Here is a 56172-nt window from a genome sequence, read left to right as displayed (position 1 = left end):
TCGTTGATGCCCAGTTTGGCGGCCGCTTGCTCGATGGCGCCGGTCTGTTTCACCAGGGAGGCGATGGCGTCGCGAACGATCTGGTTGCCGGCAGCGTTGTCGGCAGCGATCAACTGGTCGAAGTGCACGCCTTTGTTGGCGCTGTCGACCATTGCTTGCAGCTTGCCTTCGGTGGCGGCCAGGTCGTCTTTGACCACGGTGTCGGTAGCGGCGTCAGCCTTGGCAACCAATGAGGACAGGCTTGGGCCGGTCAGGGTGGTGCCGTCGACTTTCTTGTACTCGCCCAGGTAGACGTTACGAATACCTTTGCCGTTGTAGAAGTGCGAGTTGTGGGTGTTGTCGCTGAAGCAGTCGTGTTCGTCTTCGGTGGAGTTGGCTTCCAGCGCTACTTTCATACGCTCGCCAGCCAGCTCGCCGAGGGACAGCGAACCCATGCCGAAGAGCATTTTGCGCAGGCCGTTTTCCGGGGCGTCAGCCACCAGGGTGGCGCGGTAGTTGTCGGCAACGCCGGCTTTCCACTGCTCAACCATGCTGTCGAGGTCTTTGACCAACAGATCGGTGGCCGCTTTCAGGTACTCGGCACGACGGTCGCAGTTGCCGTGGGTGCAATCTTTGCCAGTGGCGTAGTCAGTAGCCGGACGCTCGCCAGCACCTGGGCCGGTGCCGTGCAGGTCTTGGCCCCACAGCAGGAATTCAATGGCGTGGTAGCCGGTGGCAACGTTGGCTTCGGAACCGCCCAGCTCGTTCAGGCTGGCCAGTTTTTCACCGGTAATTTCGGCCACGTCGATCTTGTCGTCGCCGACCTGGATGGTCTTGTTGGCGATGATGTTGGCGGTGGCAGCCGGGTTGCCTTGGGCAGCCGGGGTGTCAGCGGCCACGTAGTCGATCAGGCCTTCGTCCAGCGGCCAGGAGTTCAGTTGACCTTCCCAGTCATCAACGATGGTGTTGCCGAAGCGGAACACTTCACTCTGCATGTACGGAACGCGTGCGGCCAGCCAGGCAGCCTGGGCGGCTTTCTGGGTTTCGGCGGACGGCTTGGCAATGAACGCGTCTACGGCTTTCTGCAGCGCGTGGCCAGTGGTGGCGGCGTCGCTGAATACCGCGAAGGCGATATCGGCGTAATGGTTGACGACGGCCTTGGCGGCAGCCTCATCGACTTTGCCAGTAGCGGCAGCAGCAGGAGCGGTAGCAGCGGTGCTGGCAGCAGGAGCGGCTGCTTGAGTGGCTTGCTCTTTCTTGTCGTCGCCGCAACCGGCGAGAGAAATAGCGATGGCCAGCAGACTGGCGGTAGCCAGAGGCATACGAATCATGGCGAGGTCCTTTGCATCGTGAAGTGGGTGACTGCGCAGCCTTCTCGGCCGCAAAACTCGAACATAATGCGAAAGATTTGCATTTTGTGCAAAGCCCTTATGCCGTTATTTATTGTTTTAGCCGTGCACCAGTTCTGCTTTGCACAGTGGTTCGTGGCTAGAATGCCAGCATCTCGAATGCAGCTTGGATAGGAGTTCCTGCGATGAGCGTTACAGCGGTGGTGCTATTGGTGGTGCTGTTCTTTGGCGCGGTGTATGGCGTGTCGATTTACAACGGTCTGGTGCGGGTCAAGCATGGCGTGACCAAGGCCTGGTCGAACATCGATGTATTGCTCAAGCAGCGACACGACGAGTTGCCCAAGTTGGTGGAAACCTGCAAGCAGTACATGCAGCATGAGCGCACCACGCTGGAACAGGTGATCAGCGCCCGCAACGCGGTGGCCAGTGCCCGCGAGAAGGGCGACGTGAGCGCCGTTGGCCACGCCGAAAGCGGCCTGCGTGCCGGGCTCGGCCAGCTGTTCGCGTTGGCGGAAAACTACCCGCAACTGAAAGCCAACGAGAGCTTCCAGTTCCTTCAGCAGCGCATCAGCGGCCTGGAGAACGGTATCGCCGATCGCCGCGAGCTGTACAACGAAGCAGCCAACATCAACAACGTGCGCGTCGAGCAGTTTCCCGATGTGATCGTTGCCCGCCTGTTCGCCTTCAAGCCTGCCGACCTGCTGGAATTCAGCGACGCGGAAAAGGCCGATGTCGACGTCAAAGCGCTGTTCAGCTAAGCAGGCGCCGTGGATATCCAGCAGTTCATTTTCCTCATGTGTTTTGCCGTCGTCGGTTGTGGCGGCGGCGCCTGGTGGTGCATCAACCGCATCAGCGCGGCGCGCCATATGCTCGACACGCCGACCTCGAAGATCCGTTCGGCCGCGCAAGGCTATGTCGAGTTCTACGGCGTGCTGCACGAGGTGCCCACCGTGCCGCAACAGCTTGCACCGCTCACCGGCACGCCGTGCCTGTGGTGGCGGATCAAGGTTGAGGAGTCCCGCGACAATGGCAAAAGCCGCTCCTGGAGCGTGGTCGACAGCCGCACCAGCGAAGGCTGGCTGCAGATGGCCGACGCTACCGGCGAATGCCTGATCGACCCCAGCGGCGCCCAGGTTCGCCCGACAACGCGCAAGGTCTGGTACGGCAACAGCCGCTACCCGATGGGGCCGGCCAAGTCGGGGTTGTTTGCCTTCTTTAGCCACAACGATTCCTACCGCTACACCGAAGAGCGTCTGCACGTGGGCCAGCCGTTGTACGCCATCGGCGACTTCAAAACCTCCGGCGGTGGCCGTCAGGGCCTGGACCTGAACGCCGCGCAGAGTGAAGTGATCCGCGAGTGGAAGGGCGACTTCAATGGCCTGCTGCAGCGCTTTGACAGCAACAGCGATGGCCAGCTGGATGACACCGAGTGGAACCGCGTGCGTTTGGCCGCGCAGTTGGAAGCCGAAGACCGACACCGGCAAACCAGCGCACGCCCGGCGGTGAACTTCATGGGCCGGCCAGAGACGTCGCAACCGTTCATTCTGTCCAACGCCGGGGAAGATGAGTTGGCCCGCGCCTTTTACTGGCAGGCCGCTTTTGGTGCGCTGGCGTGTTTGCTCGGGGCGTTGGCCATTAACTGGTTGCTACAGAACTACCACGGTTAACGCTATCGGCGCCCGGTAGGAGCGGCTGGGCGCGCGATGCTTTTCAAGGTCAAGAGCATCGCGGCTGAAGCCGCTCCTACGAGGGGGCAAAATAAAAAACGCCCGCGATTGCGGGCGTTTTTTATGGGGCTGGGTTTACAGGGTGATGCTGGCGTTGCTGATTCGGCGCGACTGCTTGAGGAACAAGGTCAGCTCCCGCGCCGGCAGTGGTTTGCTGTACAGGTAGCCCTGACCCTCATGGCAGCCCTGGGCAATGATGTACGCCTCTTGCTCCAGCGTTTCCACGCCTTCGGCAATCACCTGCATGCCCAGGCTCTTACCGAGCTGAATGATGGCGCGCACGATGGTGGCGTCGTCCTCGTCGTCGAGCAGGTCTTGCACGAAGCTCTTGTCGATCTTGATCTTGTCCAGCGGCAAGCTCTTCAGGTAGCTCAGTGAGGAGTAGCCGGTACCGAAGTCGTCAATCGCGATCAGCGCGCCGGAGCGGCGCAGGCTGAGCAGGTGCTGGGCGGCGGTGGTGATGTCTTCCATCAGGCCGGTTTCGGTCACTTCCAGTTCCAGGCTGCGCGGCGGCAGGCGGTACACCTGCATCAGGTTGTTCACTACCCGCGGCAACTCGGCGTGGTGCAACTGCACCGTGGACAGGTTGATGGCCATGCGCAGGTCGGTGAAGCCCTGGTCATGCCATTCGCGCAACTGGCGGCAGGTCTGGTCGAGAATCCATTCGCCAATCGGAATGATGCTGCCGTTCTGTTCGGCCAGTGGAATGAAGGTATCCGGCGGCACCAGGCCGTGTTGTGGATGCTGCCAGCGCAACAGCGCTTCGACGCCGACGATGCGGTGGTCGCGGTAGTCCACTTGCGGTTGGTAGACGAGGTGCAGTTGGCCTTGGGTGAGGGCTTCGCGCAGGTCTTTTTCCAGCTCGCGGCGGCGGCGCATTTCGCTGTCGACGCTGGCGATATAGAACTGGTAGCGGTTGCGCGAGCGGCTTTTGGCCAGGGTCATGGTCTGTTCGGCTTTTTGCAGCAGCTTCTCGGTGCTGTCGCCGTCTTCGGGGAACAGGGTGATGCCGATGGTGGCGCGCAGCATCACTTCCTGTTGGTCGAGCAGGAACGGCGCTTCCAGATCATCGAGCACGGCTTGCGCCAGCTCTGCGGCCTCATAGGGTTGTTCGATATCGGCTTGCACCAAGGCGAACTGGTCGCCGCCTAAACGGGCCAGGGCCCCAAGGCGACCGCTGTGGCTGCGCAGGCGATCGGACAAGGCCAGCAGCAACTGGTCACCGGTCTGGTAGCTGAACTGCTCGTTGATGCCTTTGAAGTCATCCAGTCCCACACACAGCACCGCCACCCGACGTTGCAGGCGGCCGGCGTCGCCAAGAATCTGGTCCAGCTGGGTTTGCAGTTGCTGGCGGTTGGGCAGGCCGGTGAGGAAGTCGTATTGGGCCATGCGTAACAGGCTGTCTTCGGCTTCGCGCCTGAGATGGGTGTTGCGTTCAATGGAGGAGAGCAACTGGTTGGCAGTGTTTATCCACAGCCCCAGCTCGTTCTTTTCATTGCCCTTGAGCATCGGCAGCTTGTGCTCGCTGGGGCGGTCGGGATTGATGTTGGTGAGGTGTTCGATGATTTTCGACAGCGGCTTGGTCAGCAGCCAGTGGTAGACCAGGTACAGCACCAGTCCCATGGCCAGGGCGCGCAGCACGCCGGAAACGAAAATGATCACCGAACTGGTGATGAAGTCCTGGCCGTAGCGGGCGGTGTCGAGGGTGATGGCGAGGTCGCCGTAGTATTCGCTGTAGGGGCCGCGGCCAACCAGTTGCGTGGTGAAAGTGGCTTCATCGCCAAGGATCGGGTCGGTCAGCCAGCGGGTGGCACGCACCATCGGTTCGCGGGTTTTCTCCGCCAGCATTGGCTCGTTGGGATGGCCAATGGAGGCAACACGCACGGATTCGTTCTGGAACAGGCCCTCGATAACCTGCATGCCCATTTCCCGATCGAGGCTGTAAACCGCCTGGGTCGAGGGGTCGCGAAACATATCGAGAATGCGGTGGGCGTCATCGGCAATCGCCTGTCGCGTCTTGTAGACGTCGAACATGATCTGCGCGCAGCTCAACAGCACCCCGACCACTAGCGCTGACAACAACACCACGCGGAGCAGTTTCAGCGACAGGCTGTGTTTGAGTTCCAGCTTCAAATGACCATTCCTTAATCGAGACCACAGGCGTCATACCGACGGAGTATTAGCAATCGTGAGGAAGCAGTCAAAGGGCCATCACGGTGGAAAATATCAAAGAGCGGCGGCGGGCGGCCAGCGCTTTTTTAAACCGGGCTCAGGCGCTGAAACTATGTCGGTCGAGGCTCTTCACAACTTTAGACCGCTGAGCATTTTTCTCGCGTTCGGTGGCGCAGATTGCGATAAATGGCCCGTCTGCGTAAACCGCTACTCAAGCAGGCTGTGAAGCGCCCATAAAAAAACCCGGTCGGAACCGGGTTTTTTCAGAGCATGGGCCGAGCTTACGCCGCGAAGTTTTTCGCGACGAAGTCCCAGTTCACCAGGTTCCAGAACGCCTCAACATACTTCGGACGCAGGTTGCGATAGTCGATGTAGTAAGCGTGTTCCCAGACGTCGCAGGTCAGCAGCGGGGTGTCGCCGCTGGTCAGCGGGCAGCCGGCGCCGATGGTGCTGGCCAGGGCCAGGGAGCCGTCAGCCTTCTTCACCAGCCAGCCCCAGCCGGAGCCGAAGGTGCCGATGGAAGTCTTGCTGAATTCTTCTTTGAATTTGTCGAACGAACCGAAGGCGTTGTTGATTGCATCAGCCAGAGCGCCAGTCGGTTGGCCGCCGGCGTTAGGTGCCAGGCAATTCCAGTAGAAGGTGTGGTTCCACACTTGAGCGGCGTTGTTGAAGATGCCGCCCGAAGAGGTCTTGACGATCTCTTCCAGGGTTTTGCCTTCGAACTCGGTGCCAGGCACCAGGTTGTTCAGGTTCACGACGTAGGTGTTGTGGTGTTTGTCGTGGTGGAATTCCAAGGTTTCCTTGGAGATGTGCGGCTGCAGCGCGTCGTGGGCATACGGCAGCGGAGGCAATTCGAAAGCCATGGGTGATTCTCCTAATCAGGGTCAGTTGCGGTATAGGCGCAAGGCCGATCACGGGCGGCCAAACATGCGACGGGGAGTTTGTACTCTTTGCGACGCAGGGGTCGGATGATAGCACCGGGTCTGTGGCATAACCACGCAGCAACTGTGTGGGTTAAGGCCCGGCCAGAGCCCCTGCGGCGGGGTACCAAAGCGCCCGGCACTGAGGGTGGACTCACGCCCCGGTGATTAGTTGCCCTGCAACGACGAACATCATGGCGGCCACCAACACATCCAGCACCCGCCAGGTCGCCGGCCGCGCCAGCCATGGCGCCATCCACGCCGCGCCGAGGGCCAGGGTGAAGAACCACAACAGCGATGCACTTGCCGCTCCCGCCGCATAGGCGCCTGGCGCGGCCTGTTGCGCGCCGAGCGAGCCAATCAGCAGTACGGTGTCGAGGTACACGTGAGGGTTGAGCAAGGTCACCGCCAGGGCCGTCATCAGCACCGCCTTGCGTGAACGCGGCCCGGCATTCGCCGCTTCGCTGAGGGCCTCGGGCTTGAAGGCCCGGCGCAGTGCCCTGACCCCGTACCAGAGTAGAAAGGCTGCGCCGCCCCAACGTGCCACCGCCAGCAATACCGGGCTTTGCGCCAGCAAGGTGGCCAGGCCGAATACACCGGCAACCACCAACACCGCATCGCATAACACGCACAGCGCGGCCACCGGCAGGTGGTGTTCACGGCGCAGGCTTTGCGCCAAAACGAAGGCATTCTGCGCGCCGAGGGCGACGATCAGCCCGGCGGCCACCAACAAGCCATTCACGTAGCTCTGCCACATAGGAGTCACTCCGCCTGCTCGGCCAGTTGCTGCAACGCGGCCATGGCTCGTTCGGCATCGGCACTGGCGACAAACAGATGGTCATGGTGATACCCGGCAATCACGTTGCAGCTGATGCCGGCCTTGCCCAACGCTGTGGCGAAGGCTGCAGTGAGGCCGACGGCGGCCAAGTCCGACTGCACGGTAAGGGTGATCCAGGCGGCGACATAGTCGTACAGCAGCCCCAGGGCATCGGCCTGCTCGCGGGCGAGGATCACGGTCAGGCCTTCGGGTTCCTGGAAGCTGCCCAGCACCGGCGTGCCCAGCAGCAAGGCCTGATCGGCGACGCAGCAAAATACGTACTCGCCTGGGTTGAGGTGGGGGCGCATGTTGCGCAGCAACAGCGCGAGGTTGGTTTCGCCAGCCATGTGCATAGATCCTGAGGGGTGATTCGTGTGGCGAGTCTGCTGGCTGAGGCTGTATAAGGAAAACGAATCCTGCTGATCTCACATTAGGAGAATTGATGGTGTTCGATTACAAACTGCTTTCCGCCCTGGCCGCCGTGGTCGAACAGGCCGGCTTCGAGCGCGCCGCGCAGGTGCTGGGGCTGTCGCAGTCGGCGGTATCGCAGCGGATCAAGCTGCTGGAGGCGCGGGTCGGCCAGCCGGTGCTGGTGCGCGGTGGCAAACCGGCCCCGACCGAAATCGGCCGGCGCCTGCTCAACCATGTGCAGCAGGTGCGGCTGCTGGAACGTGACCTCTCCGGCCAGGTGCCGGCTCTGGATGAAGGCGCCGCGCCGGAGCGCCTGCGCATCGCCCTCAACGCTGACAGCCTGGCGACCTGGTGGGCGCAGGCGGTGACCGCGTTCTGTGCCGAGCACCGGGTGCTGCTGGAACTGGTGGTGGAAGACCAGGAAGTCGGCCTCAAACGCATGCGCGGTGGCGATGTGGCCGCCTGCGTGTGCGCCACCGACAAACCGGTGGCCGGCGCCCGCAGCCTGGCCCTCGGCGCCATGCGCTATCGCGCCCTGGCCAGCCCCGACTTTATCGCCCGGCATTTCAGTGCTGGGGTGACGGCCCAGAGCTTGGCGCGGGCGCCGGCCATCGTCTTCGGCCCGGATGATTTTCTCCAGCACCGCTACCTCGCCAGCCTGGGCGTGGAGGGGGCGTTTGCTTACCACCTGTGTCCGTCGTCTGAAGGGTTTATTCGCCTGACTGAAGCCGGTATGGGCTGGGGCTTGGTGCCGGAGTTGCAAGTGCGCGAGTCGCTGGCCAGTGGCGCGTTATGCGAGTTGCAACCGGGGCAACCGATCGATGTGCCGCTGTATTGGCACCACTGGCGTAATGGTGGGGAGTTGCTCGGTGAATTGACCCGGCATTTGCAACGGGCCACGGCCGAGGTGTTGGTGCAATCGTAGGGCGGATATTCGCCCTACGTGGGCAGCGCGTTGTCCAAGTCAGAACCTTGGCTCACCACGCCACACTACAAGCGCGCCGCGCCTTGCTACAGTCACGGCCATTACAAAAACACGGCGGTGGGCGATGAAGATTCTGGTAACCGGGGCGAGTGGCTTTATTGGCGGGCGCTTTGCAAGATTTGCGCTGGAGCAGGGCTTGGCGGTGCGCATCAATGGCCGCCGGCCGGAAGCCGTGGAGCATTTGATCAAGCGCGGTGCCGAGTTCGTCCAGGGCGACCTCAGTGACCCCAGCCTGGTACGCAGCCTCTGTCACGACGTGGAAATGGTGGTGCATTGCGCCGGTGCGGTGGGCACCTGGGGCAAACGTGAGCACTTCTACAACGGCAACGTGGTGCTGACCCAGAACGTCATCGAGGCCTGCCTGGGGCAGAAGGTGCGGCGCCTGGTGCACCTGTCTTCGCCCTCGGTGTATTTCGATGGCAAGGCCCATGTCGGCCTGCGCGAAGAGCAGGTGCCGAAGACGTTCGTCGACCACTACGGCGAAACCAAATACATCGCCGAGCAGGAGGTCATGGCCGCGCAGGAATTTGGCCTGGAAGTGATCGCCCTGCGCCCGCGTTTTGTCACCGGTGCCGGCGACACCAGTATCTTCCCGCGGCTGATCGAGATGCAGCGCAAAGGGCGTCTGGCGATCATTGGCAATGGCCTGAATCGCGTCGACTTCACCAGCATGCACAACCTCAACGAGGCGCTGTTCGCCAGCCTGCTGGCGGCCGGGCCGGCGCTGGGCAAGGTCTACAACATCAGCAACGGCGCGCCGGTGCCGCTGTGGGATGTGGTCAATTACGTGCTGCGCCAGCTCGACCTGCCGCCAGTGACCAAGCACGTACCGGTCGGCCTGGCGTACACCGCCGCCACCCTCAACGAAACGATCTGCAAGCTGTTGCCGGGCCGCCCTGAGCCGAGCCTGTTTCGTCTGGGCGTGGCGGTGATGTCCAAGGATTTCTCCCTGGACATCAGCCGTGCCCAGCGCGAACTCGACTACGCGCCGCAGACCAGCATCTGGACGGCGCTCGATGAGTTCTGCACCTGGTGGAAGGTGGTGGGCAAGGCTTAACCGCGCAGCGGACCGGCGTAGCGCGTGTACTTGGCGATAAGCTCGGCTTCGCTGAGCACCGGAGCGGGTGGTGGGGCTAAACGGATGTGGGTCAGGTCGCTGAGCTTCAGGCCCATTTGCCGGGTGTCGTCCACATCGGACGCCGCGCAGGCGATCAGCATCTGCATCACGGAGTCGGGTTGGCTAAGACGGATATCTACCTGTTGTTCCTGGCGCAGACGGCGACGCAGGGTTTGCATGCAATCGAGTACAGACTTGGTCAGTTCCATTCGATTTCTCCCCGTGAACTCAAGCTGAAGCGGGCCTGAGTACGAAAACAATTGCGCAGGTCGGGCGCAGTTTTCCGGTGTGAGCAACCTGGCTCTATGGCCATCGCGCTCGCCGGCTTGGGCCGGTCTAGACGCTTTGTTACTCCCCGTTACGCTTAAAGCAAATGCTGTACCAGTTCACAAAACCCGGAACTGAGCGGCCTGTGGGCGGTCGATGGCTGTCTCGGCTGCTTTACACGCGCAACGGCGGTGCGTTATGCACCATTGGGTGCCGCCGCTGCGCTCGGTATACTGCGGCGCTGTTGCTGTAGCTACCCCTTCACTGCGTGCCCTATAGGTTGAACCATGCGTAACGACGCTCTCGATGAACTGGACAACGTCCCCAGCCTGACCACGGACGCACGCGACCACGAATTTCCGGCTGACCACCACCACGACCATGGCCGCCATGCGCCGGCCTATGCCGCTGCTCCGACCAAGAGCAAAGGCCCGAGCACCGCGCCGCTGTGGACCTTGGTTGCCGCGCTGATGATCGCCTTTGGTGTGCTGGGCTGGTGGAGCCATCAGCAGATCGAGCTGATGAGCCAGCAACTGGTCGCCACCCAGGAAAGCTTTGCGCGCATCAGCGAAGATGCCGCCGGGCGCATTCAGGATATTTCCGGCAAGGTGGTGGCCACCGAGTCCAACGTCACCAGCGGCAGCGAAGCGCTGCGTCTGCAGGTGAAGGGGCTGGAAAGCAAAGTCGCCGACCTGAGCAAACAACTGCAAACCCTGAGCAGCAAACAGGCTGACCAGGGCAAGCGTGATGAGCAACTGGCCGCCGACCTGAAAACCCAGCAAGACGCCACCGGGCAGTTTGACGGCAAGCTGAAAACCTTGGCCTCTGACCAGGCCGCCCTCAAAGCGGCCCAAGGCGATACCAGCAAGATCGATGCGCAGCTGAAAAGCCTCGGCGCGGATATCGACGCACTGAAGAAACAAGGCAACCCCAACGTTGCCATCGGCCGCCTGGAACAGGACCTGCTGGTGCTCAAAAGCGAACAGGAAAACCGCCCGGCCGCTGCCAGCACCAACACCAGCGAGTTCGACGCCTTCCGCGCGCAGATGACCCGCAACATCAGCACCCTGCAAAGCCAGGTGCAGAACCTGCAGCAACAGCTCAACGCCCGGCAATAAACCTGTCGCAAGAAACAAAAAGCCCCGCAATCGCGGGGCTTTTTTTGGTGTCGCAGGTCTATGTGGGACCGCGTTATTTCCAGCAGGTGCTGCTATCGCTGGCCGTACCCGTCACGCTGCGTTCGCCCAATGCATTCAACTTCATCACCGCGCACTCAGTGTCATTCGCCTGGCTGCTTTGCGGGGTGGCGCTGAGCAGGTAACCGCCCTGGGTGTCGTCGCTGGTGCTGATGCTCAACTGGTAATAGCCGTTGTCACTCAAGCCGGTGCTGCTGCGCAACCCCAGGTTGGCGACGGTGCTGGTGAACGCATTGTTCTGCGCGTAATAGCGCTCCTCACGCGCCGCCGCTTCGCTGAGCAGAGCCTGCGCTTCACTGCGATGCGCGCGGGTGATGTAGCGGGTGTAGCTGGGGATGGCGATGGCGGCGAGAATCGACAGAATCACCACCGTCACCATCAGCTCGACCAGGGTGAAGCCTCGTTGCGATTGCTGCATATTCATTCCTGCAGGCGCACTTCGCGCCAGCTTTGACGTTGATTGGTTTGCCCGCTGACGCCGACGCCGCCACTGCCGCTGTCGCTGTTGTGCAGGCTGATCTGGCCGTCGAGGGACAGCACGCTGGCGCCACCGATCAGTGAGTTGAGCTGGATGCGCGAGTAGTTGGTGGTCTGCCCCAGCTCCAGGGTGGTCTCGGTGGAGGCGCCGCCGGTGTACGGGTCGATCAGTGTCAGGTAGGTGGAGGCACCGCTCTGGCACGGGTCGTCGTTGGGTGCCAGGGAGGTGATCAGCACGCTGTTGCTCACGGTCAGCGGTTTCACCACCACCATCTCGCCGGTCAGCGGCAAGTCCAGGTACCAGCCATAGGTCTTGATGCTGCCGTCGTTGTTGAACCAGCTCACCGCGTTGCTGCTCAGGGTGTTGGCGGTGGTGGTGACACTTCCGCCGCTGGTAGAGGTGTAGGTGATGCTGGTGCTGCTGCCGAAGGTTTGCGCCTGCAGCTTGCTGCTGGTGATGGTTGGCGTGTTGGTGACGTATTCGCCGGCGGTCTGGGTGTCCCAGATGCCGTACACGCTCATGGCTTTGGTGGTGTCGGCCGCGGCGTCGGCGGCCTCCATGTATTTGCCGGTGCCGAAAATCACCAAGTGACCGGTGCCGGAGGGGTGGGCAATCACATAGGGGCTGGCGGTGATCGGCTGCGTCTGGTTGCTGGCGCTGCTGGTGTAGGTGGCGGCGCTGGCGGTGAACAGTGGCGTGCCGTTGAAGGCCACGCGGAAACCGCTGCTGATGGCGACGTCGGTGAGGTTGCCGCCGCTGCCGATCAGGTCGAAGCGCCAGAGGTTGCCGTGCAGGTCACCGGCGTACACGTAGTCGGCGATCAGGTCGCCGTCGATGTCGGCGACATAGGGCGAGGACAGACCGTTGGCCCCGGTGGCGCTGTCGGTGGCGGTGAGGGCTTTTATCAGTGCGCCGTCTTTGACGTTGATTACGTACAGCACGGCCTTGTCGTTGGCACTGTTGGCGCCGTTGGCGGCAATCACCGCCCAGTCGCCGCTGTGCAGACGGGCGATCACCGGCTTGGCATAGGTGTAGCCGAGCTCGGCATAGGCGCTGTCGCTGAAGCTTTTTTCCCACAGCAGTTTGACGTTGGCAGGGTCAGTTATGTCCAGGGCAAACAAGGCCCGACCACCGCCACGCAGGGTGCCGACCAAGACCGTGTGCCAGGCATTGCTGAAGTACACATCGGCCACCGTCGGTGTGCCGTCGACGTAGTACTGGTGGGCACCGCTGGTGTAGTCGGGGTCCATCAGCTTGTACAGGTTGCTGATCACGCTGCTGGGGATAAAGGCGAAGGTCTCTTTGCCGGTGTCGTCGAAGGCATGCAGCATGCCGTCGTTGGCGCCGACGTACACCCGCGTGGCACGGCTGGCCCAGGTGGTTTTGAAGTCGGTGTACGAGGTGTCGCCGACCAGGGCATTCATCTTCGCCACCGGGCTGCTTGGGGTGGTCACCAGCACCGGGGTGGAGTCGACGATGTCGCCAAGGATATGGCCACGGCTGCGTAGCAGGGTGCCTTCGTTGCTGCGGTCGCCACGCAGCCAGCTCAGGCGTTTTGTGCCGTTGCTGTCGACGGTGCTGTCCAGCGCCTTGTTCAGGGTGGTTTGCTGCGCGGTGCTCAGGTTGGCCCAGGCGAAACTCTGCAGGCCGCTGCTGGCGGTGCCGCCGGCGATGTAGATCGGCCGGTTGGCGTAGGCGGTGTTGCCGCTGGGGTAGGCCGCATCCAGGATAGTCTGCGCATTCCAGGCTTCGGTGGTGGCGCTGGTGGTGCGCTCGTATTTGATCAGGGTGCCGCTCCAGTCTTCGCTGGAGAAACTCGGGATGTAGCTGTTGGCGGAGCTGTAGTCGCTGTCGGTCAGCGGCGAGCTGATCGCCTGGCTGGCACTGGCAGTGCTGGTTTCGTTGATCCGCGTAACGATGCTTTGCAGGGCAGTGAGCAGGCTGTCCGGACTGTCGGCGCTGAAGAATTCGCCGCGCGAGTTGATCGCCGCATGCCACATGTCATAGACGTTGTTGGCGCTGCCCGACGAAGCCGCCGGCCAGCTCTTGGTGCCGGCGACCAGGGCGCTGTAATCGCCGGAATAGGTGTCGCCGCCCCAGGCCGGGTTGGTCAGGGTGTTGGTCAGGCCCAGGCCGACGAAGTAGCTGACCATGTGCTGCCAGGTGGCGGGGTCATTCTTCGGATTCCAGTACTGGCCGCTGCCACTTTCCTTGGTGTAAGTCGGCACTTCGTTGGCCACCGTGGTCTGTGCATCGGTGGCCCAGTATTTGAAGGCGAGGTCGGCGAGGGTATTGCTGGTGCTGTCTTTGAAGGGCGCAACCGGGCTGTAACGGTTGCCGTCGGGCAGGGTACGGCTGCTGTTGTCGTACTCGCCATGGCTACCGGCTGTGTTCCAGATGCCGTCGGTGAGGGTGATGCTATAGCTGGCGCGGCAGGCGTACACCGGGCTTTCGGTGGTGCCAATGACCTTCGCGTAAGGCCCGTATTTGCCGGTGGCGGTGAGCAGACTGCCGACCCGGTCGATGGCGCCGAGCAGCGGCGTGCTCTGGTTGAAATAGATGTCCCCCAGCCAGGTGAAAAACTGGGCCCGGTGGCTGCCGGAGAAGTCGCCCAGGCGGTTGTCGTAGGTGCTGGTACTGCTGCTGTCCAGGCCCCGGCAGTTGTAGCTGCTCAGGTACGAGCTGCTGGTGATGCAGGTGTCGCTGGTACCTAGTGCTTGCCAGCTCAAGCGGGTATCGGAAGACAGCTCGGAGAACGCCAGGTTGGCCGCCGACTGGGTGGCCAGTTCGCGGTTACGGTAGAAGCTGTACCAGTTGGCGAAGTTTTGCCGCTCGTCCGTACTGCCAGTGCCCGAAGTGGCGCTGACGGTCACCAGCTTGTAGCAGTTGTCGTCTTGAAGGCTCGCGGTACAGCCCGACAGCGCGCTGTTATACACGTAGTAGTAGGCCGGCACGGCGAGCTTGGTGCGGTCCACGGTGGTTACCGTGGTGACGGCACTGGTGCCGGTGGTCTTGGTCGCAGACACCGTGTAGGTGCTGGTGCTGCCGCTGGTTTTCAGGGTGCAGGTGCCAGCCGAGTAATTGACGGTGGTGGTGGTCACGACCTTGGTGGTAGCACTGGTGGTGCTATCGGTGCTGGTGTCGGTGGTCGACGCCGTGCTGGGGTTGGTGAAGGTGACGCTGCAGGTGCTGCCTGACTTGGTCACCTTGTAGGAGCCGCCGCTGCTGATGCTCTGGGAGCTGGTGGACGTGGTGCTGGTGCTGTAACTGGTGGCTGCGCTACTTGAGGACGTGCTGGTGGTCGTGGTCGAGCCGAAATCGGCCGACGGGTTGGCCGCCAGGTAGTAGACCTTGTCCGGGCTCGAGTAGCTGGCGTAGTTGCTGTACGACCAGTAGGTCGAGTTGCTGCTGGAAGCCGCCGTGGTGCCACGACTGGTGTCGTAGTCCCAACTGACCATGTAACCGCTGGACAGGTTGAGGCTACCGCGCGCGCTCTTGAAACCGTTGACGTAGGCCGCCGTGAAACTGGTGGTCAGCGGCGTGGTGGTGGTCGTGCCGTTGCTGTAGGTAACGCTGTAGGGCGCGGTGTAGGTGACCGCCGGGTTGTAGTACAGCGGGTTGAATGCCGCGGATTTGGCTCGGCGGCTGGTGCGCACCTGCTCGGCGGTGTAGCCGTTGTACGTTGAACCGGTGGTGGGGTTCATGCCGTCCGGCGCGAACGCCCACTTCATGCTCCCCGAGTTATCGATGGTGACCATGATGTTCGGCGCCACCCCTTCGGTGAGGAACAGTGGCACCTGGCTGAGGTTCAGCGCGGTGGCCGCCGCCGGGCTGACATGCAGCGCAGCCAGGAACAACAGAGGCGAAAGCAGGGACAGCGAAGGGCGGCGATAAGTCATTGCACGGTAATCCTGTAGACGCTCTGGCGGACAACGGGAAAGCGTTTTCCGTCGGCCCGAGCGGCCGCGCTGACGCGGTAGAAGTAGGTGCCTTTACCCTGTTGCAGGGTTTCCAGGTCAGTGGTCGAGGTGCCGATGTAGGCAGCATTCCAACGCGGCGTGCTGTTGAAACTGGAGGCGCCGTCGGAGCCCAGGTAGTCGGTGGCATAGGTGGCGGCAGTCCACCAGTCGGTGCCAGCGACAGTGCTGGTGGCGAAGCGGTCGGTGGACAGCACGCACAGGTTGCCGACGCTGCCAGCGAGGGCGCCGATGCTGGCGCTGCAGTCCGCCGCACCCTGGCTGCTGACCCCGGTATTGGCCAGCGCCTGCAGGCGCCGTTCGCCTTCACGCAAGGCCGACTCGGCGGCATTGGCGGCATGCTGGCGTTCGGCGACGCTGCCGCTCATGCGGTTCTGCAACGTGCTGTCGCGCAGGCTGGAAGTGGCCAGCAAAGTGATCAACAGCAGCATCACCAGGGCGACCAGCAGGGCGGCGCCCTGTTGCTTGGAGGGGAGGTGGGTGCTCATGGCATCAGGTTCCTCAGGGCCACGCTGCCCTGGCTGATCTGGTACAGGTACTGGTCGCTGCTGCGGGTCTTGCCGCTCAGGCTTTGCCACTGATCGAGCACGCTGGTGGCAACCCCATCGCGCAGGGTCTTGCTGCTGGTGAGCAGCGCGGCATAACGCAGGCCCTGGGCCGAGCCACTGCTGCTGGGCAGCTTGAACAGCACGAAGTCGGCCAGGCCGTCGACCAGGGTGGTGCTCACCCCGCCGACCGAGCAGGTCAGGCTGCCGGCACCGGCGGTGGTGCTGCTGACAAAACTGATGCGGCTAAGCACCGCCACCCCGGCAGCGATCTTGTTGCCCAGGCAATTGAGGTCGGCGCCATCGGCCGAGCCCTGGTAGCGGAAACACACGCCAGCGTTGTCACTGCTCAACAGCAACGTCTGGCCGGCGCTGAACGCCGGGCAACCGTTGCTGCTGGCCAGGGCCGGGAAGGCGCTGGAGAGGCTGGTGGTCAGCAGCGGTTCAGCCCGGTAGCCGGTACGCGCCAGTTGCTGTTCGAGCAGCAGCTGAATCATCCGCCCCAGATTCTGGTTGCTGCTCTGGCCTTGCTGGAACTGGTAGGTGCGCTGGTTATCGATGTACACCTGGGTGGCGCCAAGGATCATGAACGTGCTGATCAGCATGGCGACCATCAGCTCGATCAACGACAGGCCGCGCTGACGGATAAGACTCTGGTTCATAGTTCGGCTCGCAGGCGGTAGTAGCAGATGCCATCGGTGCAGTCGCCGCTCTTGTCTTGCCAGGCCATCTGGATCATCACCACCGAACTGGAACCGCTGGCGCAGCTGTTTTCCTGCTTGCTCGGGCAGATGGTGAAGTTGCCTTTGAGCAGGCCGCTGGTGACTGGCAGCAGGCTTTGCACTTCCTGCAGCCAGCAGCCCAGGTCCTGGCTGGCGATGGCGCTGCCGCCGGCACTGCGATCGAGACCGGCGCAGTTGGCCACGCTGGTGCTGGCGAACTCGCTGCCGGCGGCCTTGTAGTAACCGGAGGTGTTGCTGAACAGGTTGGCGGCGTTGAGCGTGGCGTCGGGGTTGCTGCGCATCATCTCCACCAGGTCCTGGGCCAGCATCACCGCGGTGCTGCGTTGGTTGGCGCTTTGCGAAAGCTGCAAGCCGTGGGTCTGCAGCGAGACCATGCCGAGCACGCCGATGCACAGCACCAGCAGGCCGATCAGCACTTCGATCATGCTGAAACCGGCCACGGCCGCAGGGCGGGGAAATTTACTGGCTGAGGGCGGGGCGGGAGATCTGGCCACTGGCAAGTACCTTGATTGTGCGGGTGGTCACCGAGCTGTCGTCGGCATAGCCCACGGTGATGGTCGGCGGACTGCTGAGCGCGCCGTTGCTGCAGGTGCTGGCGGCGACGAAGCCGGGGCAGAAGGTCAGGGTGGTCAGCGAGCTGCTGGCGCTGGCTTTGCCGAACAGGCCCTTGGCGTAGTGACGCAAGGTTTCACTGCCGGCTTTCACCGTGATCTCGCCGGCCCAGGCGTCACTGGCGGTCACGCTGACGGTGACACCACGGCCACGGCTAAGTGCTTCGCTGCGGGCGTACTGCAGCACCGAATACAGTTCGTTGGCGGCGGTCAGCGCCTGGTTGTTGTGGGTCAGGCGGCTGAAGCTGGGGATGGCGATGGCGGCAAAAATCGCCAGCAATACCACCACAATCAGCATCTCGATCAGGGTGAACGCGCCTTGCGCCTTGGGGTGTCTGCGGTAAATCGCGGCAACAGTGAAATCAGCCGATACAGACATAGGCTTCACGCAAGTAGGAAATGGAGGCGCGAGTGTGCCGAGCGTTTGTATTGCCAGAATGTCTGCGGGTATCGGTTTGGTTGGTGTTTTGTACGCTGATCGATACAAAGGCCTGGGCTGGCGCGATCAACAAACATCGAGGCTGAAGCCTCGAGTTTTTGCTTTTCTACGCGCGGCTAGCAAACTGCGCAGACAAAAAAAGGGCGCTCGTTACCGGGCGCCCTTTTTGCTTACCGCTTGGAAATCACGCCGCCTGGCTGTTTTCCTCGGCCTGTTTCAGCGCGCGGTTGAGGGCGCTGAACAGGGCACGGAAGCTGGCGGTGGTGATGTTTTCGTCGATGCCGACGCCGAACACCGGACGGCCACCGTCCAGGCGCACTTCGATATAGGCAGCGGCCTTGGCATTGGCACCTGCACCGATGGCGTGTTCGTGGTAATCGATGATCTCCAGGTTGCGCGGCAGCGAGGCGACCAGGGCTTCCAGTGGGCCTTTGCCAGTGCCGTGTTTGCGGCGCAGTTCACCGCTGACGGTGACGTCGATATCGACGTTGCAGATGCCGTTCTCTTCCTGCAGGCGATGGCTCTTCAGCACATACGGGCTGTCGGCTTGCAGGTACTCGTTCTGCAGCAGGGCGTAGATTTGCTCGGCGGTCATTTCCAGGCCGAGGCGATCGGTTTCTTTCTGCACCACTTGGCTGAATTCGATCTGCATGCGGCGCGGCAGGCTAATGCCATATTCCTGTTCGAGCAGGAAGGTGATGCCGCCTTTGCCCGACTGGCTGTTGACGCGAATCACCGCCTCGTAGCTGCGGCCGATGTCGGCCGGGTCGATCGGCAGGTACGGCACTTCCCACACACCATCGGCTTTCTGCTGGGTGAAACCTTTGCGGATCGCATCTTGGTGCGAGCCGGAGAACGCGGTGTGGACCAGGTCGCCGACATAGGGGTGACGCGGGTGCACCGGCAGCTGGTTGCAGTCTTCCACCACCTTGCGCACGGTGTCGATGTCGGAGAAATCCAGCTGTGGGTCGATGCCCTGGGTGTAGAGGTTCAGCGCCACGGTCACCAGACAGACGTTGCCGGTGCGCTCGCCGTTGCCGAACAGGCAACCTTCCACGCGGTCGGCGCCGGCCATCAGGCCCAACTCGGTGGCGGCCACGCCGGTGCCACGGTCGTTGTGGGTGTGCAGGCTGATCAGCACGCTGTCACGGCGATCAACATGACGGCAGAACCATTCGATCTGGTCGGCGTAGTTGTTCGGCGTGGCGTTTTCGATGGTCGCCGGCAGGTTGAGAATCAGCGGCTTGGCCGGGGTGGGTTGGAACACGGCGATTACCGCGTTGCACACCTCGACGGAAAAATCGATTTCGGTGGAGCTGAAAACTTCCGGCGAGTACTCGAAACCCCACTGGGTTTCCGGCGCGGCGTCGGCCAGGCGCTTGATGATCTGCCCGGCGTGCACGGCGATTTCTTTCACGCCGTTCTTGTCCTGGTTGAAGACGATGCGGCGGAAGCTCGGCGCGCAGGCGTTGTAGTAGTGAACGATGGCTTTCTTGGCGCCCTTGAGCGACTCGAAGGTGCGCTCGATCAGGTCTTCACGGGCCTGGGTCAGTACCTGAATGGTGACGTCATCGGGAATGTGGCCGCCTTCGATCAGCTCACGCACGAAGTCGAAGTCAGTTTGCGAGGCGGACGGAAAGCCCACTTCGATTTCCTTCAAGCCCACGGCCAGCAGGGTCTTGAAGAAACGCATTTTCTTGTCGGCATCCATCGGCTCGATCAGCGACTGGTTGCCATCACGCAGGTCGGTGCTCAGCCAGATCGGCGCCTTGTCGATCACCTTGCTCGGCCAGGTGCGGTCGGGAATGTTGATCGGGGTGAAGGCGCGGTATTTGTTCGACGGATCTTTGAGCATGCTCATGGCGAAGTCCTTTAAGTAGCGTGGCCAGATGAGGGTGGCCGACCGGTGAAACTGCTTTTGATAAAGAGTAGTGCGGGGCGAGGTGAGCAGTCAGCTTTGCAGTCGCGGACTGACCAGGCACAGGCAGGCGTGTTGGCGCAGCAGAATGAGGGTATGGGGCGTTTTCATGCGTTAACCCTATTTGCTTGGGTTGAATATGGCAAGCTTGGACGAAAAATTGGTGGTTCGTGGCGATACTTGGGTTTTTGCGAGATTTATTCTCTCGGCAGCACAGTGGTGTTCACAATTATTGCGCAGTCATTGTGGGAGGGGCTTAAGCCGCGACGCCTTTGATCTGTTAAAAACATCGCGGCTAAAGCTCCTCCCACAGGGTTACTCGTTTGTTTCGGGTAGCCCGCTTCTGCTCAATGCGGCACGCATATCCGCCCCGCTTGGATGCTGGAACACGCGCAAACCGAACTCCGGAAGAATCGCCAGCATATGGTCGAAGATGTCCGACTGGATCGCTTCGTAGGGCACCCAGGCGGTGGTGTTGGTGAAGCAATACAGCTCCAGCGGCAGGCCGTCGGCCAATGGGCTGAGCTGGCGCACCAGCAAGGTCATGTCCTGACGGATGCCGTTGTGCTGGCGCAGGTAGTTCTCCACATAGGCGCGGAAGGTGCCGATGTTGGTGACCCGGCGGGTGTTCACCGCCACCCGCAGCGGTTCTTCCAGCTGACTGTTCCAGCTCATCAGCTCGCTTTCCTTGCTCTTCAGGTACGGCGCCAGCAGCTTGAACTGGCGCAGGTGCTCGATTTCCTCGGGGCTCAGAAAGTGCACGCTGTTCTGGTCCAGGTGCAGGCTGCGCTTGATCCGTCGGCCGCCGGCTTCCTGCATGCCGCGCCAGTTCTTGAATGAGTCGGTGATAAAGCGCTTGGTGGGAATGGTGGTGATGGTTTTGTCCCAGTTCTGCACTTTTACCGTGTGCAGGGCGATATCGATCACGTCGCCATCGGCATTCAATTGCGGCATCTCGATCCAGTCGCCGACGCGGATGATGTCGTTGGAGGAGATCTGCACGCTGGCCACCAGCGACAGCAAGGTGTCCTGGAAAATCAGCAGCAGCACAGCGGCCATGGCGCCGAGACCGGAGAGCAGAATCAGCGGCGAGCGGTCCACCAGGGTAGCGATCATCAGCACCGTGGCGACGGCGTAGATGACGATTTTCACCACTTGGAAGTAGCCCTTGATCGGTCGCAAGTGGGCGTCGGGGCGGCGTTCGTACAAGGAATTGGCGAGCGTCAGCATGCCGGCGACGGCCAGGGCAATGGTCAGCACGATAAAGGCGCCGCAGACATTGCGGGTCACCGTGATCAGGGCGTGCGGCAGGTCGGGAATCAGCTCCACGCCGTTGGCCAGAATCAGCGCCGGCACCACGTTGGCCAGGCGGGAAATGATGTGCGAGCGCGCCAGCGCCTTGTCCTGGCCCAGGTGCGAGGCGCGCAGCAGGCGGTAGAAGCCGCGCACCAGCACCCGCTTGATCAGCCAGTTGGCCAGAAACGCTGCGCACAGCAGCATGATCAGGGCGGTCAGGCTGTACAGGTAGGGAAAACGTTCCAGCCACTGCACGGCGGCGTCGTAGTGCTGTTCCATGGTCATCATCGTCCTGTGCCAGCGGGTTGTTGGGCTTCGCCGCTGGCTCAACCCGACCTACAGGCGAGTGGCGTAGGTTGGGTTGAGCAAAGCGAAGCCCAACGATTCATGAATGGTGGGTTCACGGTGTTACGGCTCAAAGGCACCGATAAAAATTGCCGGGTCCACGCGCACGTCATTCAAGCTGATATTCCAGTGCATGTGCGGCCCGGTGGCTCGGCCGGTGGAACCGACCTTGCCGACTACGCCGCCACGGGCCAACTGCTGACCGAGCTTCACGTCGATTTTCGACATGTGGCAGAACATGCTGATAAAACCCTGGCCGTGATCGACGAACACCGTATTGCCATTGAAGAAGTAGTTGCCGATCAGAATTACCTTACCCGCCGCCGGCGTCTTGATCGGTGTGCCGGCAGCCACGGCAAAATCCAGCCCTGCGTGCGGATTGCGTTCCTCGCCATTGAAAAAACGCCGTACACCGAAGCGGCTCGACAGCGGGCCGTTGACCGGCTTGTCCAGCAGCAGGTTGCTTGGCGTGCCGGGGCTGAAGCGCTGGTAGGCGCGGGTTTGCTCGGCCAGTTCTTTCTCGATGCGTTTGAGATCGGCCGGGTTCGGGTTGACCTGGCGCTGGTTCTTCAAGGTAATGCGCTGCTCGGCGTAATGCTTGCTGCCCACGGTGAAACTGAGGGTGCGGTTGCCGCTGGCATCCTTGGCGACGAGGCTCTGGCTGCCAGCCTTGCTGCTCAGCGGCACCCCGACAATCGCCAGCCAGCGTTGTCCCTGTTCATGCACCACCAGCACTGGTTTGCCTTGGTAGCTGGCCGTCGGTGTACCGTTGCCGGCGCCGAGGTCGACCACCGCCACGCCGCCGGGCACCGGTTTGTTCAGCAGTCGGCTGATGTAGCTGTCGGCGTGGGCGGGCAGGGCGAGGCAGAGCAAACAGAACAGCAAAACGCGCATGGGCAAGCCTGAATAAAAAGTGGGAAGTCAGTCGAGCAGCGACAGGGTCACCGGGGTCAGGTGGTTGTCTTCCACCCGCACCTCCAGCTCGCCTTCGCCCAGGCGCGCCTTCAGGCGCTGGCCGGGTCTGGTCTGCGCGGCGTTGCGAATCGCCTGGCCTTTATCGTCGAGCAGAATGCTGTAGCCGCGGCCAAGGGTCGCCAGAGGGCTGATGGCGTTCAGCGTTTGCGCCTGCGTGTGCAATTGCTGACGGCGATCTTTCAGCGCCTCGCGCATGGCGCGCGGCAAACGTTCACTGAGGCCATCGAGACGCTGGCGCAGCAACGCCAGGGCACGGCCCGGGTGCTGCGCGGCGAGGCGCATATTCAGGCGGGCGACGCGGTCCTGGCGCTGCTGCAGATTGCGCTCGAAGGCGCGGCGCAGGCGCATGTCCAGATCGTCGAGACGTTGCGCTTGCTGGCGCAGGCGTTCGCCGGGGTGGCGCAGGCGACGGCTGATACCGTCCAGACGCAGGCGTTCGCGCTCGATGCGGTTGTGAATGCGCATCACCAGGCGGCGGTGCAGGCTGTTCAGGCGCTGCACCAGCTCATTGGCATCCGGCGCCAGCAGCTCGGCGGCGGCAGAAGGAGTGGGCGCGCGCACGTCGGCCACGAAGTCGCTGATCGACACATCGGTTTCATGGCCGACGGCGCTGATGATCGGTGTCTGGCAGGCGGCAATGGCGCGCGCCACCAATTCTTCGTTGAAGCACCAGAGGTCTTCCAGCGAACCGCCGCCACGGGCCAGGATCAGCGCGTCGAAGCCTTGGCGGTCGGCAATCTGCAAGGCGCGGACGATTTGCCCGGTGGCTTCACGGCCCTGTACGGCGGTGGGGATCAGGGTCAGCTGGATCTGCGGTGCACGGCGGCGGAACACGCTGATGATGTCGCGGATCACCGCGCCGGTCGGCGAGCTGACAATGCCGATGCGTTGCGGGTGAACGGGCAGGGCGACTTTGTTCTCGGCGGCAAACAGGCCTTCGCCGCTGAGCTTTTCCTTCAGCGCCTCGAAGGCCAGGCGCAGGGCGCCATCGCCGGCGGGCTCCACGCTGTCGAGAATCAGCTGGTAGTCGCCACGGCCTTCGAACAACGACACCTTGCCGCGCACCTTCACGGCCAGGCCATCACGCAGCGCCTGGCGCACGCGGGCGGCGTTCTGCCGGAACAGCGCACAACGCACTTGGGCGTTGCTGTCTTTGAGGGTGAAATACACATGGCCGGAGGCGGGCTTGGCCAGGTTGGAGATTTCGCCTTCCACCCAGATATTGCTGAACACATCCTCCAGCAGCACACGGGCGCGGCCGTTGAGCTGGCTGACGGTGAGCACTTCGCGGTCGAGGCCGAGGCGTTGGAACGGGTCTTTGATCATGGCGGGCATGATAGAGGCATACGCGCCGCGAGCCAAAGCCGTCGCCTGTTAAACTGCACGCCGTTTTGATTTCGGGGCCGGTCATGGCTGAGCAACAACTGATTCTGGTGCCGCAGGTATCCACCTTTCCCAACCATGAGGCGCGGGCGCGGCTGATGCTGCGCTGGCTGGTGCAGCGCAATATCGTCGCTGCCGAACTGAGTACCTGTGGGCGCACAGGCAACCGCATGGCCTACGCCATCGCGCCTGGCGCCAAGCGCATCGCCCTGCACCCGGAGCGTTTGCCGTTCGGCCGGCCGGTGCATGGCCTGGAGGTGGTGAGCAAGCGCTGCATCTATACGCCGACCAGGAACTTCCTCGAAGAAGCCGGCTGCCCCAAGTGTCGCAAGGAAGTCGGTGAGGCGCTGTTCGACAGCCTGGAAGAGTGGATGCCCAAGGTCAGCGACAACTTCACCTGCCCGCTGTGCGGCTTTGAAGATGACATCAACGGCTTTCTGTTTTTGCAGCCGTGCGGGTTTTCCAATCTGGGCTTTATCTTCAATAACTGGGGGGAGGCGGGGTTTGTGCCTTCCTTTATAGAAGAGTTTGGGGAACGGTTGGGGTATGGGGTTAGGCAGGTTGTCGTGGACTTGTAGGAGCTAGCTTGCTAGCGAATGCAATCTAAAGAGCTTCGCCAGCAAGCTGGCTCCTACAAGGTCGATAGAAACTCCTGCTTCATCTAATTAACCTTTTGCATTGAGCCAAGGTGCTCGCGTGGGTATAATGGCGCGCTTCCATTTTCCCGCCCGGGAGCCTCCGCCATGCTGCGTATCAGTCAAGAAGCTCTAACCTTCGACGACGTCCTTCTTATTCCAGGTTATTCCGAAGTTCTGCCTAAAGACGTCAGCCTCAAAACTCGACTGACCCGTGGCATTGAGCTGAACATCCCGCTGATTTCTGCAGCGATGGATACCGTGACCGAATCCCGTCTGGCCATTGCCATGGCCCAGGAAGGCGGCATCGGCATCATCCACAAGAACATGACCATCGAGCAGCAGGCTGCCGAAGTGCGCAAAGTGAAGCGCTTCGAGAGCGGTGTGGTGAAAGATCCAATCACCATCGAAGCCGACGCCACCGTGCGTGACCTGTTCGATCTGACCCGCCAGAACAACATCTCCGGCGTACCGGTGCTGCACAACGGCGACCTGGTCGGCATCGTCACTTCCCGTGACGTGCGTTTCGAAAGCCGCCTGGACGCCAAAGTCCGCGACGTGATGACGCCGAAAGAGCGTCTGGTCACCGTCCGCGAAGGCGCCGACAAGCAGGAAGCCCGCGAGCTGCTGCACAAACACCGCATTGAGCGCGTGCTGATCGTCGACGAGGCGTTCAACCTCAAAGGCATGATGACCGTCAACGACATCGAAAAAGCCAAGGCTTACCCGTTCGCCAGCAAGGATGACCAAGGTCGTCTGCGCGTTGGCGCTGCTGTGGGTACCGGTGCTGATACTGGCGATCGCGTGACCGCACTGGTTGCTGCCGGCGTTGACGTGGTGGTGGTCGACACCGCCCACGGTCACTCCAAAGGCGTGATCGACCGCGTACGTTGGGTCAAGCAAACCTTCCCGCAGGTGCAAGTTATCGGCGGCAACATCGCCACCGGCGCTGCTGCCAAGGCCCTGGCTGAAGCCGGCGCGGATGCGGTGAAAGTCGGTATCGGCCCAGGCTCGATCTGCACCACCCGCATTGTTGCCGGTGTTGGCGTACCGCAAATCTCCGCCGTTTCCAACGTCGCCGCGGCCCTTGAAGGCACTGGCGTTCCGTTGATTGCCGACGGTGGCATCCGCTTCTCCGGTGACCTGTCCAAGGCCATCGTTGCAGGTGCTTCCTGCGTGATGATGGGCTCGATGTTCGCCGGTACCGAAGAAGCACCAGGCGAAGTCGAACTGTTCCAGGGCCGTTCCTACAAGGCCTACCGTGGCATGGGCTCGCTGGGCGCCATGGCACAGACCCAGGGTTCTTCCGACCGCTACTTCCAGGACTCCGCCGCTGGCGCCGAGAAGCTGGTACCGGAAGGCATCGAAGGCCGCGTACCGTACAAAGGCCCGTTGGCCGCAATCATCCATCAACTGATGGGTGGGCTGCGCGCCTCCATGGGCTACACCGGTTGCGCCACTATTGAGCAGATGCGGACCGAACCCGAGTTCGTGCGGATCACCGGTGCGGGCATGGCGGAATCCCACGTGCACGATGTACAGATCACTAAAGAAGCGCCAAATTACCGCGTAGGTTAAAAAAAATCGATTTGCCGCTGCTGCGCTCGAACAGGCGGCGTTGGAAGGAAGTTCGAAATGCTCATTGGCTACAGCCAACTGCGCTTTCTCACTCCCTTCCGCCTTGCCTCTTCTTCGCTCGCGACGTGGCAAATCGATTTTTGAAAAAGATTAAAAAACCGGGGCTGTTTTATTCAGCCCCGAGTTGTTTCTGAATCACGACTGTTACTGATTGACTTAGACGAGACTGAATCATGGCCCTCGATATTCACGCTCACCGCATCCTGATCCTCGACTTCGGTTCCCAGTACACCCAGCTGATCGCCCGCCGCGTGCGCGAGATCGGCGTGTACTGCGAGCTGCATCCGTTCGACATGGACGACGAAGCGATTCGCGAATTCGCGCCCAAGGGCGTGATTCTCGCTGGCGGCCCCGAGTCGGTCCACGTTGCCGACAGCCCGCGTTGCCCGCAGGCGGTGTTTGATCTCGGCGTGCCGGTTTTCGGTATCTGCTACGGCATGCAGACCATGGCCGAGCAACTGGGCGGCAAAGTCGAAGGTTCCGAGCTGCGTGAATTCGGTTATGCCCGCGTCGATGTGGTCGGCAAAAGCCGCCTGCTCGATGGCATCGAAGACCACGTCGACGCCGACGGCCTGTTCGGTCTCGACGTGTGGATGAGCCACGGTGACAAGGTCACCAAGATGCCGGAAGACTTCCACATCCTGGCCAGCACCCCGAGCTGCCCGATTGCCGGCATGTTCAACGATGACCGTCGTTACTACGGCGTGCAGTTCCACCCGGAAGTGACCCACACCAAACAGGGCGGGCGTATCCTCTCGCGTTTCATCCTCGACATCTGCGGCTGCGAAGCCTTGTGGACCCCGTCGAAAATCGCTGAAGACGCCATTGCCCAGGTGCGTGCCCAGGTCGGTACCGACAACGTACTGCTCGGGCTGTCCGGTGGTGTCGATTCCTCGGTTGTTGCGGCGCTGCTGCACAAGGCCATCGGCGACCAACTGACCTGCGTGTTCGTCGACAACGGCCTGCTTCGCTTGCACGAAGGCGAGCAAGTGATGGCCATGTTCGCCGAGAACATGGGCGTCAAAGTGATCCGCGCCAACGCTGAAGAGCAGTTCCTGGGCAACCTGGCCGGCGAAGCCGACCCGGAGAAGAAGCGCAAGATCATCGGCCGTACCTTCATCGACGTGTTCGATGCCGAGTCCTGCAAGCTGGACAACATCAAGTACCTGGCCCAGGGCACTATCTACCCGGACGTGATCGAATCGGCTGGCGCCAAGAGCGGCAAGGCCCACGTGATCAAGTCGCACCACAACGTCGGCGGCCTGCCGGAAGAAATGAACCTGAAGCTGGTCGAGCCACTGCGCGAACTGTTCAAGGACGAAGTGCGTCGTCTGGGCCTGGAACTCGGCCTGCCGTACGACATGGTCTACCGTCACCCGTTCCCGGGCCCGGGCCTGGGCGTGCGCATCCTCGGTGAAGTGAAAAAGGAATACGCCGACCTGCTGCGTCGCGCCGACCATATCTTTATCGAAGAACTGCGCAAAGCCGACTGGTACCACAAGGTCAGCCAGGCGTTCGTCGTGTTCCAACCGGTGAAATCGGTAGGCGTGGTCGGTGACGGCCGTCGTTACGCCTGGGTCGTGGCCCTGCGCGCGGTGGAAACCATCGACTTCATGACCGCCCGTTGGGCGCACCTGCCGTATGAGTTGTTGGAAACGGTCAGCGGCCGGATCATCAACGAGATCGAAGGCATCTCGCGGGTTACCTACGATGTGTCGAGCAAGCCGCCAGCAACAATCGAGTGGGAGTGAGTTTCCCCGAGAGTTCCTAGGCTAAGACCAGGCAAGGCGCCCCGCAGCTTTAAGCGCAGCGTACTGTAGTACGTGAGCATTAAAGCGAGGACGCAACGCCGCCTGGTCGACGACTAGGGACTCGTCCCGCAAGCCGGTCCGTCAGAGACCGGCTATCAAAAATTCAAGCCTGATGGGCCAGCGTGTTGTTCTAGAAAGTCCCCTATCTAGAGGTGTCTGTACCCATGTCTTTTACACGTCGACAGATTCTCGGTGGCCTGCTCGGTTTGACCGCGGTGGGCTTTGGTGCCGGTGGAGTGCGTTATTGGCTGGGACGGCCATTGGGCAGCACCACCCATGACTACGAGTTGATCGCCGCGCCCATGGATCTGGAGTTGGTGGCTGGCCACAAAACCCCGGCCTGGGCGTACAACGGTTCGGCGCCGGGCGTCGAGTTGCGCAGCCGTCAGGGTGAGTGGCTGCGGGTGCGTTTTATCAACAAGCTCAGTGAGCCCACCACCATCCATTGGCACGGCATTCGCCTGCCGCTGGAAATGGACGGTGTGCCCTATGTGTCGCAGTTGCCGGTGTTGCCCGGCGAGTATTTCGATTACCAGTTCAAGACGCCGGACGCCGGCAACTACTGGTACCACCCGCATGTGTTGAGCAGCCAGCAACTGGGCCATGGCCTGGTGGGCCCGCTGGTGGTGGAAGAGCGCGAGCCTACCGGTTTCACCCATGAGCGTTCGCTCAGCCTGAAGACCTGGCATATCGATGCCGAAGGCGCGTTCACGCCGTTCAGCATTCCCCGTGAGGCCGCCCGTGGCGGTACCGCCGGCAGCTACTCGACGATCAATGCCGAGCACTTGCCGACCATCGATCTGCCGGCCGGGCAGATCGTGCGCCTGCGCATTTTCAACCTCGACAACACCGTGACCTACCGCCTCAACCTGCCGGGCGCCGATGCGCGTCTGTACGCGCTGGACGGTAACCCGATCGAGCCACGGCTGTTCGGCAAGGAATACTGGATTGGGCCGGGCATGCGTTTGTGCCTGGCGATCAAGGTGCCGGAAGCGGGCGTCGAGTTGCCGTTGCGCAACGGCCCGGTACGGCTGGCGACCTTCCGTTCGGTGGCCAGCGAAGAGGCGCCGGCCAGCGAATGGCCGCCGCAGATTCCAGCCAACCCGATTGCCGAGCCAGATCTGCAGAATGCCGAAGTGCTCGACTTCAAGTTCGAATGGGTCGGTGCCGTGTCTGTGACCACCAATGGCCGCGCGCCGGCGTTCTGGCAGATCAACGGCAAGGCCTGGGACATCAACGACAAGACCTGCGCCGACCGGCCCATCGCCAAGATGAAGCTGGGGCAGAGCTATATTCTCGAGTTCCGCAACATGGCGCAGTACCAGCACCCGATCCACTTGCACGGCATGAGCTTCAAAGTGCTCAGCTCGGACCGCAAGAAGATCATTCCGTACTTCACCGACACCTACCTGCTCGGCAAGAACGAGAATGCGCGGGTGGCGCTGGTGGCGGATAACCCCGGGGTGTGGATGTTTCACTGCCACGTGATCGACCATATGGAAACCGGCCTGATGGCTTCCATTCTTGTTGAGTAAGGCGTGGTTGAGTAAACAATGAGAAAACCGCAGATCATCGACCGCAGTCAGGACACGCAGTTTATGCGCGAAGCCCTGGCGCTCGCCGCACAGGGCGCGAGCCTGGGTGAGGTGCCGGTGGGTGCGGTGCTGGTTCAGGACGGTGAGGTGATCGGGCGCGGTTTTAACTGCCCGATCACCACCCATGACCCCAGCGCCCATGCCGAGATGGTCGCCATCCGCGCGGCGGCCAGCGCCGTGGAAAACTACCGGCTGCCGGGCAGCACCCTGTACGTGACTCTGGAACCGTGCAGCATGTGCGCCGGTTTGCTGGTGCATGCGCGGGTCAATCGCGTGGTGTTTGGCGCGACCGAACCCAAGGCCGGCATCGTGCAGAGCCGCGGCAAGTTCTTCGATCAGATCTTTCTTAACCACCGGGTGCTGGTGGAGGGTGGGGTCTTGGCAGAGGAGTGCAGTGCGGTGTTGAGCGAGTTCTTCAAACAGCGCCGGGCAAAGCCGGATTAAAAAACATCGCGGCTGAAGCCGGTCCTGCGAGATCGCACAATCCGTAGGAGCGGCTTCAGCCGCGATGCGCTTGTTCTACAACGCCGCCGGGCCGCCGTCGTCTGGCTTGCGCTTGTCGATGCTTGGAATGTGCAGGTTGCCTTCGGCCATCTGCCCGCCTTCCAGTTGCGGCTGGGTTACCCAGGTGAGGATGTCGTAATAGCGGCGGATGTTCTGCACGAAGTGCACGGTCTCGCCGCCGCGGGCGTAGCCGTATTTGGTCTTGCTGTACCACTGCTTCTGCGACAGGCGCGGCAGCATGGTTTTCACGTTCAGCCACTTGTTTGGGTCCAGGCCTTCGGCCTCGGCCAGCTTGCGTGCGTCAGCCAGATGGGCGATGCCGATGTTGTAGGCCGCCAGGGCAAACCAGGTGCGGTCCGGCTCGGTCAGCTCGGGGGCGAGGTTTTCCAGAATCGAGGCGAAGTATTTGCTGCCGCCGTTGATGCTTTGTTTTGGGTCCAGGCGGTTGGACACGCCCATCGCTTCGGCGGTGTTCTGGGTCAGCATCATCAGGCCGCGCACCCCGGTTTTCGAGGTGGCATTGGGTTGCCACAGCGACTCCTGATAACCGATGGCGGCCAGCAGGCGCCAGTCCAGCTCATAGGTCTTGCCGTTCTGGCGGAAGTGCTGCTCGTAGCGTGGCAGGCGTTGTTGCAGGTGCTTGGCAAAGGTGTAGGCGCCGACGTAACCGAGTACGTCCACATGCCCGTAGTAACGGTCTTTCAGACGCTGTAGCACGCCGTTGATCTTCACCCGTTCGAGGAAGGCGTTGACCTCTTTCACCAGGCTGTCGTCGGTGCCCGGCGGGAACGCCCAGCCCAGGGTGTTGGCGTCGCCAAAGTCGAAGGCCACGCGCACGTTGGGGAAGTACACCTGGTTCATCGCCAGTTCGTTGGAGTCGACCAGGGTCAGGTCGATCTGCCCTTCATCGACCATGCGCAGCAGGTCGACGATTTCCACCGCGTCCGACTCTTCATATTTAAGGTCGGGGTACTGCACCTTGAGGGCGGCCAGTTGCTCGGCGTGACTACTGCCCTTGAGCACCATGATGCGTTTGTTCAGCAGGTCTTCCGGGCGGGTGGGGCGGTTTTCGCCGTTGCGGTAGATGATCTGCGGGGTGACTTCCAGGTACGACTGGGAAAACCGCGCCTGGGTCATTCGGCCCTGGCTGCTGACCAGACCGGCGGCGGCCAGGGCCGGGCCGTTTTCCTGGTTGAGGCGGGAAAAGATTTCGTCGAGGTTGTCGGCCGTTTCAATCTTCAGCTCAACGCCCAAGTCGTCGGCGAAACGTTTGACCAGCTCGTACTCGAAACCAGTCTCGCCGTTGCGGTCCTGGAAGTAGGTGGCCGGGCTGTTGCGGGTGATAACCCGCAGCACGCCATCCTTTTGGATGCGCTCAAGGGCCGTCGGCTGAGGCTCACTACAGCCCCAGAGCAGCATAAGAATGGCAGTCGCCGCCAACCATTTATGGGGGCGTGTGCGCAGCGTCGTGTGTGCAAGCATCGGCGGAGTATACGCAAAGCGCTGAGGTCGCCATATCTCGACAGCCGGGCTGCTTCTCTGCTAGCGCAAAACTGTCGACTGGGTCCCCGTCACGAGTGCCTTGGCGGGAGCTTTGGGTTAGAATGCACGGCCTCAAAGCATCCCCCTTCCCGAGGCTTTCCCCGAGATGTTGATCCTGCGCGGCGCTCCTGCCCTTTCTGCCTTCCGCCACGGCAAGTTGCTCGACCAACTGACTGCCAAAGTCCCCGCTGTTACAGCGGTGTACGCCGAGTTTGCCCACTTTGCCGAGGTGACCGGTCTGCTCACCGGCGACGAAGAGAAAGTGCTCGCCCGCTTGCTCAAGTACGGCCCCAGTGTGCCGGTGCAAGAGCCAAGCGGCCGTCTGTTCCTGGTGCTGCCGCGTTTTGGCACCATCTCCCCGTGGTCCAGCAAGGCCAGCGACATCGCCCGCAACTGCGGCCTGGCGAAGATCCAGCGCCTGGAACGCGGCATTGCCTACTACGTTGCTGGTGAGCTGAGCGAGGCTGAGGCCGAGCAAGTCGCGAGCGCGCTGCATGACCGCATGACCCAACTGGTGCTCGGCAACCTGGAACAGGCCGCTGGTCTGTTCAGTCACGCCGAACCCAAGCCGCTGACCGCTGTGGACGTTCTCAACGGCGGCCGCGCGGCCCTCGAACAAGCCAACAGCGACCTCGGTCTGGCCCTGGCTGACGATGAAATCGACTATTTAGTCGCCGCGTTCGTAAAACTGGGGCGCAACCCGCACGACATCGAACTGATGATGTTCGCCCAGGCCAACTCCGAGCATTGCCGTCACAAAATCTTCAATGCCAGCTGGGATATCGACGGCGAGAACCAGGAAAAAAGCCTGTTCGGCATGATCAAGAACACCTTCCAGATGCACGGCGAAGGCGTTCTCTCTGCTTATAAAGACAACGCCGCCGTGATCGAAGGTTCGGTCGCCGGGCGTTTCTTCCCGAACTCTGAAACCCGCCAGTACGGCGCGGTACAAGAGCCGGTGCATATCCTGATGAAGGTGGAAACCCACAACCACCCGACTGCCATTGCGCCGTTCCCCGGTGCGTCCACCGGTTCCGGCGGCGAGATCCGCGACGAAGGTGCTACCGGTCGCGGCGCCAAGCCAAAAGCGGGCCTCACCGGTTTCACCGTGTCCAACCTGCAGATCCCGGGCTTCGAACAACCGTGGGAAACCCCATACGGCAAGCCTGAGCGCATCGTCACCGCGCTGGACATCATGATCGAAGGCCCGCTCGGCGGCGCCGCGTTCAACAACGAGTTCGGTCGTCCGGCCCTGACCGGTTACTTCCGTACCTTCGAGCAAAAAATCAGCACCCCCCATGGCGACGAAGTACGCGGCTACCACAAGCCGATCATGCTCGCCGGCGGTATGGGCAACATCCGCGCTGAACACGTACAGAAAGCCGAAATTACCGTGGGCTCCAAGCTCATCGTTCTCGGTGGCCCGGCCATGCTGATCGGCCTGGGCGGCGGCGCTGCCTCGTCGATGGCCACTGGCGCCAGCTCGGCCGACCTGGATTTTGCCTCCGTGCAACGGGAAAACCCGGAAATGGAGCGTCGTTGCCAGGAAGTGATCGACCGCTGCTGGCAGCTGGGCGACAAGAACCCCATCAGCTTTATCCACGACGTTGGCGCTGGCGGTCTGTCCAACGCCTTCCCGGAACTGGTCAACGACGGTGGCCGTGGTGGCCGCTTCGAACTGCGCGCGGTACCGAACGACGAGCCGGGCATGGCCCCGCACGAGATCTGGTGCAACGAATCGCAGGAACGTTACGTGCTGGCCGTCGATGCCGCCGACTTTGAAGCCTTCAAAGCTATTTGCGAGCGCGAGCGCTGCCCGTTTGCCGTGGTAGGTGAAGCCCTGGCCGAACCGCAGCTGACCGTCGCCGACAGCCATTTCGGCAACAACGCCGTCGACATGCCGCTGGAAGTACTGCTGGGCAAAGCCCCGCGCATGCACCGTTCGGCCGTTCGCGAGCAAGAGCTGGGCGACGATTTCGACGCCGCCAGCCTCGACCTCAAAGAAGCCGTTGAGCGCGTGTTGCACCACCCGGCCGTCGCCAGCAAAAGCTTCCTGATCACCATCGGCGACCGCACCATCACCGGTCTGGTTGCCCGCGACCAGATGGTTGGCCCGTGGCAAGTGCCGGTAGCCGACTGCGCCGTCACCGCCACCAGCTTCGACGTCTACACCGGTGAAGCCATGGCCATGGGTGAGCGCACGCCGCTGGCTCTGCTCAACGCCCCGGCGTCCGGTCGCATGGCGATTGGCGAAACCCTGACCAACATCGCGGCCTCGCGCATCGGCAAGATTTCCGACATCAAACTGTCGGCCAACTGGATGTCCGCCGCCGGCCACCCGGGTGAAGACGCCCGTCTGTACGACACCGTGAAAGCGGTTGGTATGGAGCTTTGCCCGGAGCTCGGTATCACCATTCCGGTGGGCAAAGACTCGATGTCGATGAAAACCCGCTGGAGCGAAGAGGGCACCGACAAGTCCGTGACCTCGCCGCTGTCGCTGATCGTGACCGGCTTCGCCCCGGTGCTCGACATCCGTAAAACCCTGACCCCGCAACTGCGCATGGACAAGGGTGAGACCGACCTGATTCTGATCGACCTCGGCCGTGGCCAGAACCGCATGGGCGCCTCGATCCTGGCCCAGGTGTACGGCCAACTGGCGCGCCAGGCACCGGACGTCGACGATGCTGAAGACCTCAAGGCTTTCTTTGCCGTGATCCAGGGCCTGAACGCCGACGGCAACCTGCTGGCCTACCACGACCGCTCCGACGGTGGCCTGCTGGTCAGCGTGCTGGAAATGGCTTTCGCCGGTCACTGTGGCTTGAACATCGTCCTCGACACCGTGGCCCATAACCGCGAAGAACTGGCCGCTGTGCTGTTCAACGAAGAGTTGGGCGCGGTGATTCAAGTACGTCAGGACTCCACCCCGGAAGTGCTGGCGCAATTCAGCGCGGCCGGTCTGGGCGACTGCGTGGCCGTGATCGGTCAGCCGCTGAACAATGCCGAAATCAACATCAGCTTCAACGACCAGCCGGTGTTCACTGGCGAGCGTCGTCTGCTGCAGCGCGAGTGGGCGGCCACCAGCTACCAGGTGCAGCGTCTGCGCGACAACGTCGAGTGCGCCGAGCAGGAGTACGACGTACTGCTGGACGAAGCCAACCCTGGCCTCTCGGTCAAACTGGGTTTCGACGTCAACCAGGACATCTCGGCGCCCTACATCAAGAAGAACGTGCGTCCGCAAGTGGCGGTTCTGCGTGAGCAGGGCGTCAACGGTCAGGTGGAAATGGCCGCGGCCTTCGACCGCGCCGGCTTCAACGCCATCGACGTGCACATGAGCGATATCCTCGCCGGTCGCGTCAGCCTGGAAGCGTTCAAAGGCCTGGTTGCGTGCGGTGGCTTCTCCTACGGCGACGTGCTGGGCGCCGGTGAAGGCTGGGCCAAGTCGGTGCTGTTCAACACCCGTGCCCGTGATGCCTTCAGCGCCTTCTTCGAGCGCAAGGACAGCTTCACCCTCGGCGTGTGCAACGGTTGCCAGATGATGTCCAACCTGCACGAACTGATTCCGGGTAGCGAGTTCTGGCCGCACTTCGTGCGTAACCGTTCCGAGCAGTTCGAAGCCCGTGTGGCCATGGTTCAGGTGCAGGAGTCGGCGTCGATCTTCCTGCGTGACATGGCCGGTTCGCGCATGCCAATCGCCATCGCCCACGGTGAAGGCCATGCCGAGTTCGAAAGCGAGGAAGCGCTGCTGGAGGCGGATCTGTCCGGTTGCGTGTCACTGCGCTTTATCGACAACCACGGCAAGGTCACCGAAAACTACCCGGCCAACCCCAACGGTTCGCCGCGTGGGATCACCGGCCTGACCAGCCGCGACGGCCGCGTGACCATCATGATGCCGCACCCGGAACGCGTGTTCCGCGCCGTGCAGAACTCGTGGAAACCGGAAGAGTGGGACGAGGACGGCGGCTGGATGCGCATGTTCCGTAACGCCCGCGTCTGGGTGAACTGACGGTCTCACCGTAGTGAGCGATCAACGGGAGCAGGGCAAGCCTGCTTCCGGCACGACCCGCAATTCCCCTGTACTTCCCGAGGTGCGCCTGCTTGCAGCAGGTGCCACCTTGCGGTTGTGCACCTGCGGTCAGTCGGCGCAATTGCCGGACTGCCTGTCTTCCTGTGAAAACGCCCTGATCTTCACCGCCAAGCGCGAGCAACGCCTGTTGCTGTGCCGCTGTGGGCAGTCGAAAAAACTGCCGTTCTGCGATGGCAGTCATACCCCTCCGGCACCGTCGTGGAGGGCCAAGTGGCGGCGCTTCTGGTCGGATTTATGAGCCACTTCTCTAACCCCCGCTGAACACTTGGCGCTGCATCGCACTCCAACAAGCACTGTGAAATTGCGCGCTTAGGTTCGATTGAGGCAATATGCCATCACTGCGCGATGATTAATTGGCGTCAGGATCTTGTGTAGGCAGGCCTGGCAAATGCTCCGTGGAGACCGCGATGTACAAGCTGTGTTTTTATGTTCCGGAAAGCCATCTGGACGTGGTTAAGAATGCTGTTTTTGGAGCGGGTGCGGGACGCATAGGGAATTACGACAGTTGTTGCTGGCAGAGCCTGGGACAAGGGCAGTTTCGCCCGCTGGCGGGCAGCAACGCCTTCATTGGTCAGGCCGGCGTGCTTGAGCAGGTGGCGGAGTGGAAGGTGGAGCTGGTGGTGGCCGATGAGCTGATTCACGACGCGGTGAAGGCACTACGTAAGGCGCACCCGTATGAGACGCCGGCGTTTGAAGTCTGGCGTTTGTCGGATCTGGTTTTCTGAACAAAAAAGGCGCCGAAATCGGCGCCTTTTTTTATGCTCAAAAATCTCTACAAGCACTCGGCGTTAAGGGCGAATCTCTATCAACGTGCCGTCTTTAACCAAGCTCCACACCTCGCGCATATCGTCGTTCTTCATCGCGATACAGCCCTCGGTCCAATCCAGGGTATGGAAATACCACTCCGGGTATTCGTCATCGATTGGCGTGCCGTGGATCATGATCATGCCGCCCGGCGGTACGCCTTCTTTGCGCGCGTTGGCCTGGTCTTTGATGTTGGGGTAGGAGATGTGCATGGCCAGGTTGTACTTGTCGCTGGTCTTGCGCCAGTCGATCCAGTAGTAGCCTTCGGGGGTGCGGCTGTCGCCTTCGCGCTGTTTCGGCCCTTTGGGTTTTTTGCCCAGCGAGATGCGGTAACTTTTCAGCGTTTCACCTTTGTTTTGCAGCAGCAGCTTGTGCTCGGCTTTCATCACCAAGACTTTGTCCACGGTCTTGCCGTCCAGGGTGACGGTGGTGGTGGCGTGCGAGAGCATCGCAAACGACAGGCAGACAACAGCTAACAACCAACGCATCGATGCAGTTCCAGTGTCAGGCCGCGTGCGGCAGCCCGGAATGTTGTGTGTTTACTCGCTGCTCTGTTTATAAGCAGCCGGGAAGTGTGGGCGCAGAGCTTCTAGTGGCTCGTTGCGCACCGGGAAGTGTTGGGCGACCCGGTCGGCGAAGAAGCATTCTAAGGTACGGCCTACGGTCGGGAAAGCCAGCTCGGACCAAGGGATGTCGGCTTCATCGAACAGCTTCACCTCCAGGCTTTCCTCGCCCACGGCAAAATCCAGGTCGACCAGTTCGGCGCGGAAAAACACATACACCTGGCTGATATGCGGCAGGTCATACAGGCCATACAACTGCAGATTGCGCACCCGCGCACAGGCTTCTTCCTCGGTTTCGCGCATGGCTGCTTCGGCCATGGTTTCGCCGTTCTCCATAAACCCGGCGGGCAGCGTCCAGAAACCCCGGCGCGGCTCGATGGCGCGGCGGCAGAGCAATACCTGCTGGCCCCACACCGGCAGGCAGCCGGCGACAATGCGCGGGTTCTGGTAATGGATGGTCTGGCATTCATCGCACACATAACGCAGGCGGCTGTCGCCGTCCGGCACTCGCTGCGACACGCTGTGGCCGCACTGGCTGCAGTAGTTCATCCCGTCTCCTGGGGCATGGTTGCGGCTGTGTCGCGCATCTTCGCGTGCCCGGCGTTCATGAGCAAGGCGTGCCGGCAACTGCCGAGCGCCTGTCGAGCAATGGGGCGCAGGACTTGGGCAGCTTTGCCCTTTCATGCCATCATGCCGGGCAGAACAAAAGACCGAGAATGCCCCATGCTCGATGAGATGCTCCAGCGCGTGCGCGACTACCAGCCAGTCGTTCTGGGCACCGACCGGAGCTTTCCAGAAGCCGCCGTTTTGGTGCCGATAACCCGCAGTGACACCCCTGAACTGGTGCTCACCCTGCGTGCCAGTGGGCTCTCGACCCATGGCGGCGAAGTGGCCTTCCCCGGTGGCCGCCGCGATCCGGAAGACCAGGACCTGGTCGCCACCGCCCTGCGTGAAGCGCACGAAGAGATCGGCCTGCCGCCTGGCCTGGTGGAAGTGATCGGGCCGCTGAGTAGCCTGGTGTCGCGCCACGGCATTCAAGTCACGCCTTTCGTTGGCGTGGTGCCGGACTTCGTCGAGTACCAGGCCAACGATGGTGAAATCGCCTCGGTGTTCAGCGTGCCGCTGGAGTTCTTTCGCAATGACCCGCGCGAGGTCACCCACCGTATCGACTACCGCGGGCGCGACTGGTACGTGCCCAGCTACCGTTACGGCGAATACAAAATCTGGGGGCTGACAGCGATCATGGTGGTCGAACTGGTCAACCTGCTCTACGACGCCGGCATCAGCCTGCATCAGCCGCCGGACCATTACATCAGCCTGAGCTGAGTGAACAGAAAGCCAAACGCCGTGAGGAACCGCCGATGAAATACCGCTTGGGACAGTCGAGTGTCGAAACCCATCCCGAAAGCTGGGTTGCGCCCAATGCCACCCTGGTGGGCAAGGTCAAGCTCGAGAAGGGCGCCAGCGTGTGGTTCAACGCCGTACTGCGTGGTGACAACGAGCTGATTCATATCGGCGAGAATGCCAACGTCCAGGACGGCACGGTGATGCACACCGACATGGGCTTCCCGCTGACCATCGGCACCGGCGTGACCATCGGCCACAACGCCATGTTGCACGGCTGCACCGTGGGCGAGTACAGCCTGATCGGCATCAACGCGGTCATTCTCAACGGCGCCAAGATCGGCAAGCACTGCATCATCGGCGCCAATTCGCTGATTGGCGAAGGCAAGGAAATTCCCGATGGCTCGTTGGTCATGGGCTCGCCCGGCAAGGTGGTGCGCGAACTGAATGACCAGCAGAAGAAAATGCTCGAAGCCAGCGCCGCTCACTACGTTCATAATTCGCAGCGCTACGCCCGCGACCTGGTAGAGCAGGACGACTGATGGAAGCCGAACGCCCGGTGCGCTCGCCCTGCGTCAGCGTCTGCGCGCTGGATGACGACGACGTGTGCACCGGCTGCCAACGCACCGCCGATGAAATCATCCGCTGGGGCCGCATGGACAACGCCGAGCGCCGCCTGGTGCTCGGCTACTGCCTGCAACGCGCGCGCGCCAGCGGGCTGCTGATTGAACCCAGCAAACCCGTTTGAATACCTAACTTTTAAACTGCACGTGAAGGAAAGCCTCATGCCTCGTATCGGAACCCCCTTGTCGCCCAGCGCGACGCGCGTCTTGCTGTGTGGCTCGGGTGAGCTGGGCAAGGAAGTGGTGATCGAGCTGCAGCGCCTGGGCGTTGAAGTGATCGCCGTGGACCGTTACCCGAACGCACCGGCCATGCAGGTGGCCCACCGCAGCCACGTGGTCGATATGCTCGACGGCGCCGCCCTGCGTGCGGTGATCGAGCTGGAAAAGCCGCACTACATCGTGCCAGAGATCGAAGCCATCGCCACCGCCACCCTGGCCGAGTTGGAAACCGAAGGCTACACCGTGATCCCTACAGCCCGCGCCGCGCAGCTGACCATGAACCGTGAAGGCATTCGTCGCCTGGCCGCTGAAGAGCTGGGCCTGCCGACCTCGCCGTACCGTTTTGCTGACAGCTTCGAAGAGGCCAAAGCCGCTACCGAAGCGCTGGGTTTCCCGTGCCTGATCAAGCCGATCATGAGCTCCTCGGGTAAAGGTCAGTCGGTACTGAAAAGCGCCGCTGATCTGCAAGCCGCTTGGGACTACGCCCAGGCTGGTGGCCGTGCCGGTAAGGGCCGGGTGATCGTGGAAGGCTTTATCGACTTCGACTACGAGATCGCCCTGCTCACCGTCCGCCACGTCGGCGGCACCACCTTCTGCCAGCCGGTCGGTCACCGTCAGGTCAAAGGCGACTATCAAGAGTCCTGGCAGCCGCAGGTGATGAGCGACAAGGCCCGCGCCGAAGCTGAGCGTATTGCCCTGGCCGTGACCGGTTCGCTGGGTGGTCGTGGTCTGTTTGGCGTCGAGCTGTTCGTCAAAGGCGACCAGGTGTGGTTCTGCGAAATCTCCCCGCGTCCGCACGACACCGGCCTGGTTACCCTGATTTCTCAGGATCTGTCGGAATTCGCCCTGCACGCCCGCGCGATTCTTGGCTTGCCGATTCCAGCGATTCGCCAACTCGGCCCATCGGCCTCGGCCGTGGTGTTGGTGGAAGGCAAGTCGCCCCAGACCGCATTCAGCAACCTGGGCGCTGCCCTGAGCGAGCCGGACACCGCGTTGCGTCTGTTCGGCAAGCCGGAAGTGAATGGTCAGCGCCGCATGGGCGTTGCCCTGGCGCGTGATGAATCGACCGATGCTGCGCGCGCCAAAGCGACCCGCGCCGCCCAGGCCGTTGTCGTAGAGCTGTAGGTTGGGTTGAGCGCAGCGAAGCCCAACGATACGCCGTATTCAGCCTCCACTCCGCTATCAAACAGGACCCTATAAGTACTCGCACGTCCTGTTTGATAACGAGGTTGGGGCTGGGTTGTGCATATCGTTGGGCTTCGCCGTTGGCTCAACCCAACCTACGCGATCTGCTGCAGATCCGTCTTACTGGTCTCTTTTAGGCACAGCACAGCAATCACGCTGAGCAACGCTGCCGCCGACACATACCCGCCCACCCAACTCAACCCACCCATCGCCACCAACTGCTGGGCGAAGAACGGTGCTGCCGAGGCGCCAACAATGCCGCCCAGGTTGTACGCCGCAGACGCGCCGGTATAGCGCACGCGCGTCGGGAACAGCTCGGGCAGCAGAGCGCCCATGGGTGCGAAGGTCACACCCATCAGAAACAACTCAATGCTCAAGAACAGCGCGACCGCCCAGGTCGAGCCATGGGTCAGAAGCGGTTCCATCAGAAAGCCCGAGAGAATCGCCAGCACGCCGCCGACGATCAGCACCGGCTTGCGCCCGTAACGGTCACTGGCCCAGGCCGACAGCGGCGTGGCCAAGGCCATGAACACCACGGCAAAGCACAGCAGGCCGAGGAAGGTTTCCCGTGTGTAACCCAGGCTGGAAATGCCATAGCTCAGGGAAAACACCGTGGAGATATAAAACAGCGCGTAGCACACCACCATGGCGCCGGCGCCCAGCAGCATCGGTGCCCAGTACTGGCCGAACAGTTCGAACAGCGGCACTTTCACCCGTTCGTGACGGGCCACGGCGTTGGCAAATACCGGCGTCTCTTCCAGCTTCAAGCGCACGTACAGGCCCACCATCACCAATACGGCGCTGAGCAGGAACGGAATGCGCCAGCCCCAGTCCTTGAACTGCTCATCGCTGAGGGTCATGGCCAGGGTCAGGAACAAACCGTTGGCGGCGAGGAAGCCAATGGACGGGCCAAGCTGCGGGAACATGCCGAACCAGCCGCGTTTGCCTGGCGGCGCATTTTCGGTGGCCAGCAATGCGGCGCCACCCCATTCGCCGCCCAACCCCAGGCCCTGACCGAAGCGCAGCAGGCACAACAGAATCGGTGCCCAGGCGCCAATGCTGCTGTAACCCGGCAGCACGCCGATCAGCGTGGTGCACACGCCCATCAGCAGCAGGGATGCGACCAGGGTCGACTTGCGCCCGACGCGGTCACCAAAGTGGCCGAACAGCGCCGAACCCAGCGGGCGGGCGAGAAAGGCGATACCAAAACTGAGGAATGCCGCCAGGGTTTGCGCGGTGGTGGAGGTGGCGGGGAAAAACACCGGGCCGATCACCAGTGCCGCTGCGGTGGCGTACACGTAGAAATCGTAAAACTCGATGGCGGTGCCAATAAAACTGGCGGTGGCGACGCGGGCGGTGGAGTTCACCGGCTTGGCTTCGTCGCGGGCTGAAGTTGCAGTAGCGCTGGTCATGGTTCGCCTTCGATGGGCAGGGCCGGGTCCATGGGCAAAGCCACGGCCGCAGCAGATTATTGTGGGAGCGCGCAGGGGTAAAAACGCTGACGGTGTGCCGTAGCTGCAAGGGGCTTTGTGAGGCCTTGCGTACGGCACCGGCTAGCCTGCGGATGGCAGGCGAGGCGAGTGAGGGGGCGACTATAAAAGCGCGGCGGCGCTGCTGACAATTACACCTTCAGCTAATCGGCGTTTTCCGCCGGCGTCTCGGTATTTGCCCGCGGGGCAGGGCGCCAGACGCGCACGCTTTTCACCCGGTTGTCGGTGGACTGCAGGATTTCCAAACGGTACGGGCCGATCTTCAGGCACACCGCACTGTCGGGGATGTTTTCCAGTGCTTCGGTGATCAGCCCGTTGAGGGTTTTCGGCCCATCGCACGGCAGGCTCCAGCCCAGGGCCTTGTTCACTTCGCGGATATAGGCGGCGCCATCGATCACCTGGGTGCCGTCTTCCTGCGGGTGGATGTCGGGGCTGCGCAGGGCGTCCTGGTTACTGAAGTCGCCGACGATCTCTTCGAGGATGTCTTCCAGAGTGACAATGCCCTGCACGTCGCCGTATTCGTCGACGACGATGCCGATGCGGCGCTTGTGCTTCTGGAAGTTCAGCAACTGGGTCGACAGCGGCGTGCTTTCCGGGACGAAGTACGGCTCGTGAGCGGCGGCGCTGAGAGCGTCGATGGTCAGTTGATCGTGGGTCAGTAGGCGAGCGATCTGGCGCATGTGCACCACGCCCTCGACCTGGTTGAGGTCGTTGCGAAACACCGGCAGGCGCGTGTGCGAGGTGGTGCGCAGCTGGGTGATGATGTCGTCCAGCGGGTCGTCGAGGTTGATCCCGGTGACCTCGTTGCGCGGAATCATGATGTCGTTAACCGTCACCGTTTCCAGGTCAAGAATGCTCAGCAGCATGCTCTGGCGGTTCTGCGGCAGCTCGTGGGTGGCCTCGCGCACTACGCTGCGCAGTTCCTCTGCACTGAGGCCATCCTGGCGCTTGCGCGTTGGGTCGATGCGGCACAGGCGCAGCAGGCCGTTGCTGATGGCATTGAGCAGCCACACCAGCGGCGCGAGCAGTTCGACCAGCAAGCGCACTGGCGCACTGAACGGGAAAGCAAAGGCTTCCGGACGCAGCACGGCGAGGGTGCGTGGGGTGATATCGGCGAACAGCAGCAGGGCCAGGGTCAGGCCAAGCGTAGAGAGGATCAGGCCCAGGTCGCCCCACAAGGTGCTGGCCAATACGGCAGCAACAGTGGCGGCCAGCACGATGACCAGGGTGTTGCAGAAATGCAGCACGCCGAGCAGCAGCTGTGGGCGATTGAGCAGGGTGCTGGCGCGCTTGGCACCGCGCCGGCCTTGTTTGGCCAGGTAGCGCAGGCGGTAGCGGTTCAGGCTGAGCAGGCTGGTTTCTGCGCTGGCGAAAAACGCTGAGCAGAGGACCAGAAAAACCAGCAGGCCAAACAGGTACTGCGGATTCAGCTCAGACACGGGGCGACCTAGATATGCAGGATGAATTCACGTACCAGCTTGCTGCCGAAGTACGCCAGCATCAGCAGGCAGAAGCCCGCCAGGGTCCAGCGAATCGCCTTGTGCCCGCGCCAGCCGCGTTGGTGACGGCCCCACAGCAGCACGGCAAAAATCAGCCAGGCCACACAGGCGAGGAAGGTTTTGTGCACCAGGTGCTGAGCGAACAGGTTGTCGAGAAACAGCCAGCCGGAAATCAGCGACAGACTCAATAGTGCCCAGCCGGCCCAGAGGAAACCGAACAGCAGGCTTTCCATGGTTTGCAGTGGCGGGAAGTTCTTGATCAGGCCGGAGGGGTGCTTGTGCTTGAGTTGGTGGTCTTGCAGCAGCAACAGCAGCGCCTGGAAGGCGGCGATGGTGAGCATGCCGTAGGCCAGGATCGACAGCAGGATATGGGCGATGATCCCCGGTTTCTCGTTGATCACCGGCACCGTGCCGGCCGGCACGAACTGCGCGAGCAGCACCGTCAGGCAGCCCAGCGGCAGAAACAACAGCAACAGGTTGAGCACCGGAATGCGCACGCTGGCGACGATGGTCAGCAAAATGGCGGCATAGGCGATCAGGCTGGCGGCGTTGAAGAAGTCCAATGCCACGCCGGCTTCGGCATGCAGTTGGCTGAACAGGGTGGCGCCGTGGAAGAGCAACGCCAGCAACACCAGGGGGGCGAGCACGCGTTTGGACGGCAACTGACGCTGGGAAAGGCGCAGACCTTGGTAAACAGTGGCGCCCATATAGAGGAAGGCAGCGGCGAGGCTTGGCAGCAGAGGGTGCATAAGTCCGTGTAAGGCGAGCCCGAAAGGGCGAGAGTGTGGCATAAAACGCGCGTTTCACGAAAGACCGCCAGCGGTGTCCGGGTCGAGGTGTCTTGGTTATAATCGCGCCCTTGTTGCAAGCTCACCCTGGCGCCAGACCGCCTGAAAGGAACGCGCATGTTCGAAAATCTAACCGATCGCCTCTCGCAGACCCTGCGCCATGTCACCGGCAAGGCCAAGCTGACCGAGGACAACATCAAGGACACCCTGCGCGAAGTGCGCATGGCCTTGCTGGAAGCCGACGTCGCGCTGCCGGTGGTGAAAGACTTCGTAAATAAGGTCAAAGAACGCGCCGTCGGTACCGAGGTTTCCAAAAGCCTGACCCCGGGTCAGGCGTTCGTGAAGATCGTCCGTCTCGAACTCGAAGACTTGATGGGCGCCGCCAACGAAGACCTGGCGCTGAACTCCACCCCACCTGCCGTGGTGTTGATGGCCGGTCTGCAGGGCGCGGGTAAAACCACCACCGCCGGCAAGCTGGCGCGCTTTCTTAAAGAACGCAAAAAGAAAACCGTGATGCTGGTGTCGGCCGACGTATACCGTCCAGCCGCGATCAAGCAGCTGGAAACCCTGGCCAACGATATCGGCGTGACCTTCTTCCCGTCCGATATCACCCAGAAGCCGGTGGCGATTGCCGAAGCGGCGATTCGCGAAGCCAAGATCAAATTCATCGATGTGGTGATCGTCGACACCGCCGGTCGTCTGCACATCGATGAAGAAATGATGGCCGAAATCAAGGCCGTACACGCCGCGATCAACCCGGTCGAAACCCTGTTCGTGGTCGATGCCATGACCGGTCAGGACGCCGCCAACACCGCCAAGGCCTTCGGCGATGCCCTGCCGCTGACCGGCGTGGTGCTGACCAAGGTCGACGGTGATGCCCGTGGCGGTGCCGCGCTGTCGGTGCGCGCCATTACCGGCAAGCCGATCAAGTTCATCGGTATGGGCGAGAAGAGCGAAGCGCTCGAGCCGTTCCACCCCGACCGTATCGCCTCGCGCATTCTCGGCATGGGCGACGTGCTCAGTCTGATCGAGCAAGCCGAGCAAACCCTCGACCGCGACAAGGCCGACAAGCTGGCCAAGAAGCTGAAGAAGGGCAAAGGCTTCGACCTCGAAGACTTCCGCGACCAGCTGCAACAGATGAAAAACATGGGCGGTCTCGGCGGCCTGATGGACAAGCTGCCCAACATCGGTGGCATGAACCTGTCGCAGATGGGCAACGCCCAGGGGGCGGCCGAAAAGCAGTTCAAGCAGATGGAGGCGATCATCAACTCGATGACTCCTCAGGAGCGCCGCGATCCGGACGTCATCAGCGGTTCGCGCAAGCGCCGCATCGCCATGGGCTCCGGCACCCAGGTGCAAGACATCGGGCGTCTGATCAAGCAGCACAAGCAGATGCAGAAAATGATGAAGAAGGTCACCGCCAAAGGCGGCATGGCCAAGATGATGCGCGGCATGGGGGGGATGTTCCCCGGCGGCGGTGCAGGCGGCGGCATGCCCAAGATGTAAATCCGTTTTCGCGCGGGCAGCTCTGGAAACAGGCGCTGCCTGGGCGTTCTCCACGCAAATGGATCGCCTGTTCGGGGCCTGTGAGCGTCTGTCATCGGGGCAGGGCAAAAAGAGATTTGCAAAAATCCCGATAATCCTTAGAATATGCGGCCTTTCGGGCCTAGTGCCTGGCATGTATTTTTAGTTTTGCAGCACCGACTACAGGAACGATGTTCACATGGTAACCATCCGTCTTGCCCGTGGCGGCTCCAAGAAGCGCCCGTTTTACCACCTCACCGTGACCGACAGCCGCAATGCGCGCGACGGTCGTTTTGTTGAGCGTATTGGTTTCTTCAACCCAATCGCTTCCGGTGCAGAGATCCGTCTGTCCGTAGACCAAGAGCGTGCTACCTACTGGCTCGGCCAGGGTGCACAGCCGTCTGAGCGCGTTGCTCAGCTGCTCAAGGATGCCGCTAAGGCAGCAGCCTAAGCCGCATGAACGCGACGCCCGCTCCTGCTGATGACTTGATCGTCATCGGTAAGATTGTTTCGGTGCATGGTGTTCGCGGCGAGGTGAAGGTCTTCTCCTTTACCGATCCGATTGACAACCTGCTGGACTACAAACGCTGGACGCTGAAACGCGACGGTGATGTACGTCAGGTTGAGTTAGCCCAGGGCCGTTCGCAGAACAAGGTCCTCGTAGCAAAGCTGAAGGGTCTCGACGACCGTGAAGAAGCTCGCCTTCTCGCGGGTTTCGACATTTGTGTGCCCCGCAGCCTGCTCCCAGATCTGACCGATGGCGAGTACTACTGGTACCAGCTCAAAGGTCTGAAGGTGATCGACCAACTCGGGCAATTGCTCGGGTCCATTGACCACCTGCTGGAGACCGGCGCTAACGATGTGATGGTGGTCAAGCCCTGCGCGGGCAGCCTGGATGATCGCGAACGTTTGCTGCCGTACACGGCGCACTGCGTTCTCTCGGTCGATCTGGCAGCCGGCGAAATGCGGGTTGACTGGGATGCGGACTTCTAAGCAACGGTTAGTAGAGATATGGCTAGCCTGCGTGTTGAAGTCATCAGTTTGTTCCCGGAAATGTTTGCTGCCATCAGCGAATACGGCATTACCAGTCGTGCGGTGAAACAGGGGCTGTTGCAGCTGACCTGTTGGAATCCCCGAAGCTACACCGAAGATCGCCACCAGACGGTGGATGATCGTCCTTTCGGCGGTGGCCCCGGCATGGTGATGAAGATCAAGCCTCTGGAGGGCGCCTTGGCTGATGCCAAGCAAGCCGCTGGAGCGCAGGCGAAGGTTATTTACCTGTCGCCGCAAGGCCGCCAGCTGACCCAGTCAGCCGTGCGAGAGATGGCAAAAGAGGAGACCTTGATCCTCATTGCCGGACGATATGAAGGCATCGATGAGCGGTTCATTGAAGCGCACGTTGATGAAGAGTGGTCGATCGGGGATTACGTCCTTTCCGGTGGTGAGCTACCGGCAATGGTTCTGATCGATGCGGTAACGCGTCTGCTACCTGGTGCGCTGGGTCATGCGGATTCGGCCGAGGAAGACTCCTTTACGGATGGCTTGCTCGACTGCCCGCACTACACCCGACCGGAGGTGTATGCGGATAAGCGCGTTCCCGACGTGTTGCTTAGCGGCAATCACGCACACATCCGGCGCTGGCGTTTGCAGCAGTCCCTTGGTCGGACCAGCGAACGACGCGCTGATCTTCTGGAAAGCCGCTCGCTTTCTGGAGAAGAGAAAAAGCTGTTGGCGGAATACATCCGGCAACGGGACGATAGTTAACGTATCGATGGCAGGCCCATTGGCTTGTCTTAGGAGCAGAGCATGACTAACAAAATTATCTTGGCCCTCGAAGCCGAGCAGATGAGCAAAGAGATCCCTACTTTCGCTCCGGGCGACACCGTAGTCGTTCAAGTTAAAGTGAAAGAAGGCGACCGTTCGCGTCTGCAAGCGTTCGAAGGCGTTGTAATCGCCAAGCGTAACCGTGGTGTGAACAGTGCTTTCACCGTTCGCAAAATCTCCAACGGTGTTGGCGTTGAGCGTACCTTCCAGACCTACAGCCCGCTGGTTGACAGCCTGGCCGTCAAGCGTCGCGGTGACGTACGTAAAGCCAAGCTTTACTACCTCCGTGACCTGTCTGGTAAAGCAGCTCGCATCAAGGAAAAACTGGTTTAATCCCAGTCTCCTTGTAGAAAAAGCAGCCTACGGGCTGCTTTTTTATTGCCCGCGATTTAGTCAGTCCGCATCCGGAATTTATGGCATGACCCCTAGAGAGCAAGAGATTCAGCGACGTACGGAGCGCTCGGAAACCCGCGTCGCCAAGGCCGTGTTCCCGCCGACCACCAACCACCACAACACCCTGTTCGGCGGCACCGCGTTGGCGTGGATGGATGAGGTGTCGTTTATCGCCGCCACACGTTTCTGCCGGCTGCCGCTGGTGACCGTATCGTCCGATCGTATCGACTTCAAACACCCGATTGCCGCTGGTTCGATCGTCGAGCTGGTGGGGCGTGTGGTGAAGGTCGGCAACACCAGCCTCAAGGTCGAGGTCGAGGTGTTTGTCGAAAGCATGTACAGCGATGGTCGCGAGAAGGCCATCACCGGCGTGTTCAGCTTTGTCGCCATCGACGACAACAAACAGCCGGTGCCGGTGTTGCCCGACGTGTAGGTTGGGTTGAGCCAAAGGCGAAGCCCAACGATACGGCGCAATTGGCCGTAACGCTGCTGCTTAATAGGACGTTTAGGGGCTCTTGGCTGCCGGTTTGACGGCAGGTTTGGGCGAGTTTTGGGTATCGTTGGGCTTCGCTACGCTCAACCCAACCTACGGCCGCATGCTGATGCGTAAAGAGGCCTGCGACAGGTCGATGTCTTGGAGCGTCACACTCCCCATACTCTGCCCCGCACCAGCCCCCGCCACCCGCACGTTGTCGAAGCGCAGTTCACCAATGGAGCTCGGCAGGCGCACGTTCACGCTGCCATCGGCGTTGAGCACCGAGGTCAGTTTGCTGGTGTCGTAGCGCACGTCTTTCATCGAGGTTTCCGCTTCCAGGCTGTTGAGCACTGGCATCACCAGTTTTGCCAGCTTGGCGGCGGTGCCGATGCCGTCGCCGCTTTCGGCTTGCAGGAACAAACCCTGCAGCACATCGTCCAGGCCCTGGGCGCTGACGTTGCTCATCTCTGAGTCATTCAGCGGCTGCAGCGTCCGGCTCAGGCTGCTCGGCGCCGGCCTATGCAGGTCGGCGCTGGCCATCTGGAACGGGCTGAGCAGGGCGGCCACCAAGGTGGCGGCAACACGCAGGCTACTTTGCTTTTTCAGTGCCTTGCTGAGTTGGCGTTCGCTGACCAGCCCCTGCTCGATGAGGATTTCCCCCAATCGTTTGTGGCTGCTGGCTTGTAACTGGATGGCTTGAGCGAGTTGGTCGGCGCTGATCAGTCCTTTGTTCAGCAGTATTTGACCGAGGCGGGAGTTCTGTTGAGTGGCCATGGCAAACGTCCGGCGGCAGTAGTGGCGAGTTGAAATCATGGCTGCCGAATGCCGGCCTGTCACCCACCCAAAGATAGGGTGACTCCGGCATTTTCACGCCAGCCGTCGGACGCCTATTCCGGCTGCGGGTCGATCATGGCCACCAGCACCCAACCGGCCAGCGGGTGCAGGTTTTCGGCGGGGGTGGCGACGTGCACATGGTGCTGATTGTCGCGGGCAAACAGCAGCAACGCGCGCTCGCCATGCAGGGCCTGATAGTCCGCCCAGGTGAAGCCGCTGGTGAGGGTGGTGTGGTAAATCTCGGCGCCCTTGTTGAGCTTGTTGGCGAGCTTGGTATAGGTCAGGCCTTCGCTGGCGAAGACGTTGCCGCGGTGCTCGTTGCTGGCGCGGTGTTTGTCGCTGCGTTTGTTCTCCAGGCCGCTGGCCACGGCGTACAGATTTTGCCGGTGGAACTCGTGGCGAAAGCGCATACACGCCAGGGTGTTCAATTCGCCGGCCGGGGAGAGTGCCAGCAAGAAGCCCAGGCCAACCTGATCCAGATGGGCCTCGGCATGTTGCGACGCCGGGTTGCCAAAGTAGGTGGGCAGGTTGTCCATGCGCGCGGCGCTGACGTTTTCCCAGCTCGAATCCGCCAGCAATACTCGGCTGCCCAACTGCTGCAGAGCCTTGCCAATCGTTCGCGCCAGCGGGTGAGCGCCGACAATCAGAAACCCATTGGGTGCCGGTTCCGCGACCTTGAGCAGACGGGCCAGCGGTCGGGCCGTGGCGCTCTGCAGCACCACGGTGCCGATGATCACCGCAAAGGTCAGCGGCACCAGCAACTCGGCGCCGTGATGGCCTGCTTCGCTCAGGCGGATGGCAAAAATCGCCGACACCGCTGCCGCGACAATGCCGCGCGGCGCGATCCAGGCCAGCAGCGCCCGCTCGCGCCAGTCCAGGTGCGAGCGGTAGGTGGAAATCGCCACGTTCAACGGCCGGGCAATGAACTGAATCACCACCAGCAACAGAATCACCGCCGGGCCGAACGCGATCAGCGCGTGCAGGTCCAGACGCGCCGCCAGCAGAATGAACAACCCGGAAATCAGCAGCACGCTGAGGTTTTCCTTGAAGTGCAGGATCTCCTTCACGTCCACGCCTTTCATATTGGCCAGGACCACCCCCATCACCGTCACGGCCAACAGCCCGGACTCATGCATGATTTCGTTGGCGGTGATAAACACCCCGAGTACCGCCGCCAGCGAGGCGAAGTTCTGCAGGTATTCCGGCAGCCAATGTCGGCGCAGCACCTGGCCAAACAGCCAGCCGCCGGCCAGGCCGAACAGCACGCCGCAGGCAATCACCCCGGAAAAGGTCCCCGAGCCGCTGAGCAACCCGTCGCCGTCCTTGCTGATGATGTAGCTGAACACCACCACCGCCAGCAGCGCGCCAATCGGGTCGATAACGATGCCTTCCCAGCGCAGGATGTTGGCGATCGAGGCTTTGGGCCGCACCACCCGCAGCATCGGTACGATCACCGTCGGGCCGGTCACCAGTGTCAGGGTGCCGAACAGCACTGCCAGGTTCCACTCCAGGCCCAGCAGGTAATGGCTGGTGACCGCAATCACTACCCAGGTCGACAGCGCGCCCACCGTCACCAGGCGGCGCACCACCGTGCCGATTTCTTTCCATTCGCTGAAGCGCAGGGTCAGGCTGCCCTCGAACAGAATCAGCGACACCGACAGCGACACCAGTGGCATCAGCAACTCGCCGAACAGCGCCTGCGGGTCCAGCCAGCCCAGCACCGGGCCGGCCAGAATGCCGCTCAGCAGCAGAAACAGAATCGCCGGCAGGCGCAGGCGCCAGGCCAGCCACTGACACGCGAGGGCGGCGGCACCGATGCCACCCAGGGCCAACAGAATATGTTGCTCAGTCATCGTTTTTCCTTGGCGGTGAGCCTGTGATGCAAGGCGAGGCTGTGAAAGACTAGCGCGCTCCCGCCCGCCAGACACAGTCAATTTATGCCGGTTCTTGATCACCCTCTCATCGACCAGTTCCTCGACACCCTGTGGATGGAAAAAGGCTTGTCCGAGCATTCCCGTTCGGCCTACCGCAGCGACCTTGCGCACTTCAACGGCTGGCTGCAGGAGCGCGGGCTGAACCTGGCGGAGATCGGCCGCGATGTATTGCTCGATCACCTGGCCTGGCGCCTTGAGCAGAAATACGTGGCCCGTTCCACCGCGCGCTTTCTCTCTGCCGTGCGCGGCTTCTACCGCTACCTGCTGCGGGAGAACCTGATCGCCATCGACCCCACCCTGCAGGTGGAGATGCCGCAGCTGGGCCGGCCGTTACCGAAAAGCCTGTCCGAAGCCGACGTCGACGCTTTGCTCGCGGCGCCGGAAACCGCCGAGCCCATCGGCCTGCGTGACCGCGCCATGCTCGAAGTGCTGTATGCCTGTGGCCTGCGGGTGACCGAGCTGATCAGCCTGACGCTGGAGCAGGTCAACCTGCGCCAGGGCGTGCTGCGGGTATTCGGCAAGGGCAGCAAGGAGCGCCTGGTGCCGATGGGCGAGGAGGCGATTGTGTGGATCGAGCGTTACGTGCGCGAGGCCCGCCCGCAGTTGCTCGAAGGCCGGCCCAGCGATGTGCTGTTCCCCAGCCAGCGTGGCGAACAGATGACCCGCCAGACCTTCTGGTACCGGATCAAACACCACGCCAAGGTCGCCGGCATCGGCAAGGCGCTGTCGCCGCACACCCTGCGCCACGCCTTTGCCACTCACCTGCTCAACCATGGCGCCGACCTGCGGGTGGTGCAGATGCTGCTCGGCCACAGCGACCTGTCGACCACCCAGATCTACACCCACATTGCCCGCGCCCGCCTGCAGGAACTGCACGCCCGCCATCACCCCCGCGGCTGACCCTTCTCGCCACAGGCTACACAGTCCGTAGCACCTTCCGACCCGCTGCGGTCGGCCTGGGACGGGCTTGTATGGTAGGCTTCGCCCTCGCTGTTAAGCCGCGTTTGCCAGGAGTATCCAATGCGCGCCACCCGAATTATTGCTGCTGCCCTTATCGCCTTGAGCAGCTGCGTTGCCTTGGCCGATGAACCCGACCAGGCGATCCGCAAGACGCTGGAAAACCTGCAAATGGATGTGCCCATCGAAAGCATCGCCGCCAGCCCGCTCAGCGGCCTGTACGAAGTGCGCATGCAAGGCGGTCGCGTGCTCTACGCCAGCGCCGACGGCAAGTATGTGATGCAGGGCTACCTGTTCGACGTCAACGGCGGCAAGCCGATCAACCTCACCGAAAAAGCTGAAAGCGAAGGCATCGCCAAAACCATCAACGCCATTCCCACCAGCGAAATGGTCATCTACCCGGCCGTTGGCGAAGCCAAAACCCATATCACCGTGTTTACCGACACCACCTGCCCTTACTGCCACAAGCTGCACGGCGAAATTGCCGAGCTCAACCGTCGCGGTGTGGAAGTGCGTTACCTGGCCTTCCCGCGTCAGGGCCCGGGCTCCGAGGGTGACCAGCAGCTGCAGGCCGTGTGGTGCTCCAGTGACCGCAAAAAGGCCATGGACCAGATGGTCGAGGGCAAAGACATCAAAGCCGCCAAATGCGAAAACCCGGTGCACAAGCAGTTCGCCCTGGGGCAGTCCATTGGTGTAAACGGCACGCCAGCCATCGTATTGGCTGACGGCAAATTGATTCCTGGCTATCAGCCGGCACCGCAAGTGGCAGCCTTAGCCCTCAAAGCTAAGTAACTGCGGGCCTTCTGGCTTGATTGACTAAACCCGAGCCGCTTCGTAAGGTGCGGCTCTTTTATATTTACGGCTCGCGCCACGCGGGCCGTTTCACGCAGTAAGTTCTGGGGAGTTCAGGGTGAAACCGGTCAAAGTAGGCATCTGTGGGCTGGGTACCGTCGGTGGCGGTACGTTCAATGTGCTCAAGCGCAACGCCGAGGAAATTGCCCGGCGCGCAGGGCGTGGCATCGAAGTGGCGCAGATTGCGCTGCGCTCGCAGAATCCTCAGTGCGACATTACCGGTATTGCCACCACCAACGACGTGTTCGCGGTGGCCACCAACCCTGAAATCGACATCGTCATCGAACTGATCGGCGGCTACACCATGGCCCACGAGCTGGTGCTCAAAGCCATCGAAAACGGCAAGCACGTGGTCACCGCCAACAAGGCGCTGATCGCTGTGCATGGCAACGAGATCTTCGCCAAGGCCCGCGAAAAGGGCGTGATCGTCGCGTTCGAAGCCGCAGTAGCTGGCGGCATTCCGGTGATCAAAGCCATCCGTGAAGGCCTGGCGGCCAACCGCATCAACTGGCTGGCCGGCATCATCAACGGCACTGGCAACTTCATCCTCAGCGAAATGCGCGAGAAAGGCCGCACCTTCCCCGACGTGCTGGCCGAAGCCCAGGCCCTGGGTTACGCCGAAGCCGACCCGACCTTCGACGTTGAAGGCATCGACGCGGCCCACAAGCTGACCATCCTGGCGTCCATCGCCTTTGGTATTCCGCTGCAGTTCGACAAGGCCTATACCGAAGGCATCACCAAGCTGACCACCGCCGACGTCAACTACGCCGAAGCGCTGGGCTACCGCATCAAGCACCTGGGCGTGGCGCGTAGCACTGCGGCCGGTATCGAGCTGCGCGTGCACCCGACCCTGATCCCGGCCGACCGCCTGATTGCCAACGTCAATGGCGTGATGAACGCGGTGATGGTCAATGGCGACGCCGCTGGCAGCACCCTGTTCTACGGCGCTGGCGCTGGCATGGAGCCGACTGCTTCATCGGTGATCGCCGACCTGGTGGACGTGGTTCGCGCCCTGACCACCGACCCGGAAAACCGTGTACCGCACCTGGCCTTCCAGCCGGACGCGCTGTCCACCCACCCGATCCTGCCGATCGAAGCTTGCGAGAGCGCCTACTACCTGCGCATACAGGCCAAGGATCACCCGGGCGTACTGGCCCAGGTGGCAACCATCCTGTCGGAACGTGGCATCAACATCGAATCGATCATGCAGCAGGAAGTCGAAGAGCAAGACGGCCTGGTGCCGATGATCCTGGTCACTCACCGCGTAGTGGAAAAACGCATGAACGACGCCATCGCCGCCCTTGAGGCCCTGAGCGATGTGGTCGGCAGTGTCGTGCGTATCCGTGTTGAGCAACTGAGCTGAGGACTATTCCATGCGTTACATCAGTACCCGCGGCCAAGCGCCTGCGCTGAATTTCGAAGACGTGCTGCTGGCTGGCCTGGCCAGCGACGGCGGCCTCTACGTGCCGGAAAACCTGCCGCGTTTCACCCAGGAAGAAATCGCTTCCTGGGCCGGCCTGCCTTACCACGAGCTGGCCTTCCGCGTAATGCGCCCGTTCGTCACCGGTAGCATTCCGGATGCCGATTTCAAAAAGATTCTCGAAGAAACCTACGGTGTGTTCGCCCATAACGCCGTTGCGCCGCTGCGTCAGCTGAATGGCAACGAGTGGGTGCTGGAACTGTTCCACGGCCCGACCCTGGCGTTCAAAGACTTCGCCCTGCAACTGCTCGGCCGTCTGCTCGACTACGTGCTGGCCAAGCGCAACGAGCGCGTAGTGATCATCGGCGCCACCTCTGGCGACACCGGTTCGGCCGCCATCGAAGGCTGCAAGGCTTGCGATAACGTCGACATTTTCATCCTGCACCCGAACAACCGCGTCTCGGAAGTGCAGCGTCGGCAGATGACCACCATCCTCGGCGACAACATCCACAACATCGCCGTGGAAGGTAACTTCGACGACTGCCAGGAAATGGTCAAAGACAGCTTCGCTGACCAGAGCTTCCTCAAGGGTACACGCCTGGTGGCGGTGAACTCGATCAACTGGGCGCGGATCATGGCCCAGATCGTCTACTACTTCCACGCCGCCCTGCAGCTCGGCGGTCCGGCGCGCTCCATCGCGTTTTCGGTACCCACCGGCAACTTCGGCGACATCTTCGCCGGCTACCTGGCGCGCAACATGGGCCTGCCGATCAGCCAACTGATCGTCGCCACAAACCGCAACGACATCCTGCACCGCTTCATGAGCGGCAATCAGTATGTGAAAGACACCCTGCACCCGACCCTGTCGCCTTCGATGGACATCATGGTGTCATCCAACTTCGAGCGCCTGCTGTTCGACCTGCACGGTCGCAACGGCGCGGCAATCAATGAGCTGATGGCCACCTTCAAGAAAGGCGGCGGTTTCAGCGTTGACCAGGACCGCTGGAGCGAAGCGCGCAAGCTGTTCGACTCGCTGGCCGTCACCGACGAAGAAACCTGCGAAACCATCGCCCAGGTCTACGCCGAAAGCGGCGAGCTGCTCGACCCGCACACTGCCATTGGCGTTAAAGCCGCGCGCGAATGCCGCCGCAGCCTGAGCACGCCGATGGTGATTCTGGGCACCGCCCACCCGGTGAAATTCCCCGAAGCCGTGGAAAAAGCCGGCGTTGGCAAAGGCCCGATCCTGCCACCGCACCTGCAAGACCTGTTCGATCGTCCAGAGCGTTTGACCGTATTGCCGAACGACATCAAGGCGATGCAAGCGTTTGTCAGCGAGCACGGCAATCGCGGCAAGCCGTTGTAAGCGCTAACGGCAACAAAAAAGGCCAGCCCACAAATGTGGTGCTGGCCTTTTTTATGGAGTTGGCCTCAGCCCTCACCCCAACCCTCTCCCGTGCACGGGAGAGGGAGCTGACCGAGTTTTCGCTCGCGTCGCGGTGTGCTCCCCTCTGCCCGCAGCGCGGGAGAGGGGCTGGGGGTGAGGGTTTGTTTTACTCGTTAAAAAACCCTTTCGCCGCTTTCAGGTACGCATCCCGTGTCGCCCCATCCAGCCAGTCGGCGTACAGCTTGATCACTTCCCCTTCGCGCAAGCGGCGTACGGTCAGGTTGATGTCCTTGATCGCTTGCAGCCCCTCGGGTGAGCGGGTACAGGCGACGTAGCCCATCTGGTAGGTCGGTACGCCCTGGACTGAATAGAAACTCAGGTCGTTCAGCGAGATCCCCGCCGCTTCGCCCTGGTAGTGCAGTTCCGGCCAGTAGCCAAGCACTGCCGTCAGGCGCTGGTGCTGCTGCATGCGCAGCAGGCTCAGGGTGGCCTCGATACCGTGGTGCACCACCAGAACATTGGGTTTCGCTTGTTTCAGCGCGGCGTCTATCTGCTGGCCGTAGCTGCGCTCCACCAAAGTGCCGAGGGTGTAGCGACTGTC

At 61.9% G+C, this 56172-nt stretch carries 53 protein-coding genes (2 of these 53 only partly in view); 28 read left to right on the top strand and 25 right to left on the bottom strand.

The window, feature by feature from the left end; translation table 11 throughout:
- A protein-coding gene (locus C8K61_RS08615; RefSeq protein WP_108095812.1) for an imelysin family protein crosses the window boundary here: on the bottom strand, positions 1–1310 show its 5' portion. The gene continues 34 nt to the left of window position 1, outside the view; the window shows 1310 of its 1344 coding nt (coding positions 1–1310); it begins with the start codon at positions 1308–1310; its stop codon lies beyond the left edge, outside the window.
- A gap of 203 nt (positions 1311–1513) precedes the next feature.
- Here C8K61_RS08615 and C8K61_RS08610 point away from each other — a divergent pair, with 203 nt between their 5' ends.
- Positions 1514–2086 carry a LemA family protein gene (locus C8K61_RS08610; RefSeq protein ID WP_108095811.1) on the top strand — a complete coding sequence of 191 codons (573 nt, stop codon included), beginning with the start codon at positions 1514–1516 and terminating at the stop codon, positions 2084–2086.
- Between the two features lie 36 nt (positions 2087–2122).
- Entirely contained in the window at positions 2123–2995 is an 873-nt protein-coding gene (locus tag C8K61_RS08605; RefSeq protein ID WP_108095843.1) for a GIDE domain-containing protein, read from the top strand.
- Between the two features lie 135 nt (positions 2996–3130).
- Here C8K61_RS08605 and C8K61_RS08600 read toward each other — a convergent pair whose 3' ends face one another.
- The 4 genes from C8K61_RS08600 to C8K61_RS08585 form a co-directional block, all read right to left on the bottom strand.
- Complete coding sequence (locus C8K61_RS08600) at positions 3131–5188, bottom strand: bifunctional diguanylate cyclase/phosphodiesterase (RefSeq protein ID WP_108095810.1); 2058 nt, start codon at positions 5186–5188, stop codon at positions 3131–3133.
- 320 nt (positions 5189–5508) lie between these two features.
- The gene (locus C8K61_RS08595) at positions 5509–6090 is read right to left on the bottom strand and encodes a superoxide dismutase (protein ID WP_108095809.1); all 582 of its coding nucleotides are present in this window, start codon (positions 6088–6090) and stop codon (positions 5509–5511) included.
- A gap of 211 nt (positions 6091–6301) precedes the next feature.
- Positions 6302–6904, bottom strand: coding sequence for a LysE/ArgO family amino acid transporter (locus C8K61_RS08590; RefSeq protein WP_108095808.1), 603 nt, complete (start codon positions 6902–6904; stop codon positions 6302–6304).
- Positions 6905–6909: 5 nt separating this feature from the next.
- Positions 6910–7311, bottom strand: coding sequence for an ACT domain-containing protein (locus C8K61_RS08585; protein ID WP_108095807.1), 402 nt, complete (start codon positions 7309–7311; stop codon positions 6910–6912).
- Positions 7312–7403: 92 nt separating this feature from the next.
- Here C8K61_RS08585 and C8K61_RS08580 point away from each other — a divergent pair, with 92 nt between their 5' ends.
- Both C8K61_RS08580 and C8K61_RS08575 read left to right on the top strand, forming a co-directional pair.
- Positions 7404–8300 carry a LysR family transcriptional regulator ArgP gene (locus tag C8K61_RS08580; protein ID WP_178086435.1) on the top strand — a complete coding sequence of 299 codons (897 nt, stop codon included), beginning with the start codon at positions 7404–7406 and terminating at the stop codon, positions 8298–8300.
- 124 nt (positions 8301–8424) lie between these two features.
- Positions 8425–9417 carry an NAD(P)-dependent oxidoreductase gene (locus C8K61_RS08575; RefSeq protein ID WP_108095806.1) on the top strand — a complete coding sequence of 331 codons (993 nt, stop codon included), beginning with the start codon at positions 8425–8427 and terminating at the stop codon, positions 9415–9417.
- On the opposite strand, the gene C8K61_RS08570 is transcribed toward C8K61_RS08575, so the two are convergent.
- On the bottom strand, positions 9414–9686 hold the full coding sequence (locus C8K61_RS08570) for a hypothetical protein (protein ID WP_108095805.1): 273 nt from the start codon (positions 9684–9686) through the stop codon (positions 9414–9416). The genes C8K61_RS08575 and C8K61_RS08570 overlap by 4 nt on opposite strands.
- A gap of 345 nt (positions 9687–10031) precedes the next feature.
- Between C8K61_RS08570 and C8K61_RS08565 the strand changes: the two genes are divergently transcribed.
- On the top strand, positions 10032–10862 hold the full coding sequence (locus C8K61_RS08565; RefSeq protein WP_108095804.1) for an ATPase: 831 nt from the start codon (positions 10032–10034) through the stop codon (positions 10860–10862).
- 73 nt (positions 10863–10935) lie between these two features.
- Here the strand turns inward: C8K61_RS08565 and C8K61_RS08560 are convergent, their stop codons facing one another.
- The 7 genes from C8K61_RS08560 to leuA form a co-directional block, all read right to left on the bottom strand.
- Positions 10936–11358: a type IV pilin protein gene (locus C8K61_RS08560; protein WP_108095803.1), complete on the bottom strand. Its 423-nt coding sequence runs from the start codon at positions 11356–11358 to the stop codon at positions 10936–10938.
- A 2-nt stretch (positions 11359–11360) separates the two neighbouring features.
- Positions 11361–15317 carry a pilus assembly protein gene (locus tag C8K61_RS08555; protein ID WP_108095802.1) on the bottom strand — a complete coding sequence of 1319 codons (3957 nt, stop codon included), beginning with the start codon at positions 15315–15317 and terminating at the stop codon, positions 11361–11363.
- Positions 15314–15883, bottom strand: a complete 570-nt coding sequence (locus tag C8K61_RS08550) for a PilX N-terminal domain-containing pilus assembly protein (RefSeq protein WP_108095801.1) — start codon at positions 15881–15883, stop codon at positions 15314–15316. The genes C8K61_RS08555 and C8K61_RS08550 overlap by 4 nt, the downstream gene beginning before the upstream one ends.
- On the bottom strand, positions 15880–16602 hold the full coding sequence (locus C8K61_RS08545; protein ID WP_108095800.1) for a PilW family protein: 723 nt from the start codon (positions 16600–16602) through the stop codon (positions 15880–15882). The genes C8K61_RS08550 and C8K61_RS08545 overlap by 4 nt, the downstream gene beginning before the upstream one ends.
- On the bottom strand, positions 16599–17108 hold the full coding sequence (pilV, locus tag C8K61_RS08540) for a type IV pilus modification protein PilV (protein WP_108095841.1): 510 nt from the start codon (positions 17106–17108) through the stop codon (positions 16599–16601). The genes C8K61_RS08545 and pilV overlap by 4 nt, the downstream gene beginning before the upstream one ends.
- Positions 17109–17142: 34 nt before the next feature.
- Positions 17143–17673 carry a GspH/FimT family pseudopilin gene (locus C8K61_RS08535; RefSeq protein WP_108095799.1) on the bottom strand — a complete coding sequence of 177 codons (531 nt, stop codon included), beginning with the start codon at positions 17671–17673 and terminating at the stop codon, positions 17143–17145.
- 244 nt (positions 17674–17917) lie between these two features.
- Positions 17918–19594 (bottom strand): 2-isopropylmalate synthase, encoded by a 1677-nt coding sequence (leuA, locus tag C8K61_RS08530; protein ID WP_108095798.1) that lies wholly within the window; start codon positions 19592–19594, stop codon positions 17918–17920.
- 45 nt (positions 19595–19639) lie between these two features.
- Between leuA and C8K61_RS26950 the strand changes: the two genes are divergently transcribed.
- Positions 19640–19927: a hypothetical protein gene (locus tag C8K61_RS26950; RefSeq protein ID WP_156684116.1), complete on the top strand. Its 288-nt coding sequence runs from the start codon at positions 19640–19642 to the stop codon at positions 19925–19927.
- A gap of 39 nt (positions 19928–19966) precedes the next feature.
- Here C8K61_RS26950 and C8K61_RS08525 read toward each other — a convergent pair whose 3' ends face one another.
- From C8K61_RS08525 to xseA, 3 genes are all read right to left on the bottom strand, one after another.
- Positions 19967–21226, bottom strand: a complete 1260-nt coding sequence (locus C8K61_RS08525; RefSeq protein ID WP_108095840.1) for a mechanosensitive ion channel family protein — start codon at positions 21224–21226, stop codon at positions 19967–19969.
- A 129-nt stretch (positions 21227–21355) separates the two neighbouring features.
- Positions 21356–22186: a peptidoglycan DD-metalloendopeptidase family protein gene (locus tag C8K61_RS08520; protein WP_108095797.1), complete on the bottom strand. Its 831-nt coding sequence runs from the start codon at positions 22184–22186 to the stop codon at positions 21356–21358.
- Positions 22187–22213: 27 nt separating this feature from the next.
- Positions 22214–23593, bottom strand: a complete 1380-nt coding sequence (gene xseA, locus C8K61_RS08515) for an exodeoxyribonuclease VII large subunit (protein ID WP_178086438.1) — start codon at positions 23591–23593, stop codon at positions 22214–22216.
- 83 nt (positions 23594–23676) lie between these two features.
- Here xseA and C8K61_RS08510 point away from each other — a divergent pair, with 83 nt between their 5' ends.
- The 5 genes from C8K61_RS08510 to tadA all read left to right on the top strand — a co-directional run bounded on the left by C8K61_RS08510 (position 23677) and on the right by tadA (position 29773).
- The gene (locus tag C8K61_RS08510) at positions 23677–24228 is read left to right on the top strand and encodes a sugar ABC transporter ATPase (RefSeq protein ID WP_108095795.1); all 552 of its coding nucleotides are present in this window, start codon (positions 23677–23679) and stop codon (positions 24226–24228) included.
- Positions 24229–24393: 165 nt separating this feature from the next.
- Positions 24394–25863 (top strand): IMP dehydrogenase, encoded by a 1470-nt coding sequence (gene guaB, locus C8K61_RS08505; protein WP_108095794.1) that lies wholly within the window; start codon positions 24394–24396, stop codon positions 25861–25863.
- Positions 25864–26096: 233 nt separating this feature from the next.
- Complete coding sequence (gene guaA, locus C8K61_RS08500; RefSeq protein ID WP_108095793.1) at positions 26097–27674, top strand: glutamine-hydrolyzing GMP synthase; 1578 nt, start codon at positions 26097–26099, stop codon at positions 27672–27674.
- A gap of 224 nt (positions 27675–27898) precedes the next feature.
- On the top strand, positions 27899–29269 hold the full coding sequence (locus C8K61_RS08495; RefSeq protein WP_108095792.1) for a multicopper oxidase family protein: 1371 nt from the start codon (positions 27899–27901) through the stop codon (positions 29267–29269).
- Between the two features lie 18 nt (positions 29270–29287).
- Positions 29288–29773, top strand: coding sequence for a tRNA adenosine(34) deaminase TadA (gene tadA / locus C8K61_RS08490; RefSeq protein ID WP_108095791.1), 486 nt, complete (start codon positions 29288–29290; stop codon positions 29771–29773).
- Between the two features lie 75 nt (positions 29774–29848).
- Here tadA and mltF read toward each other — a convergent pair whose 3' ends face one another.
- The gene (mltF, locus tag C8K61_RS08485; RefSeq protein WP_108095790.1) at positions 29849–31315 is read right to left on the bottom strand and encodes a membrane-bound lytic murein transglycosylase MltF; all 1467 of its coding nucleotides are present in this window, start codon (positions 31313–31315) and stop codon (positions 29849–29851) included.
- Between the two features lie 166 nt (positions 31316–31481).
- Between mltF and purL the strand changes: the two genes are divergently transcribed.
- From purL to C8K61_RS08470, 3 genes are all read left to right on the top strand, one after another.
- Positions 31482–35378 carry a phosphoribosylformylglycinamidine synthase gene (gene purL, locus C8K61_RS08480; protein WP_108095789.1) on the top strand — a complete coding sequence of 1299 codons (3897 nt, stop codon included), beginning with the start codon at positions 31482–31484 and terminating at the stop codon, positions 35376–35378.
- 13 nt (positions 35379–35391) lie between these two features.
- Positions 35392–35697 (top strand): CDGSH iron-sulfur domain-containing protein, encoded by a 306-nt coding sequence (locus C8K61_RS08475; RefSeq protein ID WP_108095788.1) that lies wholly within the window; start codon positions 35392–35394, stop codon positions 35695–35697.
- Positions 35698–35866: 169 nt separating this feature from the next.
- Complete coding sequence (locus tag C8K61_RS08470) at positions 35867–36184, top strand: YqfO family protein (RefSeq protein ID WP_108095787.1); 318 nt, start codon at positions 35867–35869, stop codon at positions 36182–36184.
- A gap of 63 nt (positions 36185–36247) precedes the next feature.
- On the opposite strand, the gene C8K61_RS08465 is transcribed toward C8K61_RS08470, so the two are convergent.
- Both C8K61_RS08465 and C8K61_RS08460 read right to left on the bottom strand, forming a co-directional pair.
- Positions 36248–36751 carry a murein L,D-transpeptidase family protein gene (locus tag C8K61_RS08465; RefSeq protein WP_108095786.1) on the bottom strand — a complete coding sequence of 168 codons (504 nt, stop codon included), beginning with the start codon at positions 36749–36751 and terminating at the stop codon, positions 36248–36250.
- Between the two features lie 51 nt (positions 36752–36802).
- A complete protein-coding gene (locus tag C8K61_RS08460) occupies positions 36803–37375 on the bottom strand; it encodes an NUDIX hydrolase (protein ID WP_108095785.1) in 573 nt (190 codons plus the stop codon).
- Positions 37376–37549: 174 nt separating this feature from the next.
- On the opposite strand from C8K61_RS08460, the gene C8K61_RS08455 reads away from it, so the two are divergent.
- From C8K61_RS08455 to purT, 4 genes are read left to right on the top strand one after another with little or no spacing between them, the layout of a single operon-like run.
- Positions 37550–38152 carry a CoA pyrophosphatase gene (locus C8K61_RS08455; RefSeq protein WP_108095784.1) on the top strand — a complete coding sequence of 201 codons (603 nt, stop codon included), beginning with the start codon at positions 37550–37552 and terminating at the stop codon, positions 38150–38152.
- A 35-nt stretch (positions 38153–38187) separates the two neighbouring features.
- The gene (locus C8K61_RS08450; RefSeq protein ID WP_108095783.1) at positions 38188–38712 is read left to right on the top strand and encodes a gamma carbonic anhydrase family protein; all 525 of its coding nucleotides are present in this window, start codon (positions 38188–38190) and stop codon (positions 38710–38712) included.
- Positions 38709–38918, top strand: a complete 210-nt coding sequence (locus tag C8K61_RS08445) for a DUF1289 domain-containing protein (RefSeq protein ID WP_108095782.1) — start codon at positions 38709–38711, stop codon at positions 38916–38918. Before C8K61_RS08450 ends, C8K61_RS08445 begins: the two co-directional genes overlap by 4 nt.
- A 37-nt stretch (positions 38919–38955) precedes the next feature.
- Positions 38956–40137 (top strand): formate-dependent phosphoribosylglycinamide formyltransferase, encoded by a 1182-nt coding sequence (gene purT, locus C8K61_RS08440; RefSeq protein ID WP_108095781.1) that lies wholly within the window; start codon positions 38956–38958, stop codon positions 40135–40137.
- Between the two features lie 155 nt (positions 40138–40292).
- Here purT and C8K61_RS08435 read toward each other — a convergent pair whose 3' ends face one another.
- The 3 genes from C8K61_RS08435 to C8K61_RS08425 form a co-directional block, all read right to left on the bottom strand.
- The gene (locus C8K61_RS08435) at positions 40293–41609 is read right to left on the bottom strand and encodes an MFS transporter (RefSeq protein WP_108095780.1); all 1317 of its coding nucleotides are present in this window, start codon (positions 41607–41609) and stop codon (positions 40293–40295) included.
- 221 nt (positions 41610–41830) lie between these two features.
- Positions 41831–43126, bottom strand: coding sequence for an HlyC/CorC family transporter (locus C8K61_RS08430; RefSeq protein WP_108095779.1), 1296 nt, complete (start codon positions 43124–43126; stop codon positions 41831–41833).
- Positions 43127–43134: 8 nt separating this feature from the next.
- Complete coding sequence (locus C8K61_RS08425; protein ID WP_108095778.1) at positions 43135–43935, bottom strand: inner membrane protein YpjD; 801 nt, start codon at positions 43933–43935, stop codon at positions 43135–43137.
- A gap of 156 nt (positions 43936–44091) precedes the next feature.
- Between C8K61_RS08425 and ffh the strand changes: the two genes are divergently transcribed.
- The 6 genes from ffh to C8K61_RS08395 all read left to right on the top strand — a co-directional run bounded on the left by ffh (position 44092) and on the right by C8K61_RS08395 (position 48148).
- Positions 44092–45480 (top strand): signal recognition particle protein, encoded by a 1389-nt coding sequence (gene ffh, locus C8K61_RS08420; RefSeq protein ID WP_108095777.1) that lies wholly within the window; start codon positions 44092–44094, stop codon positions 45478–45480.
- A gap of 217 nt (positions 45481–45697) precedes the next feature.
- Positions 45698–45949 carry a 30S ribosomal protein S16 gene (rpsP, locus tag C8K61_RS08415; RefSeq protein WP_108095776.1) on the top strand — a complete coding sequence of 84 codons (252 nt, stop codon included), beginning with the start codon at positions 45698–45700 and terminating at the stop codon, positions 45947–45949.
- Positions 45950–45954: 5 nt separating this feature from the next.
- Complete coding sequence (gene rimM, locus C8K61_RS08410) at positions 45955–46491, top strand: ribosome maturation factor RimM (RefSeq protein ID WP_108095775.1); 537 nt, start codon at positions 45955–45957, stop codon at positions 46489–46491.
- 18 nt (positions 46492–46509) lie between these two features.
- Positions 46510–47262: a tRNA (guanosine(37)-N1)-methyltransferase TrmD gene (gene trmD, locus C8K61_RS08405; RefSeq protein ID WP_108095774.1), complete on the top strand. Its 753-nt coding sequence runs from the start codon at positions 46510–46512 to the stop codon at positions 47260–47262.
- A 42-nt stretch (positions 47263–47304) separates the two neighbouring features.
- Complete coding sequence (gene rplS, locus C8K61_RS08400) at positions 47305–47655, top strand: 50S ribosomal protein L19 (RefSeq protein WP_108095773.1); 351 nt, start codon at positions 47305–47307, stop codon at positions 47653–47655.
- 85 nt (positions 47656–47740) lie between these two features.
- The gene (locus tag C8K61_RS08395; protein ID WP_108095772.1) at positions 47741–48148 is read left to right on the top strand and encodes an acyl-CoA thioesterase; all 408 of its coding nucleotides are present in this window, start codon (positions 47741–47743) and stop codon (positions 48146–48148) included.
- 153 nt (positions 48149–48301) lie between these two features.
- On the opposite strand, the gene C8K61_RS08390 is transcribed toward C8K61_RS08395, so the two are convergent.
- Both C8K61_RS08390 and C8K61_RS08385 read right to left on the bottom strand, forming a co-directional pair.
- Positions 48302–48964 carry a hypothetical protein gene (locus C8K61_RS08390; protein WP_108095771.1) on the bottom strand — a complete coding sequence of 221 codons (663 nt, stop codon included), beginning with the start codon at positions 48962–48964 and terminating at the stop codon, positions 48302–48304.
- A gap of 113 nt (positions 48965–49077) precedes the next feature.
- Positions 49078–50877 (bottom strand): sodium:proton antiporter, encoded by a 1800-nt coding sequence (locus C8K61_RS08385; protein WP_108095770.1) that lies wholly within the window; start codon positions 50875–50877, stop codon positions 49078–49080.
- An 84-nt stretch (positions 50878–50961) separates the two neighbouring features.
- Between C8K61_RS08385 and xerD the strand changes: the two genes are divergently transcribed.
- The 4 genes from xerD (at position 50962) to thrC (ending at position 55550) form a co-directional block, all read left to right on the top strand.
- The gene (gene xerD / locus C8K61_RS08380; protein ID WP_108095769.1) at positions 50962–51858 is read left to right on the top strand and encodes a site-specific tyrosine recombinase XerD; all 897 of its coding nucleotides are present in this window, start codon (positions 50962–50964) and stop codon (positions 51856–51858) included.
- Between the two features lie 120 nt (positions 51859–51978).
- Positions 51979–52707 carry a bifunctional protein-disulfide isomerase/oxidoreductase DsbC gene (gene dsbC / locus C8K61_RS08375; RefSeq protein WP_108095768.1) on the top strand — a complete coding sequence of 243 codons (729 nt, stop codon included), beginning with the start codon at positions 51979–51981 and terminating at the stop codon, positions 52705–52707.
- Positions 52708–52825: 118 nt separating this feature from the next.
- Entirely contained in the window at positions 52826–54130 is a 1305-nt protein-coding gene (locus C8K61_RS08370) for a homoserine dehydrogenase (RefSeq protein ID WP_108095767.1), read from the top strand.
- A gap of 10 nt (positions 54131–54140) precedes the next feature.
- Entirely contained in the window at positions 54141–55550 is a 1410-nt protein-coding gene (thrC, locus tag C8K61_RS08365; protein ID WP_108095766.1) for a threonine synthase, read from the top strand.
- A gap of 187 nt (positions 55551–55737) precedes the next feature.
- On the opposite strand, the gene C8K61_RS08360 is transcribed toward thrC, so the two are convergent.
- Positions 55738–56172, bottom strand: partial view of a TIGR02285 family protein gene (locus tag C8K61_RS08360; RefSeq protein WP_108095765.1) — the 3' portion only. The gene runs 435 nt beyond the window's last position; 435 of the gene's 870 nt are visible here — the last part of the coding sequence; its start codon lies off the right edge, out of view; its stop codon occupies positions 55738–55740.

Source organism: Pseudomonas sp. GV071 (genome assembly GCF_003050835.1).
Lineage (GTDB): Bacteria > Pseudomonadota > Gammaproteobacteria > Pseudomonadales > Pseudomonadaceae > Aquipseudomonas.
Note: the sequence above shows the minus strand (reverse complement) of the source record. Positions and strands in the feature narration are given on the sequence as shown.

Coding starts and splice junctions, on each gene's coding strand:
- C8K61_RS08610 (WP_108095811.1), top strand. CDS start 1,514: ATGAGCGTTACAGCGGTGGTGCTATTGGTGGTGCTGTTCTTTGGCGCG.
- C8K61_RS08605 (WP_108095843.1), top strand. CDS start 2,123: ATGTGTTTTGCCGTCGTCGGTTGTGGCGGCGGCGCCTGGTGGTGCATC.
- C8K61_RS08595 (WP_108095809.1), bottom strand. CDS start 6,090: ATGGCTTTCGAATTGCCTCCGCTGCCGTATGCCCACGACGCGCTGCAG.
- C8K61_RS08590 (WP_108095808.1), bottom strand. CDS start 6,904: ATGTGGCAGAGCTACGTGAATGGCTTGTTGGTGGCCGCCGGGCTGATC.
- C8K61_RS08585 (WP_108095807.1), bottom strand. CDS start 7,311: ATGGCTGGCGAAACCAACCTCGCGCTGTTGCTGCGCAACATGCGCCCC.
- C8K61_RS08575 (WP_108095806.1), top strand. CDS start 8,425: ATGAAGATTCTGGTAACCGGGGCGAGTGGCTTTATTGGCGGGCGCTTT.
- C8K61_RS08570 (WP_108095805.1), bottom strand. CDS start 9,686: ATGGAACTGACCAAGTCTGTACTCGATTGCATGCAAACCCTGCGTCGC.
- C8K61_RS08565 (WP_108095804.1), top strand. CDS start 10,032: ATGCGTAACGACGCTCTCGATGAACTGGACAACGTCCCCAGCCTGACC.
- C8K61_RS08560 (WP_108095803.1), bottom strand. CDS start 11,358: ATGCAGCAATCGCAACGAGGCTTCACCCTGGTCGAGCTGATGGTGACG.
- C8K61_RS08555 (WP_108095802.1), bottom strand. CDS start 15,317: ATGACTTATCGCCGCCCTTCGCTGTCCCTGCTTTCGCCTCTGTTGTTC.
- C8K61_RS08550 (WP_108095801.1), bottom strand. CDS start 15,883: ATGAGCACCCACCTCCCCTCCAAGCAACAGGGCGCCGCCCTGCTGGTC.
- C8K61_RS08545 (WP_108095800.1), bottom strand. CDS start 16,602: ATGAACCAGAGTCTTATCCGTCAGCGCGGCCTGTCGTTGATCGAGCTG.
- pilV (WP_108095841.1), bottom strand. CDS start 17,108: ATGATCGAAGTGCTGATCGGCCTGCTGGTGCTGTGCATCGGCGTGCTC.
- C8K61_RS08535 (WP_108095799.1), bottom strand. CDS start 17,673: ATGTCTGTATCGGCTGATTTCACTGTTGCCGCGATTTACCGCAGACAC.
- leuA (WP_108095798.1), bottom strand. CDS start 19,594: ATGAGCATGCTCAAAGATCCGTCGAACAAATACCGCGCCTTCACCCCG.
- C8K61_RS08525 (WP_108095840.1), bottom strand. CDS start 21,226: ATGGAACAGCACTACGACGCCGCCGTGCAGTGGCTGGAACGTTTTCCC.
- C8K61_RS08520 (WP_108095797.1), bottom strand. CDS start 22,186: ATGCGCGTTTTGCTGTTCTGTTTGCTCTGCCTCGCCCTGCCCGCCCAC.
- xseA (WP_178086438.1), bottom strand. CDS start 23,593: ATGATCAAAGACCCGTTCCAACGCCTCGGCCTCGACCGCGAAGTGCTC.
- C8K61_RS08510 (WP_108095795.1), top strand. CDS start 23,677: ATGGCTGAGCAACAACTGATTCTGGTGCCGCAGGTATCCACCTTTCCC.
- guaB (WP_108095794.1), top strand. CDS start 24,394: ATGCTGCGTATCAGTCAAGAAGCTCTAACCTTCGACGACGTCCTTCTT.
- guaA (WP_108095793.1), top strand. CDS start 26,097: ATGGCCCTCGATATTCACGCTCACCGCATCCTGATCCTCGACTTCGGT.
- C8K61_RS08495 (WP_108095792.1), top strand. CDS start 27,899: ATGTCTTTTACACGTCGACAGATTCTCGGTGGCCTGCTCGGTTTGACC.
- tadA (WP_108095791.1), top strand. CDS start 29,288: ATGAGAAAACCGCAGATCATCGACCGCAGTCAGGACACGCAGTTTATG.
- mltF (WP_108095790.1), bottom strand. CDS start 31,315: ATGCTTGCACACACGACGCTGCGCACACGCCCCCATAAATGGTTGGCG.
- purL (WP_108095789.1), top strand. CDS start 31,482: ATGTTGATCCTGCGCGGCGCTCCTGCCCTTTCTGCCTTCCGCCACGGC.
- C8K61_RS08470 (WP_108095787.1), top strand. CDS start 35,867: ATGTACAAGCTGTGTTTTTATGTTCCGGAAAGCCATCTGGACGTGGTT.
- C8K61_RS08465 (WP_108095786.1), bottom strand. CDS start 36,751: ATGCGTTGGTTGTTAGCTGTTGTCTGCCTGTCGTTTGCGATGCTCTCG.
- C8K61_RS08460 (WP_108095785.1), bottom strand. CDS start 37,375: ATGAACTACTGCAGCCAGTGCGGCCACAGCGTGTCGCAGCGAGTGCCG.
- C8K61_RS08455 (WP_108095784.1), top strand. CDS start 37,550: ATGCTCGATGAGATGCTCCAGCGCGTGCGCGACTACCAGCCAGTCGTT.
- C8K61_RS08450 (WP_108095783.1), top strand. CDS start 38,188: ATGAAATACCGCTTGGGACAGTCGAGTGTCGAAACCCATCCCGAAAGC.
- purT (WP_108095781.1), top strand. CDS start 38,956: ATGCCTCGTATCGGAACCCCCTTGTCGCCCAGCGCGACGCGCGTCTTG.
- C8K61_RS08435 (WP_108095780.1), bottom strand. CDS start 41,609: ATGACCAGCGCTACTGCAACTTCAGCCCGCGACGAAGCCAAGCCGGTG.
- C8K61_RS08425 (WP_108095778.1), bottom strand. CDS start 43,935: ATGCACCCTCTGCTGCCAAGCCTCGCCGCTGCCTTCCTCTATATGGGC.
- ffh (WP_108095777.1), top strand. CDS start 44,092: ATGTTCGAAAATCTAACCGATCGCCTCTCGCAGACCCTGCGCCATGTC.
- rpsP (WP_108095776.1), top strand. CDS start 45,698: ATGGTAACCATCCGTCTTGCCCGTGGCGGCTCCAAGAAGCGCCCGTTT.
- rimM (WP_108095775.1), top strand. CDS start 45,955: ATGAACGCGACGCCCGCTCCTGCTGATGACTTGATCGTCATCGGTAAG.
- trmD (WP_108095774.1), top strand. CDS start 46,510: ATGGCTAGCCTGCGTGTTGAAGTCATCAGTTTGTTCCCGGAAATGTTT.
- rplS (WP_108095773.1), top strand. CDS start 47,305: ATGACTAACAAAATTATCTTGGCCCTCGAAGCCGAGCAGATGAGCAAA.
- C8K61_RS08395 (WP_108095772.1), top strand. CDS start 47,741: ATGACCCCTAGAGAGCAAGAGATTCAGCGACGTACGGAGCGCTCGGAA.
- C8K61_RS08390 (WP_108095771.1), bottom strand. CDS start 48,964: ATGGCCACTCAACAGAACTCCCGCCTCGGTCAAATACTGCTGAACAAA.
- C8K61_RS08385 (WP_108095770.1), bottom strand. CDS start 50,877: ATGACTGAGCAACATATTCTGTTGGCCCTGGGTGGCATCGGTGCCGCC.
- xerD (WP_108095769.1), top strand. CDS start 50,962: ATGCCGGTTCTTGATCACCCTCTCATCGACCAGTTCCTCGACACCCTG.
- dsbC (WP_108095768.1), top strand. CDS start 51,979: ATGCGCGCCACCCGAATTATTGCTGCTGCCCTTATCGCCTTGAGCAGC.
- thrC (WP_108095766.1), top strand. CDS start 54,141: ATGCGTTACATCAGTACCCGCGGCCAAGCGCCTGCGCTGAATTTCGAA.